The following is a 54873-nucleotide window of genomic DNA, read 5'->3' on the forward strand; positions in this document are numbered from 1 at the left end:
ATGGTACTGCAGGGGGGACCCTGTGGGAGAGTAGGACGCCGCCGAACAATTTTTGGAAAAGGCCCTGTTGGGAGCTTCAAGCTCCCAACAGGGCCTTTTTGCTGTTCTCCCTCAGCCTCAGAATCAGCTCAGCGCTGTGTCTGGTGTCTCTCCGGGGATGTCCTACGTGGCGCCTTACCCGACCAGCGTGCGGTGCGGCCACCGGGCTCGTGCCTGCTCCTGCGAGCGCATCAGCGCCAGCGTGGGCAGTCCCTGTGCGGCGCCCTGGGTCAGCAGGTCCGGCAGCGCCGGGAGCGGCGCCACGGCGGCCACGTCGTCCAGCACCAGGGTGAGTGGTGGGTCGAGCCGACCGGAGGATGACCGTTCGGCCATGCGCCGGCCGTGCTCGACCACGTGTGAGGCGAGTGCGGTCAACAAGGGCATCGCACCCGGATGGGACCGGGGATCCTCGATGGATTCCCCCATCAGATAAAGGGTTCCCCCTTCACCGATGAATGACTCCAGGGCGAGCGCATCCGCCCGCGCCGGATTGCACGCGTCCCGAATGTGGATCGAGGAGAGTGCGCCCAGCGCACGCGCCGTCAGTTCCTGGGCCATATCGCGACGTTCGGGGTGCGCGGTGAGGGTGGCTTCCAGCTCGCCCGCCGCGCCGCCAGCCGCCTTGGGGTGCGTACGGAGGATCCGTACGGGCTCATGCGCCGAACTGCCCTGTGCCCAGCGGTGTACGTGGCGGAAGGGGCGGCCGTCCACCGCGGCGGCATGGAGCCAGCAGCGCAGCATCGTCTCCGCGGCCTCCGCCAGGGGCTGGTCCATCGCGTGCGCGGGGCGTACGGGGGCCAGCAGGGCGGCGGCGCGGGCGGCCGCGACCTCGCGGGCACCGCACCCGTCCGCCGGGTTCCAGCGCAGTCGGGCGGGGGTGTCGAGGAGGTGGGACGGGTCGAAGACATGGGTCGGCCCGAACTTGGCGCGGGCGTCCTTGGTCGCGGCCCACAGATCGGGATCGCTGGTGAGGGCGAGGACGGGGCCGACCGCCTCCAGGATGGCCTGGGCGGCGGCGTCGCCGCGCTCGGCGCCGAAGAGGACGCGGGACCGGGCCGGTTCGCCGCCGGGCCGGAACAGCCCGGCGGCGCCGGGGGCGCCGGGGGTGGGCAGCGGCTGTGGCGCCGCTGCGGGGCCTTGGGGGCTGTCCTCCGGGCCGTACGGGGCAGGGGAGGACGCCTCGGTGCGTTCCGCGCGCTCTGTGCGTTCCGTGGCGACGGGGCCGGTTGCCGTCTCGTACGCGGCGACTGGCGGGGTGATGGCCTCGACCGGTTCTGAGGAGGGGTACTTGACCGCGTCGGGGGCGCCGGGCGCGCTGTGTGCGATGGCGCCGTCCGGTGCGGCGGGTTCCGGCCGGGAGGCCGGGTCCGGCGCATCGCCTGGTCTGGTGGGGCCCGTACCCGTCCCGTGGAGGGGTGGGGTGAGGGGGGCTTCCGGGGGTGTGCCGCGCTCGGTGGGCTCAGGGGCGTACGCGGGGCCAGGGGCCCGCTCCGCACCCGTGCCGTCCGCAGCGCGCTCCGCGGCCTCTGCCCGGGCGGCGCGGCGCTTGGCGCGGACCAGGCGGTAGCGGGCCAGCGTGCCGGCCGCGAAGACTGCGAGCACGATCAGCACCATCAGCTCGCTGATGAAGACGCCCCAGAACAGCCCGTACCCGGAGAGCTGGGCCTTCGGCGTGTCGGGCCAGGCCGCCGCCAGGTCGTGCGGCTCCTCCACCAGATGACGTAGCGCCAGGGGCGTGTGGAGGAACGTCAGGCCGTCCGGCCAGGCGCCGTGCGCGAAGAGCGCGGACAGGCCGGTCGCCGACCAGATCAGCCCGATCAGCCCGAGCAGAAAGGCGAAGAGGCCGATCAGCAGCCCGTCCGGGATGCCGCCCTGCGGGGACGGCTGTCTTCCGTGACCGTGCTCCGCGGGTCCGCCGCGGTACTGCCCGGCCGCCATGTCAGGCCACCGTGGAGCCGTAAGACGGACCGCCGTAGGGGTCCGCCTCCGCAGCGGCCTCGACCGCCGCCGCCGCTCGCTCCTCGGCCTCCGCCTCGGCGGCGAGCTGGACGGCGATCGCGTCCTCGGTCATCGCCCGGTCGGTGTAGACGAGGGGGCGCTCGGCCTCGGTGATCAGGTGTTTGACGACCTGGACGTTGCCGTTGACGTCCCAGACCGCGATACCGGGGGAGAGCGTCGGAATGATCTCCACCGCCCAGCGCGGCAGGCCCAGCACCCGCCCGGTGGCCCGGGCCTCGTCCGCTTTCTGGGCGTAGATCGTCCGGGTCGAGGCCATCTTGAGGATCGCCGCGGCCTCGCGCGCCGCCGCGCCGTCGACCACGTCGGACAGATGGTGGACGACGGCGACGAAGGACAGGCCGAGCCGTCGGCCGAACTTCAGCAGGCGCTGGAAGAGCTGGGCGACGAAGGGCGAGTTGATGATGTGCCAGGCCTCTTCGACCAGGAAGATGCGCTTCTTGCGGTCGGGCCGGATCCAGGTGTGCTCGAGCCAGACGCCCACGATGGCCATGAGGATGGGCATCGCGATCGAGTTGCGGTCGATATGGGACAGGTCGAAGACGATGAGCGGCGCGTCGAGATCGATTCCGGCCGTGGTCGGACCGTCGAACATGCCGCGCAGGTCACCGTCGACCAGCCGGTCCAGCACCAGGGCGACGTCCAGGCCCCAGGCCCGTACGTCGTCCAGGTCGACGTTCATCGCCTCCGCCGACTCCGGCTCGGGGTGGCGCAGCTGCTCGACGATGTCGGTCAGCACCGGCTGACGGTCGGTGATGGTCTCGTTGACGTAGGCGTGCGCGACCTTGAGGGCGAATCCGGAGCGCTCGTCGAGCCCGTGCCCCATCGCGACCTCGATGATCGTGCGGAGCAGGGCCAGCTGACCGGTCGTCGTGATCGACGGGTCCAGGGGATTGAGCCGGATACCGCCGTCGAGGGCCGCCATCGGGTCGAGCCGGATGGGTGTTATCCCCAGCTCCTGGGCGATCAGGTTCCACTCGCCGACCCCGTCCTCGCCCTGCGCGTCCAGCACCACCACCTGGCGGTCGCGGAACCGGAGCTGACGCAGTACGTACGTCTTCTCCAGGGCCGACTTGCCGTTGCCGGACTCCCCGAGCACCAGCCAGTGCGGGGCGGGCAGCTGCTGACCGTACAGCTGGAACGGGTCGTAGATGTAGCCCTTCCCGGAGTACACCTCGCGCCCGATGATGACGCCCGAGTCGCCGAGGCCCGGTGCCGCCGTCGGGAGGTAGACGGCCTGCGCCTGCCCCGTGGACGTACGGACCGGCAGCCGAGTCGTCTCCACCTTCCCGAACAGAAAGCTGGTGAACGCGTCGGTGACGGCGGTCATCGGATCGGCCACGGCGGAGCCCCTATCGTCCCAGTCCCAGTCGTCTTCTCACGGCTATCGATCAGATGCGGTCGCCTAACGGCGGATACCGGTCGCGAACGGCAGCGTGTTCACAAACGCCCGGTGGTGCTCACGGTCGCACCACTCCAGCTTGAGATAGCTCTTCCCCGCCGAGGCCCGGATGGTCCGCTTGTCGCGGGCCAGCCCCTCCGGCGAGCGGGAGGAGACGGTGATGTAGCCGACGAGGTTGACGCCCGCGGCACCGCTGGCCAGGTCCTCGCCCCGCTGGTCGAGTCGGCCGTGGGCGGCGATGTCGCGCGGGTCCACCGTACGGTTCATCTTCGCGGCGCGGCTGGCCTCGGCCTCGTCGTTGACCTTTTCGGTCAGCATTCGCTCGATCGCGATCTCCGTGGGCTCCAGATCCATGCAGACGGCGACCGTACGGATGACATCGGGGGTGTGGACGAGCAGCGGGGCGAGGAAGTTCACCCCGACCGGCGTCATGGGNCACTCCTTCACCCATGCGGTGGCGTGGCACCACGGCTCGCGGGTGCTGGACTCGCGGGTCTTCGCCTGGAGGTAGGTGGGCTCCATCGCGTCCAGCTCGGCGGGCCAGGCGTTGCGCTTGGTCATCGCCTGGATGTGGTCGATGGGGTGGTCCGGGTCGTACATGGAGTGGATGAGCGAGGCCAGTCGGCCCTGCCCGAGGGGCTGGCGCACCCGGATGTCGGCCTCGGCGAGGCGCGCGCAGATGTCGGTCAGCTCGCGCGCCATGATCACGGCGAGACCCGCGTCCTTGTCGATCCTGCCGCCACCGCCGCTGCGGCGGGTGGCGCGCGCGATGGCCTGCGCCTCGGCGGCCAGGTCGCGGGTGTAGTGCATGCAGGCGACGAGGTACGCGCGGTGCTGCTCGGAGGAGGTGGATACCATCGACTGAAGCTGGTCGTACGAGTCCTTGAGCCACACCGGGGCGCCGTTGTCGCCGCGCCGCTCGACGTCCTTGGCGTGCGCGTCCGGGTCGGCGGGGAGGGTGCGGGCCAGCATCTGGAGGCGCGTCACGAAGCCGTCGCCGTTGGCCACGTGCTTGAGCAGCGTGCCGAACCGGTCGACCAGCGCCTCCTGGTCCTCGCTGTCCCGCAGGCCCACGCCCGGGCCCTCGATCTCGATCGCGGCGGTGACGGTGCGGCGGTCGGCGTGCAGCAGGACGGCGATCTCGTCCGGGCCGAACGGCGCGGCCAGCCAGTTGATCCGGCCGATGCCGGGGGGCGGGCCGACCTCCACCTCGCGGCCGTCGAGCCGGGTACCGGCTTCGGCGGCGCCGGAGCGATAGCCGGTGGTGCCCTTGCGGACGCTGCGCCGGTACGAGCGGTTGATCTCGAACCAGCGGTAGAACGTCCGCCCGTTGTACGGTACGTACACGGCGGCCAGCGCGATGGTCGGGAAGCCGACCAGGGCGACGATGCGCAGCGTCAGCATCGGCACCAGCAGCCCGCACATCATCCCGATGAACGCGCCCGCGATGATCAGCGCGATCTCACCGGTCTCGCGGTTCTTGCCGACGATCGCGTTGGGGCGGGCACGCCCGATCAGATACGTGCGGCGCGGTGCGATGGCGTGGGACTGGGCATCGACCGTCACCGCCGGTCACCTCCCGGGTTGTTGCCTGAGCTGTTGTTCTGCGAGCGGGGGGCGGGGGCGGACCCGCCGCCCCCGGAGTTGCCGGTGCGGCTGGTGCCGGAGGCGCCCCCGCTGGTGCGGGAGCTGTGCGCGGCGACGCCCCCGGACACGGGGTTGGCGGGCTTGGCCTGGGCCGGGCGGCCACTGCCGCCTCCGCCGCCGTCGCCCCCGCCGCGGGCGCTGTGGGTGTTGATGCCCTGCTTCACCAGGGCCGCGGGCGAGCTGATGACCGCGGCGGCCTGGCGGGACGCGGGGTCGGCGCTGGCGCTGCGGGCCTTGACGATCTCGTCGCCGAAGCCGGGCACGAAGCGGTAGATCATCGCGCTGGCGAAGATGGCCAGGATGATGATGGAGAGGCCGGAGACGACGGCCGAGAAGGCGTCGGGCTCGTTACCGGAGGTGGAGAGCGCGCCGGCCAGGGCGAGGACGATCACGATGACCGGCTTGACGAGAATCACCGCGATCATGATCCCGGCCCAGCGGCGGACGTGCCCCCACATGTTCTTGTCGACGAGACCCGCATAGACGGCCGTGCCGAGCAGGGCGCCGACGTAGAGCAGGGCCGCGCGGATGACCAGCTCCAGGCAGAGCACACCGGCCGCGAGGATCGTCACGAGCGACACGACGATGAGCATGATGGGGCCGCCGCCGATGTCCTCGTCCCGCTTGAGGGCCTGGGCGAAGGAGCCGAAGAAGGCGTCGTTGTCGGCGCCGGTGCCGGAGGCGATGGCGTCCGTGACGGCGTCGGTGGCGGTGACGACCGTATAGAGGATGAGCGGGGTGAAGGCGGAGGCCAGGACCGTCAGCCACAGGAAGCCTATGGCCTCGGAGAGCGCCTCGCCGAGCGGGACGCCGCGGATGGCGCGCTTGGCGACGGCGAGGAGCCAGAGGATGAGGGTGAGGACGGTCGAGGCGGCGAAGACGACGGCGTACTGGCGGAGGAAGGCCTCGTTCGTGAAGTCGACGTTGGCCGTCTCCTTGACGAGCTTCGAGAGCTTGCCGACGAGCCAGGCGGCGGCGTCGGCGCAGCCGCGGGCCAGGGAGGCGGCGGGGTCGAGGGGGTTTGAGGGGTCGGCGGGGGCACCTGAGCCGCCCCCGCCGCCGCCCTTTTCGCAGTTTTCCCGGACCTGTCCGAGGAGCTCGCTGCAATCGTCCTTGCCACTGCCGGATGGGCTCGGCGTGGGTGAAGGGGCAGCAGCAGCACGGGTCGCCAGGAGGACAGCGGCTGACTGAACGGCCGCCAGGACGCCCGTGAGCGTGAGAGCGCGGCGGCTCTGGCTAGCGGGCATAGGTGAACCCTCCGTACTGCTCGACTGCCTTGGCGATCTCATCGGCCGTGGAGGCGGTGTTGTCGCTGTTGACGGGGGCGGGGCCGCTCTTCTGCGAGAAGCTCGCGGCCTTCCAGTCGTTGTCCACCCACCGCAGTTTGAGGGTCATGGTGAACCAGTCGTTGGTGACCGGATTCTTGGAACCCTCGCCAGCCGTTCCGAACACTCCCGTGCACCAGACCTCGACCGTCGCGGCGGTGCTCGCATACTTCGAGATCTTGGTGCCCAGGGGGGCGGTGCGCGAGATGTAGGTCATGCCCTCGGGGGCTTTGCCGTTCGCGTCCAGCCCGATCTTTTCCAGAGCATTGGCGGAATAGGCCTTGTCGAGCCTGGTCTGGAGCGGGGCGGCGGCCGTGGCGGTGAAGATCCGCGGAACCATCTCATGACGCTGCTCACGGTTGAGCATGTCGGCAGACCCCAGCGCCACCGCGTAGTTCGCCGCCGCGCTCTGCGCCCCCTGCTGGGACTTCGGGAAGCCCGACGCGATGCCCGTCGTGCCGTTCTTGCCGGTGACCGGGCGGGTGCCGGTGGGGGCGGTGGGCTGGGCGTCGGCGCTGGTACCGCCGGAGTCGGCGTCGGACGAGCCGCCGTCGCTCTGGCCGCCGCGGTTGACGAAGGCGATGGCGGCGAGGAGCAGGACGACGACCCCGATGACCGTGATCAGGTTGCGGCTCGGCTTGACGGCCCGGCCGGGGCCGCGGCGGGGCGGGCCGTAGGGGTCCTCGTCGCCTTCGGGTAGGCGGGTGCGCGTCAGGTGGCCGCCGGAGGCCGTGCCGCGGGTGCGGCCGTCGTCGTGGCCGTCGTAGTCGTAGTCACCGCCGTAGCCGCCGTCGCCGCCGAGACTCATCGCGTGTCCGCCCCTTCAACCGTGCCAACCCTGCCGCCGTCCGTGGTCGGTGTTCCGCCACGCTGGTACGACGGTAGCGGCGTGGACCGACGTGTGGGCGTGGTGGTGTGAGTGGACATCAGACTGACACGACCTCGGCGACGGGGGCGGCGGGTGCGGGCATCAGGAAGCAGCCTCGGGTACGGAGGGTGGGGCCGGTAGGGGGGATCGGGGGCGGAGGCTCGGGGGCGGGGGCGTGCGCCGCGCGCGGGGGTCGGCTCCGGTGCGCGGGAGCGCAGGCCGGGGCGGGGCCGGGGGCGTGACTAGATGGCCATGCCGTACACGATCGTGAAGAGCGTGCCCAGCGAGCCGATGATGAACACACCGGTCAGCCCCGCGACGATCAGTCCCTTGCCCTGCTCCGCGCTGAAGGTGTCGCGCAGCGCGGTCGCGCCGATGCGCTGCTTGGCCGCGCCCCAGATCGCGATGCCGAAGCACAGCAGCAGTGCGACGGCCATGACGACCTCGATCATCACGCGGGCCTCGCTGCCCAGGCTTCCGAAGGGGCCCCAGTCTGGGGCGATTCCGCCGATGATGGTGTTGATGTCGCCCTTTTCGGCCGCTAGGAACATAGTGAACTCACCGCCCCTTATGGGTTGTTGTGTGCCCCGGCCGAGCCGGCGTGGGGTCTGTCTCTATCTTCGCTGACGATTCCGCTTCCGCATGTCGACTGGGCGGCATTTCTTGGCGGATCTCGTACGTGTTGTGGACCACGGTGACCTGGCAGGAGGACGAGCCATGTCCATCACGGTCCATCAGGCGCCTTATGGTCACTCTGTGTATCACGCGGGTGGGCGCCGGGCAACGATCGGTAGCGGAGGCCCTTATTCGTCCGTGACGCCCTCCGCGACGCCTTCCGCGACGCCTTCCGCGACCTCCTCAGCGAAGTCGTCGAACTCCCCTGCCTTGACCCCCTTGAGGAACGCGTCCCACTTGGCCTGGGTGGTGACGACCACGGTCTCCGGGTCGTTGCTCTCGCGCATGTAGATCCGGCCGTCGGGGCCCGCGGCCACCTCCAGGTAGGCGCCCGCTCCCTCGTCCTCGTCGGTCGAGGCCCGCTGCCAGTCCAGCTGCGTCATCCGTGTTCCTTGGGGTTCATGGGGTGTGAGGTGCTCGAACGGGCCGGACTTTACGCGTTCCACGGGGTGCGCGGAGGGGGTGCAGGGGGCGCACGGCGCCGGTCGCCCGTAGGGTTTCGGCTGGCGAGCGGCTGATTTTCGCCGTGCGTACGGAAACGCGTTCGTACCGCGGGCTGATGGGGGAGGATGGCCGGGTGCGTAAGGTCTGGCTGGGTGTCAGTGTCGGTATCGGAGTCTCTCTTTCCTTCGTCGTCCTGCTCGTTCTCGGCACCTACATGGTCGCCGCGAACCTCGCGGGCGGTGGCGGAGGCACCAGTGTCGGACTGGCGAAGGGCTCGGTCCCGGCCACGTACGCGCCGCTGATCCAGCGGTACGGGAACTCGTGCCCCGCGCTCAATCCGGCCCTGCTCGCCGCGCAGCTCTACCAGGAGAGCGGGTGGAACGCGAAGGCGCAGAGCCCGGCCAACGCCAAGGGGCTGGCGCAGTTCATTCCCGCCACCTGGGCGTCCCACGGGGTGGACGGCGACAAGGACGGCAAGCGGGACATCTGGAATCCGAACGACGCGATTCCGTCCGCGGCCGCCTACGACTGCTCGCTCGCCAAGTATGTGAAGGACGTGCCGGGCAATCTGACGCACAACATGCTGGCGTCCTACAACGCGGGCGCGTACGCCGTGATCAAGTACAACGGGGTGCCGCCGTACCGCGAGACCCAGAACTACGTGAAGACCATCACCAACCTGGCCAAGAGCTTCGAGGCGCCCACGCAGACCGTGCAGCCGTCGCGGCAGTCGGCCGCGGCGATCTACTTCGCGCAGAAGCAGCTCGGCAAGCCGTATCTGTGGGGCGGCAACGGCACCCCGGAGCAGGGCGGGCGGTTCGACTGCTCGGGGCTGACGAAGGCGGCGTACAAGACGGTGGGGATCGAGCTGCCGCGCGTCGCCAACGACCAGTGGAACGCGGGGCCGCATCCCAAGCGCAATGAGCTGCTCCCGGGCGATCTGGTCTTCTTCGCCTACGACCTCGACGACCCGAGATCCATTCACCACGTGGGCATCTACGTGGGCGGCGGGAAGATGATCAACGCGCCCTACACTGGTGCGGTGATCCGCTTCGATCCCATCGACTCCCCGGACTACATCGGGGCGACGCGGGTGACGAAGGATGGCGCAAAAGCGCTGCCCCAGCCCAGCGCCGCGTGAGGATTCCCTCTGAGCTGCGACGATGGGTCACTCTTCGGTAACGTCCCGGTGATCGTTGGGTAGCGATCGGAACGCCTGGCGCAATGAGGGCGTTTCCTGGAAGTGGATCGGCGGCACACCCTTCGGCATCGCTCGCCGGGGTCGTCGGTCGCGGGGAATCACGGGGGTCGGCAACGGGGGTCGGCAGCTGTACGTAGCGACAGGTGAGAGATAAGGGGCCGCGGCACATGGCTGGACTCGCACTGGACGGGTCGAACCCCGATGTCAGCCTTCTCTACGACATCAACGGGCTCGCCAAGGACGCCCCGCACTGGTTCGACCGCGTGATGGAGTTCGTCGGCGAGTACGGGATCGTCATCGGTCTCGCCCTGGTGGGCCTCGGCGCCTGGTGGAGCGTGCGCAAGCGGGGGCAGGACGCGCCGTCCGCCGTCGCCGGGCTGATGTGGGCACCGCTGGCCGCCGGGATCGCGCTGATCGCCAACATCCCGATCCGCGGTTTCGTCCAGCGCCCGCGGCCGTTCCGGGACCATCAGCTCGAGGTCCTGGTGGCGGGCAAGAACGACTTCTCCTTCGTCAGCGACCACGCGACGCTGACCATGGGGCTCGCCGTCGGGGTCTTCATGGCCCACCGGCGGTACGGGCTGGTGGCGATCGGGCTCGCGCTGCTCGAGGGCTTCTGCCGCGTCTACATGGGCGTGCACTACCCGACGGACGTGATCGGCGGGTTCGCGCTGGGGACCGCGGTCGCGCTGCTGCTGGCGCCGCTGGCGATGATGCTGCTGACGCCGCTCACCACCACGATCGCGGGGTCGCGGGCCGGCTGGCTGATACGGGCCGCGCGCCCCGGCCCGGCCGCCGCGGCGGGCGAGGGGGTCCCGGAGTTCCCCGAGACCCGGTCGCCGGGCACGGAGCGCGGCAGCAAGGACCTCGCGGCCTGACACGGACGGACGACCGACGGGCGGCCCGGCACCACGCCGGGCCGCCCGTCGTATGTGCCGCCCGTCGCACGTATAGGGCGGTCAGGCCCGCGGGCTCACAGCGCCTGCGGGAAGTCGAAGAGCCGCTTCGGGTCGTAACGCTTCTTCAGCCGCGCCAGCCGGTCCGCGCCGGTTCCGTAGTACGCCGAGCGCCAGTTCGTGAGCGTGGCGTCGGTGTAGTTCTGGTACGCCGCCCCGGAGGCGTAGCGCCGCATCGCCGAGTGCGCTGCGTCCAGCCAGGCGTTCTGCGGGGCGCCCGCGCCGCCCGCCGCCCAGGACGCGGTGTACTGCGCGAGGAACCGCGAGCGGCGGTGGACGAAGGCGGTGGCCTGCGGGTCGACGCGGTTCACGGCGCCGCCGAGCGCGGTGAGCGCGATGCTGACCGCGCCGCCGCCGCTGGTGCGCCGCCCGAAGCGCTCGACCTGGTCGAGCATCGCGCGTATCCCCGCCTGGCTCAGCGAGCGGTTGAAGAAGTCGGACCGCGCCGCGTACGTCTCCCGCTTCAGCACCCCGTCGGTGCTGCGGCCGGGCTGGTCGCCGGGCAGATGGCAGCGGCTGGTCGAGGTGTCGCCGCATCCCGCGTACATGCGCATCGCGTCGACGTACCCCCTGCGGCGCAGGGTCACCCGGGAGGCGGGGCCGGGGCCGCCGGGGCCGTCGGCGAGCCGGTCCACCGCGTTCTGGAGGTCGCCGTAGGTGCCGAGGGAGAAGCAGCTGATGGAGACGGTCGGGGTGTGGCCGGGGGCGGCCGACAGGTGCAGCGCCGACCAGATCTCGTCGGGCTGGTCGGGGCCCCACTTCTGCCAGGCGCCGATCACCTTGGCCGCCTTCGACCAGGGCCAGGACATATAGGCGGTGACGCCGTCGCCGGGCTTGCGGGTGCGGAAGCGCAGCTCGGTGACGACGCCGAAGTTGCCGCCGCCCGCGCCGCGCAGCGCCCAGAAGAGGTCGGGTTCGCGGTCCTTGGAGACCTGGAGGGTCTTGCCCGCGGCGGTGACGAGGGTCGCGCCGGTGAGGTGGTCGGAGGTGAGCCCGTACGCCCGGGAGACCACGCCGTGCCCGCCGCCGAGGGTGAGCCCGGAGATGCCGACGCTCGGGCAGGAGCCGCCGGGGACGGTGACGCCGTGGGCGCCGAGCCGGGTGTAGACGTCGATGAGCTTGGCGCCGCCGCCGATGCGGGCCTCGCCCGTGGTGCTGCGGATGGAGTCGAGCGCGGAGACGTCGATGACCAGGCGGCCGTCGCCGCTGGAATAACCCGCGTAGCTGTGGCCGCCGTTGCGGATGGCGACGGGGGTGCCGTGGCGCCGGGCGAAGTCCAGACATGCGGCGATGTCGGCCGTATTGCCTATATAGGCGACACCGGCGGGCCGCAGATGGTCGAAGCGGGTGTTGTACAGGCGCCTGGCGGCGGTGTAGTCGGCGTCGCCGGGGCGCACCAGGTCGCCGTGCAGCGCCTTGCCGAGCGCGGTCCAGTCCGCGGCCTTCGCCTTGCCGTCGCTCGCCGCGAGCCGGGTGTTCGAGGCGGCGCCGAGGGACGTCGCGCGGCCGGCGGCGTGTCCCGTGGTGCTGCTGCTGCACGCCGCGGCCCAGGTGGCCGTGGATGCCAGTCCCGCGCTCGCTGCCAGCAGTGTCCGCCGGTTCATGGCGGTGTCCCCTCCCTGTCGACCTTTCCCACTGGTCGACCGGGCCACCGCCGTTACTGCGTAGGCCGCCCGGTCGCCTGGTCAGAGGAAATGCCGGGCGGCGGGGTTCCGTTTGTGGCGGAAGAATGACGGTCCGTCGTGTGGACGCTCGCGTCGTCGCGGGCCAGGGAACGGGCTCGGCGGGCCGGACCGATCCAGCCGCAGGTGCATCTGGCGAGGCAGAAGGCTCCCTTCTCCACGGTGGAGGTGCGGGGTTGGTCGGGGCCCTTGTCACCTGAGTCGAGCACATGACCACGCTACCGGGCCGTGACGGGTGGCCGGAACGGGTCGTTAAACGAACAAGTATCAAGGCGTGGACGAGCGTGGCCAGGGGGTCGACGGTCGATGGTGGTTCAGCGGCGCGGTGGAAGGAGACGGGCGAAGGCGGTCGCCGGATGCGTGGCGGGTGGTCTGCTGGCCGGGCTGCTGGCGACCGTCAGCGGCTGCTCGTCCCAGACGGTGGCGGACGAGCGCCCGGGCGGTGCCCCCGGGGCGGCGGCCGCCGTCGCCGTGCTTCAGCAGGCCGCGGACGTGCTGGTGAGTTCCGGGAGTTCACGGGTGCGGACGAGCCTGGAGACGGCGACCGGCGGCACCCGGGTGTCGATCGAGGGCAGCGGGGCGTACGACTTCGAGCAGCGGCGGGGGCGGCTGCGGCTGGTGCTGCCGAGGGACGCGACGGGCGCGGCCGAGCACGGGCCGATCACCGAACTGCTGGCGCCCGGTGCGCTCTTCATGCGCAACCGCGGCGCGGGCATCCCCAGCGACAAATGGGTACGGGTGGACACGGCAGGCATTCCGGACGGCAATCTGGTCACCGGCGGGGCGACCGATCCGCTGACCGCCGCCGAACTGCTGCGCGGGGTGCGGCGGGCGAACCTGGTCGGGGAGGAGGGGCTGGACGGCGCCCTGGTGCGGCACTACCGCGGCACCACGGACATCGGCCGGGCGGCGAAGGTGGCCTCGCACGGCGTACGGGGGCCGCTCCGCGCCGCGGCGAAGGGGTTCACCGACCCGCTGGTGCCCTTCGACGCGTATCTTGACGGACTGGGACGGTTGCGTGAGGTGCGCCACCGCTTCACCGTGACCAGCCGCGCGAGCGGTACGCGGCCCGCCGAGAGCGCGGACGGGCGGCGCGCGGTGGGGGTGGCCTCGACGACGGAGCTGTACGACTTCGGGGTGGAGACCGCCGTCGAGCTCCCCAAGTCCGCGGATATCTACACAGGAAAGGTCGGATCGCCTCAGAAGTAGTCGGAGGGGCCCGGTCTGTCCTTCGAAATGGCCCATCCGTGCCATGCGCGGAGTGTGTACCGATCCCTACGCTGGGAAGCCCGCTGCTCGAAAGTGCTCGAAGGTGCTCGCAGGAGGAGGTGAAACACGTGGTTGCGCGTCGCGGCTCACCGGGCCCGGACCCCGTGGCCCTCGTCGAGATCGATCTCTACGGCGAATTGATGATCGCTGCTGCGAGCGCGGACGAGGACAGGCTCAGTCCGGACCGCATCGACGAGGTGCTCCGGGTGGAGGCCGACCGCTCAGCAGACCGCTCAGCAGACCGTTCGGCCGGCCGCTCGGCAGACCGCACAGCCGAGCGATCGGATTCGGCCAACCGCTCGACGGGGCGAACGACCGAAAATGCGGAGCGGCCGGAAACCGACGGCCGGGACGTCGGGTAGCCGGGCGGGCGGGCAGGCCCTTCCCGGGTCCGCGGATTCCCTCCGGCCCCTCGGCCCCTCAGGTCCGCAGCAGCCGGGCGATGGCCGCCGTCGCCTCGGCGACCTTGGTGTCCACCTCGTCCTCTCCCTCGTCGCCCTCCTTGGCGGCGCTCTCCACGGCCGCGCTGGCGACGCAGTGCCGCAGGTGCTCTTCGAGCAGCTGGAGGGCGAAGGACTGGAGGGCCTTGGTGCCGGCGGAGACCTGGGTGAGTATGTCGATGCAGTAGACATCCTCTTCGACCATCCGCTGAAGGCCCCTGACCTGGCCCTCGATCCGGCGCAGTCGCTTCAGGTGCTGGTCCTTCTGGTGGGCGTACCCGTGGCCGCCGTGGGTAGGGGAAGCCTGGCCGGACGCCTGGCTCCGCTCGTCGCCGCCGGTGGGCGCGGTGGTGCCGGCTGCCGTGGTGGTCATGGCGTCCTCCCGTTGTTCACTATCGGTGCGCATATACCCCCTGTGGGTATATGGTAGCGGCTTTTTCGGCCGAACCGGGCCCCTGTGAAGAGCACACCGCCCGATGGGCGACACTGGGGACGCCGGTTACCGTGGCCGGAAGATGCGCCTAGCATCGTCGAGTCCCCATCCGCCGCATCCCGAGGATCCCCAGTGCGCTTTCGTCTGACCCCCAGGGAGACGAGCTTCTACGACATGTTCGCCGCCTCCGCGGACAACATCGTGACCGGCTCCAAGCTCCTCATGGAACTGCTCGGGGCGGACTCCGCCGCTCGTGCCGAGATCTCCGAGCGGATGAGGGCCGCGGAGCACGCTGGAGACGACGCCACGCACGCGATCTTCCATCAGCTGAACTCCTCGTTCATCACGCCGTTCGACCGCGAGGACATCTACTCCCTCGCCTCGTCCCTCGACGACATCATGGACTTCATGGAGGAGGCCGTCGACCTGGTCGTCCTCTACCAGGTCGAGGAGCTGCCCAAGGGCGTCGAGCAGCAGATCGAGGTGCTGGCGCGGGCGGCCGAGCTGACCGCCGAGGCCATGCCGAACCTGCGCACCATGACGAACCTCACGGAGTACTGGATCGAGGTCAACCGGCTGGAGAACCAGGCGGACCAGATCCACCGCAAGCTGCTGGCCCACCTCTTCAACGGCAAGTACGACGCGATAGAGGTGCTCAAGCTCAAGCAGATCGTGGATGTGCTGGAAGAGGCGGCCGACGCCTTCGAGCACGTGGCCAACACGGTCGAGACGATCGCCGTCAAGGAGTCCTGAGCCCCGGCATGGACACCTTCGCGCTCGTCGTGACCATCGCGGTCGCGCTCTTCTTCACCTACACCAACGGCTTCCACGACTCGGCGAACGCCATCGCCACCTCGGTCTCCACCCGGGCCCTGACCCCGCGGGCCGCGCTCGCGATGGCCGCGGTGATGAACCTCGCCGGTGCCTTCCTGGGCAGCGGGGTCGCCAAGACCGTCAGCGAGGGGCTGATCGCCACCCCGACGGGCAAACAGGGCATGATCATCCTGTTTTCCGCGCTGATCGGGGCGATCGCCTGGAACATGATCACCTGGTATTACGGACTGCCGTCCTCGTCCTCGCACGCCCTCTTCGGCGGCCTGGTGGGTGCGGCGCTCGCCGGTGCCAGCACCGTTCACTGGAGCGGTGTGGTGGAGAAGATCGTCCTCCCGATGGTCCTCTCGCCCCTGATCGGCCTGGTGCTGGGCTACTTCGTCATGGTCGGCATCCTCTGGATGTTCCGGAAGTCCAACCCGCACAAGGCGAAGCGCGGCTTCCGGATAGCCCAGACCGTGTCGGCCGCCGCCATGGCGCTCGGCCACGGTCTCCAGGACGCCCAGAAGACCATGGGTGTGGTGGTGATGGCCCTGGTCATCGGCGGTGTCGAGGAACAGGGAGACGCGATACCGGTGTGGGTGAAGATCGCCTGCGCCGCGATGCTCTCGCTCGGCACGTACGCGGGTGGCTGGCGCATCATGCGCACCCTGGGCCGCCGGATCATCGAGCTGGACCCGCCGCAGGGCTTCGCCGCCGAGACGACGGCGGCCTCGGTCATGTACACCGCGTCGTTCATGTTCCAGGCGCCGATCTCGACGACGCACGTCATCACCTCGGCGATCATGGGTGTGGGGGCGACCAAGCGCGTCAACGCGGTGCGCTGGGGGGTCGCGAAGAACATCATCCTCGGCTGGTTCATCACCATGCCCGCGGCGGCCGGAGTCGCCGCCCTCAGCTACTGGATCGTGAACCTGGCCTTCGGCTGACCCACCCCGGTGACGCAGTGGGCCCGCCCCCGGGAGCCGGGGGCGGGCCCTTTTTCGTCGTGCGGTGGCACCGCCATGCAGCACCGCAGGACGCCGTTCCTCGCCCGGGGGCGAGGGGCCTGATCAGCCGAAGCGGCCGGAGATGTAGTCCTCGGTCGCCTGGACGGACGGGTTGGAGAAGATCCGCTCGGTCTCGTCGATCTCGATGAGCTTGCCGGGCTGGCCGACGCCGGCCAGGTTGAAGAAGGCCGTGCGGTCCGAGACGCGCGCCGCCTGCTGCATGTTGTGCGTCACGATGACGATCGTGAAACGCTCCTTCAGCTCACCGATCAGGTCCTCGATGGCGAGGGTCGAGATCGGGTCCAGCGCCGAGCAGGGCTCGTCCATCAGCAGCACGTCGGGCGCGACCGCGATGGCGCGGGCGATGCACAGCCGCTGCTGCTGACCGCCGGAGAGCCCGGCACCCGGCTTGTTCAGCCGGTCCTTGACCTCGTTCCACAGGTTGGCGCCCTTGAGGGACTTCTCGACGATGTCCGACAGCTCGCTCTTCTTGTACGAGCCGTTCAGCTTCAGCCCGGCCGCCACGTTCTCGAAGATCGACATCGTGGGGAACGGGTTGGGGCGCTGGAAGACCATGCCGACCGTGCGCCGCACGGAGACGGGGTCGACGCCGGAGGCGTACAGGTTCTCGTCGTCGAGCATCACCTTGCCCTCGACCCGGCCGCCGGGGGTGACCTCGTGCATCCGGTTGAGGGTGCGCAGGAAGGTCGACTTGCCGCAGCCGGACGGGCCGATGAAGGCGGTCACCGAGCGGGGCTCGACGGTCATCGAGATGTCCTCGATGGCCTTGTGGCTGCCGTAGTAGGCCGTCAGCCCGCTGACGTCGATGCGCTTGGCCATGTGAATCACTTCTCTTCTTCTCGGCCTCAGCGGCCGGTCTTCGGGGCCTTCCAGCGGGCGATGCCGCGGGCCACCAGGTTCAGGATCATGACGAAGGCGATGAGCGCGAGCGCCGCGGCCCAGGCGCGGTCGAACGAGGCCTCGTTACCGAGCTGCCACTGCTCGTAGATGTAGTACGGCAGCGACGACTGGGCGCCTTCGAAGGGGTTCGGGTTGATCGCCTGGGAGCCGAAGACCAGCAGCACGATGGGGGCGGACTCACCGGCGATACGGGCGACCGCGAGCATCACACCCGTGGTGATCCCGCCGATCGAGGTGGGCAGCACGACCTTGAGGATGGTGCGCCACTTCGGCACACCCAGCGCGAGCGAGGCCTCGCGCAGCTCGTCCGGGACGAGCTTGAGCATCTCCTCGGTGGAGCGGACCACGATCGGCATCATCAGGATGGCCAGCGCCATGGCGCCGGCGAAGCCGGAGTAGCCGAAGCCCAGGATGATGATCCAGAAGCTGAGGATGAACAGACCGGCCACGATCGAGGGGATGCCGGTCATGACGTCGACGAAGAAGGTCACGGCCTTCGCGAGCCGCCCGCGCCCGTACTCCACCAGGTAGATGGCGGTCAGCAGGCCGATGGGGGCCGCGATGAGGGTGGCGATGCCGACCTGCTCCAGGGTGCCGAGGATCGCGTGGTACGCGCCGCCGCCGGGCAGGATCGTCTGGACGCCGTCCATGGAGTGGCTGAGGAAGTAGCCGTCGAGCACGGTCTTGCCGCGGTTGATCGTCTCCCAGATCAGCGAGAGCAGCGGGACGACCGCGATCAGGAAGCAGAGCCACACCAGGCTGGTGGCCAGCTGGTTCTTGGCCTGCCGACCGCCCTCGACCGCGGCCGTGACGCCGTAGGAGAGGACGACGAAGAGCAGCGCGGCGATGAGGCCCATCTGGAAGGGGTTGCCCATGCCGGCGGCCGTGCCGAGGCCGACGCCCGCGGCGATCGAGGCCGCGGCCAGCCCCAGCGGGGCCCAGCGGGGCAGCCGCGCCGCCTGGAGGGTGGACGCGCGCGTGGTGGTGTCGATGGTCGTGTCGCTCATGCTGCGGTCCCCGAGTACTCCTTGCGGCGGGCGATGATCATTCGCGCGGCGCCGTTCACCAGCAGGGTGATGACGAACAGGACCAGACCGGAGGCGATGAGCGCGTCGCGCCCGTTGTCGTTGGCCTCCTTGAAGTGGCTGGCGATGTTCTGCGCGAAGGTGCCGCCGCCCGGGTCCAGCAGGCTGGTGTTGATCAGGTAGCTGGGGGAGAGCACGGTGGCGACCGCCATGGTCTCGCCGAGCGCGCGGCCCAGGCCCAGCATCGAGGCGCTGATGATGCCGGAGCGGCCGAAGGGGAGGACCGACATGCGGACGACTTCCCAGCGGGTCGCGCCGAGTGCCAGCGCGGCCTCCTCGTGCATCTTCGGGACCTGCCGGAACACCTCGCGGCTCACGCTGGTGACGATCGGCAGGATCATGATCGCCAGCAGGATGCCGACGGTGAACAGCGACCGCGCGGCGCCGCCCTGGTAGGTGAAGATCCCGGTCCAGCCCAGGTACGTGTCCATCCAGGTGTACAGCGGCGTCAGGTGCGGCACCAGGAAGAGCGCGCCCCACAGGCCGTAGACGATGCTGGGGACCGCGGCGAGCAGGTCGATCACGTACGCGACCGGCATCGCCAGCCGCCTCGGGGCGTAGTGCGAGATGAAGAGCGCGATGCCGACGGCGATCGGGACCGCGATGACCATCGCGATGATCGAGCTGACGACCGTGCCGTACGCCAGGACCGCGATGCCGAACCGCATCGGCGTGGAGCCGGTGCTCCACTCGAAGGCGGTGAGGAAGTTGGCCTCGTCCTTGGAGATCGCGATGGCGGCGCGGTACGCGAGGAAGCCCGCGATGGCCGCCATGATCACCAGGAGGGCGATCCCGGAGCCCCGGGAGAGGCCGAGGAAGATCTTGTCACCGGCGCGGCCGGTGGAGCGGGTCGAGACCTGGGGCGGTGACCCGGCGGATGTGGAGGTGGGTTCTATGTCCGTTTTCATGGGTTCTCCGGTCTGCGGAGCCGGATGGGGGTGAGGCTCCTGGTGCGGCGGTGCACCGGACGGTGCGGCCTGCTCTGCTCCGGCGGTGGCCGGAGCGGAACAGGCCGCACACTTCAGGTCAGGAGAGGCTGGAAATGCTTTCCCGGACCTTGGAGGCGATCGCGTCGGGCAGCGGGGCGTAGCCCAGCTCCTTCAGCGCGGACTGACCGTCCTTGCTCGCGGCGTAGTTGAGGAAGGACTTGGCGGCCTTGAGGGTGCCGGGCTTGTTGCCCTTGTCGCAGGCGATCTCGTAGGTGACCAGCGTGATCGGGTAGGCGCCGGCTGCCTTGGTGTCGTACGCCAGCTCGAGGGCCTGGTCCTTGCCGGTGCCCACGTGCTTGGCCTCGGCGATGGCCTTGGAGGCGTTCTCGACGTTGGCCTTGACGGGCTGCGAGGCGCCGGTGTCCAGGTCGACGGTCTTGATGCTGTTGGCGGTCGCGTACGACAGCTCGAAGTACGAGATCGAACCGGAGACCTGCTTGACCTGGGAGGAGACACCGGAGGAACCGTCGGCCGACTGGCCGCCCTTGCCCTCCCACGCCTTACCCGGCTCGTGCGGCCACGCCTTGGGGGCGGCGGCCTTGAGGTACTTGGTGAAGTTGTCGGTGGTGCCCGACTCGTCCGAGCGGTGGAACGCCTGGATCTTGAGCTTCGGGAGCTTCGCGCTCGGGTTGAGCTTCTTGATCGCGGGGTCGTCCCACGACTTGATGTCCGAGTTGAAGATCTTGCCGAGGGTCTCGGCGTCGAGCGTCAGCTTGTCCACGCCGGGGATGTTGAAGCCGATCGCGATCGGGCCGCCGACCATCGGCAGGTTGATGCCCTGGCCGCCCTTGCACATCTTCTTCGAGGACGCGACCTCTTCGGGCTTGAGCGCCGAGTCGGAGCCCGCGAAGGCGGTCTTGCCCTGGAGCCACTCCTGGATGCCCGCACCGGAGCCGGTGGCCTTGTAGTTGAGCTTGACGTCCTTGCACTTGGCGCCGTAGTTCTTCGTCCACAGGTCCATGGCGTTCTTCTGCGCGGACGAGCCGGAGGCCAGCAGCTGCCCCTTGCCATCGCACTTGATGTTTCCGGTGGACGCGGCGCCACCACCGCCGGTGTTGTTGTCCGAACCGCAGGCAGTGAGGACGAAGGCGCCGGACAGGGCGAGGGCACCGGCAGCGATGGCGCGAAGCCGGTTGTTGCGCTGAAGCTTCACTTTCGGGGATTCCTTCCAGAAGCCGCCGGTGGGGACGGCGCGCGACGTTGTGGTGCGCAGGGACAGATGTGCGCTGGACGCGAGTCCGGGCACGGGGCCCGGGTCTGCACCTCAGTAGGGCTGAAATTAGGCAGATCAGGTGAAGCGGCCGAAGGGGAAGAGTTAACGAGCGGTGAACCTCGGCCGTCAGTGTGGTGGCCGGGTAACGGCGAGGTCACGGCCCGGCCTCCCGTCCGCATCCCTCCGCGTCCGTCTCCTTCCGTCCACTTCGGTCCTCTGGTGACCCCGGATCGCGTCGAGTGCGCGACCGACCGGCGCGTGGCTCTGTCGGATTGCGGTACGGCATGTCACCATCCGTCCCTACTCGGATGAGAGGAGGCCGGCGGGTGGGACGGGACGGGAGAGGGAGGGGTGCGGGCGCCGCCACGGCGGCCGCGCTCGTTTGTGCGCTGGGAACTTCGGTCTTACCCGCCGGTCCGGCGTACGCGGCGCCCGGCGAACCGGAACCGGCGTCGGGCCGCGCCGGTGGTGCCGGGTCCGGCGGCGGACGGCTGGAGAAGGTCCGCTCGGACGTGGACCGCTTCTACCGGCAAGCGGAATCAGCCACCGACGCGTACAACCTCGCGCGGGAGAAACAAACGCGCCAGGAGAAGGCGATCCTGAAGATCGCGCGGGCCGTGGTGAAGGCGCAGAAGGAGATGAGCGGGCTGCGGGAGCGCGCCGGGGCGCTGGCCCGGGCCCAGTACCGCGGCGGCGGGATGCCGCCCGAGGCGCGGCTGCTGCTGGGCGACGACCCCGGCGGCTTCCTCGACGGCTTCACCCTCGCCCGCAAGGGCGAGAAGGCGGCCCACGGGCTGATGAACCGGCTGGAGCACACCAAGGCGGCGCTCGACCGTTACGCGGAGTCCGCCTCCCGGGAGTGGGAGCGGCTCGACCGGAGCCGGGCGAAGAAGGCGGCGGCAAGGGCGGAGATTACCGAAAAGCTCGCCCGGGCCCGGCGGCTGGAGTCGAGGCTGGAGGCCAAGGAGCGGGACCGGCTGCGGCAGCTCCAGGAGCAGCAGGACCGGGCATCTCAGGCGAAATGGCTCAAGACTGGCATACTGCGGGAGGTTGGCGGGCAGTCGAGCGGCCTGGGGCGGCGCGCGATCGACTTTGCGACGGCCCAGATCGGCAAGTCCTACGTGTGGGGCGCCGTGGGCCCGGACGGCTACGACTGCTCGGGGCTGACCCAGCGGGCCTGGGCCTCGGCCGGCCGGAGCATCCCGCGGACCTCGCAGGAGCAGTGGCGGCTGCTGCCGAAGGTGGGCACCGCGCGCATGCGGCCCGGTGACCTGGTCATCTACTTCAAGGACGCCAGTCATGTGGGGATGTACGTGGGCGACGGCGCGATCGTCCACGCCCCGCGGCCGGGCCGCCGGATCACCCTCGCGGGGGCGGGCTCGATGCCGATCCTGGGCGTGGTGCGCCCGGACGCCTCCTGATGCGGGCTGATGTCGCGCCGCGGGCGTAATTCCGCTGGTATGTCTGTCTCGCCCCGGTGTGGTTGGGGTGCGAACGGCGCCATCCGTGTTCGGTTCCACAAAATGGCGACGAGTTGGCGTGACCTTCGTCATTCCGATCCCTGCACGGATTCCCCCAAGTCGCCCGGTGAGCGGGGCATATGACAAAAGTGGCGTCCGGGAGGTCATTCCAAGGGGCCCGGACCGGGCGCTAAAGTCGCCTGGCAGTATTCGGCTTGCATGCCCTGAAACCGACCAGTCGGTGTGCGAGCCGGTCGTGCGGTCCGCCGGTCGGCGGCGGGCGCCGCGCCCTCGGGGGGAGGGAAGGAATCGAGCGATGTCCGTACCCGTGCCGAGGCAGCGGGAGGCCCTGGCCGCCGAGGCCCGGCCGGCCGCGCTGCCCGACAGCGGGCTCACCCTGCTGGTGATCGAGGACGATCCGGCCGGCGCCTTCAACGTCCCCGAGATGCTGGACACCGAAGGCAACCGGGTCCGTATCCGTACGGCCCGTAACCTCACCGAGGCCTCCCGGCTGCTCACCGACGGTGTGCAGTGCATCCTGCTCGACCTGGCCCTGCCCGGCCCCGAGCACGAGGCGGAGGACGCGCTCGACACGCTGCGCTCCGTACTGAAGCTCGCCCCCACGCAGGCCGTCCTGGTCCTCACCGCCGAGGACGACGCCGAGCGCGCCGCCGAGGCGGTCCGGGTCGGGGCGCAGGACTTCCTCTTCCGCGACGAGCTGGACGGCCGCATCCTCAGCCGCGCGATCCGGTACGCGGTGGAGCGAAAACGCTCCGACCTCGCCCAGCGCCAGCTCACCGAGTCCCGGCTGCGTGCCCAGGAGAACGCCCGGCTGGAGCGCGGACTGCTGCCCACCCCGCTGCTCCAGGGCTCCGGGCTGCACTTCGCCGCCCGCTACCGGCCCGGCCGCAGCCGGGCCCTGCTCGGCGGCGACTTCTACGACACCGTCCGCACCCCGGACGGCACGGTGCACGCCATGATCGGCGACGTCTGCGGCCACGGCCCCGACGAGGCCGCCCTCGGCGTGGAGCTGCGGATCGCCTGGCGCGCCCTGACCTTCGCCGGGCTCTGCGGCGACCAGCTGCTCGGCACCCTCCAGCAGGTGCTGGAGAACGAGCGCCCGGACGACGAGATCTTCGCGACCCTGTGCACCGTCGACATCGCCCCGGACGGCCGACGGGCCGGGGTCTGCCTCGCCGGACACCCCTCACCGCTGGCCGTACGGCCCGGAATGGCGCCCCGGCTGCTGCCCACGGACGAGAACGGCCCCGCGCTCGGCCTGCTGCCGAACGCCCGCTGGCCGCGCCGGCAGGTCGAGCTGGGTGGCGCCTGGAGCCTGATGATGTACACCGACGGGCTGATAGAGGGCCGCGTCGGGGCCGGGGTGCAGCGGCTCGGCCAGGAGGGGATGGTCGAGATCGTCGCCCGCCAGATGGCGACCGGGCTGCGCGGCGAGGAGCTGCTGGACGCCACGGTCACCGAGGTGCGGGCGCTGAACGGCGGTGAGCTGACCGACGACCTGGCGGTGCTCCTGCTGGACCGCGGCTGAGCCGCCGCCCCGCCCTGACCGCGGCTGAGCTGCCGCGTCGTGCCTGCTGAGCGGGCTACCGGCCGCCGTTGAAGGGCCCGTACGGACCGTCGGAGCTGGAGCCGCGCCCCCGCGGCCAGCCGCGGCCGCCGCCGGAGATCTGCCGCAGCGCCGGGCGCACGTCGACGATGTACACGATCGTCGCGATCAGCCCGATGATCGGCAGGAAGCTCATGATGCCCATGAAGAAGTTCACCGCGGCCGCGAGCCCCAGGATGATCATCCAGAAGGGCTTGGTCTGCTTGTTCGCGGCCCGGTAGGCGTCCTCGCGGCGGATGACCGAATCGACGAAGGCGAACAGGCTGAAGAGGAGAAGGCCCCAGGAGACCCAGTACAGCAACTCGCCGAAACCTTGCACCAGCACGCTGTCCACCGCCCAGAAGAGACGCTCAGAGGAAAAGAGGGATGAGCATTACGGGCCACCGTACCCGCTGACGGGGCCGGGCACGCCAGCTGCGTACCCGGCCCTGTTGTGCGCACCCGACAAAGGCCCTTGTCGGAGAGGCGTCAGGGAGAGGCGTCAGTGGGACGGCTTGGAGTCCGGCTTCTTGGCCGTGGCGGGCTTGCGGGCCGGGGCCTTCTTGGCCGGGGTGGCAGGCTTCGCCGAGGTCTTCGGGGCCTCCTTGGCGGCGGCGGGCTTGGCGGAGTCGGACTTGGTGGAGTCCACCGCGACCGGCTGCGACGGCGCCTTGGGCGCGCTCTTCTCCTCGTGGGGCTCGATCGCGGAGGCGATGTCGACGACCTCGTCGGCCGCCTCGCCGCGCCAGGTCTTCACGACCTCCTGGCCGTGCTCGGCGACCTCGTCGTACCGCTCCCGCGCCTTGACGGCCAGCTCGGCGGCGCGGCCGACGCCCTGGAGGGCGAGGTCCTGCGCCGAGTCACGGAGCCGCTTGAGGTCGGTGTCCAGGGAGCCCAGCACCTCGTTGAGCTTGCCCTGGGCGTCCTTCGCCTGCTGGGTGACCCGGTCCTGCACGGCCTTCGGGTCGGTGTTGCGCACCTGGTTGAAGCGCTCCGGGGCCTCCGCGACGATCTTCTCGACCAGCGTCGGCACCTCCTTGAGCTTCTGGGCGGCGAGGTCGGCCGTGCCCGCCACGAAGTAGAGCGGGGTCGGGTCGGTGAGGGTCTTGCGTACGTCGTCGGTGATGGCCATGGTTCCTGGTCCTCCCGGATCAGTTCGAGGGTGTGGCGACGTCGGCGTCGGCGGGGGTGTCGTCCGAGGCGGTCCCGTGTCCGTTCTCCTTGCGGAAGGACTCGTAGATCTGGAGCAGCACCTGCTTCTGCCGCTCGTTGATCGTGGGATCGGCGAGTATCACGCTGCGCACCTCGGTTTCCTCCCGATCGCGCTCATCGAGGATCCCTGCCTGTACGTACAGGGTCTCGGCGGATATCCGCAGCGCCTTCGCGAGCTGCTGGAGGATCTCCGCGCTCGGCTTGCGCAGTCCGCGCTCGATCTGGCTGAGGTATGGGTTGGACACCCCGGCGGCGTCGGCCAGCTGCCGCAGCGAGAGCTGGGCACTGCGCCGCTGCTCCCGCAGGAAGTCGCCGAGGTTGCCGACGTTCAGTGATGCCATGCCTTCGATGCTGCACCAGGAGTGCTAACTATTGCAAGCAAGCTGCTTGCAATAGTGGCGCGTGCCACGGCGTGCCGGGCCGTCGCGCGGCACCCGCCGGGGTCAGCTCCGGGTGCTCCGGGCCAGGTCGGACAGGTTCAGGGTCTCGCTCGCGGGCGGGGCCTGCACGGTGATCGGCTTGTTGATGTCCAGGAAGGTCATCGTCACATCGAGCCGGCCCTTGTCGGCGTCGCCGCGCATGCGGAACCGCTTCGTGTGGCTGTCCGGGTCGATCCACATGTCCATGCTCAGGCGGTCGATGCCCGCCTCCTCGTACGCCGTGAGGGTCTTGTCGCGGCGCTCGCGGGTCGTGGACTTCTCGTCCTCGAGGCTCGCACGCATCTGGTCGAGGGTGACCGTGCCGCGGTAGTGGGTGGTCCGGACGCCGTCGATGGTCTCGGCGCCGACCCGCCGCAGATCGTCGGCGTCGGAGAGGAAGGCGGACTCGTCGGCCGGATTGGTCTTCGCCCGGCCCGTGAGCGAGCCCGCACCCTGGGAACCGGACCCGCGCTTCTCCATCTCCGAGGCGTCCAGTGCGAGCCAGCGCTTGCCGTCGAGTTCGGGGAGGTCGCTGTCGCCGCCGCCGATCCCGGCGGCCACCGCGCCGCCGCCGAGGTACATCACGCCGCCGGTGATCCGGTACTCCACCGTCCCCGTCTCGTCCTCGCCGCGCGTGCGCATCTTCATCCGGGCCACGGGCGGGTCGAAGGCCATCGCACCCTCGCCCTCGACCCGCCCCTCGTCGAGGGTCTGGCCGGTCATCCGGTAGCGGAGCGAGGTCAGCTTCTCCGTCTTCTTCGCCGCCGCCCGCACGGCCGCCGCCGGTGCCATGCGCGGCTCCTTCGCCGCCCGGTGCGCGCGCTTGCCGCCGCCCGCCCCCGTCGAGCCGCACCCCGCCACCCCGGCGCACAGCAGCACCGCGGCGAGCACCGCCGCCGCCGCTCTGCCGCGCCCGTTGTCCGGCCCGGTGCATAAGACGATGCCCATATACCCAACCCCTTATGGAACTTGTGTTCGTTCCTTGTCGATGTCGGGACATTAGCGCACGCGCGCGGAACCGGTCCCGGCATGTGCCGCCGCCCCGTGGTCACCGGGCCGGGTGGGCGGCTGGAGTTGCGTAGTGCACCGCAAGGCCGGAGTGCCCCGGCATGACCTCGGGCCGCAGCACCAGGTTCTCGTCGTAGTCCCCGCCGTTCTGGCGGCGGAAGGGGATCGGGTCGGCGGTCGGCAGCGTGGCGAGCCGCTCCCGCAGCGCGTCGGTGTAGCCCTCGTACTGCTCGGCGGAGAGCCGGTCCGCGCCGTAGACGACGTGCGGCGGCAGGACGGACATGCCGCTGTACCAGAGCGTCCCGTGCTGGAGCGGGAACAGCAGATGCTCGATGTCGCCGTTGACGCCGCGCGGACCGGCCGCGGCCCGCGGGGTGCCGGCGGTGAGCAGGACCATGGCGCGCTTTCCGGCCAGCTTGCCGTCCCCGTAGCGCAGGGTGCGGCCGTCGGGACCGGTGACGCCGAAGGCGAAGCCCTTGACGAAGACGCGGTCGAACCAGCCCTTGAGGATGGCGGGCATCCCGTACCACCACAGCGGGAACTGCACGATCAGCGCGTCGGCCCAGACGATCTTCTCCTGCTCGGCGCGGATGTCCTCGCTCAGCGTCCCGGCGTCGTAGGCGTCGTGCGAGGAGGCGCCGACGATCAGGCGCTCCTCGGCGTCGTGCCGGAAGTCGGCACCGTCCACGACCGGATTCCAGCGCATGGCGTAGAGGTCGGACACCCGGCACTCATGGCCCAGCTCCCGCAGGGCGCGCAGGCCCTCGTCGCGCAGGGAGCCGCTCAGTGAGCGCGGTTCGGGGTGGGCGAATATCCACAGCACGTTCATACCGGCCAGCGTCGCAACGCGGCGGGCGGGCGACGAGTGGCCGGATGGCCAGGATGTGTGAGGATCTGGCCAGCGCCGACGATACGCGTCGGGCGCGGACCAGGGCCTCGATGCCGTCGGTGCCGATCGGCACCATGCCGGGCTGGCTGCACGGCTTCGCCGTCCACCAGCCCGTCACGCCGGTGATCGAGGCGCTGCGGGCGTTGCTGCTGGACCGGCCGGTGGGGGACAGCGCCTGGCAGGCGCTGTCCTGGTGCGGCGGGATCCTGGCCCTCGCGGTCGCCGTGTCCGGGGTGCTCTTCCGCCGCCGTACGGCGTGAGGGCTCGGGGGCTCAGGTTCCGTACGGGTGGGCCGCGCGTGCCGTGCGGAGGGCGTCGGCCCACCAGACGAGCTGGTCGAGCATGGCCGTGGCGGCGGTGTCCGGGCCCTGGGGGTCGGTCAGTTGGCCGTCCGGGCCGAAGGCCTCCCAGGCGCCGTGGAAGCTGACCGTGTCGCGCACGGTGACCGCGTGCACCTCGGCGAAGACGGGCCGCAGATGCTCGACCGCGCGCAGGCCGCCCGAGATGCCGCCGTAGCTGACGAAGCCGACCGGCTTGGCCTGCCACTGGCTGTAGTGCCAGTCGATCGCGTTCTTCAGCGGGGCGGGATAGCTGTGGTTGTACTCGGGGGTGACGACGGCGAACGCGTCCGCCGCGTCCAGGCGCGGGGTCACGGCCTCCAGTGCCTTGGTGTCCTCGGGGCCGGGCTGGTGGGTGAGGGACGGCGGGAGCGGGGTGTCGGCCAGGTCGACGACGTCCACGCTCAGGTCGTCGCGCAGCGCGGCGCGGCCGGTGAACCAGTCGGCGACCTTGGGCCCGAAGCGGCCCTCGCGGGTGCTGCCGACGATGACGGCGAGTCGGATCGGGCGGACGGGGGTGCGGGTGGGAACTGCGGTTGCGGTAGCCATGAGAAGAGGCTCGGACTTAAACAAAGGTTGAAGTCAAGCTACCCTCGGCGGCATGACGCACCTCACCTGGAAGACCCACGAGCTGACGGTCGGCGAGCTGTCCCAGCGCAGCGGGGTCCCCGCCTCCGCGCTGCGGTTCTACGAGCGCGAGGGCCTCATCCACAGCCGCCGCACCTCCGGCAACCAGCGCCGCTACACCCGCGACACCCTCCGCCGGGTGGCCTTCGTGCGCTCCTCGCAGCGGGTCGGCATCCCGCTGTCGCGGATCCGGGAGGTGCTGTCGCTCTTCCCCGAGGACCACGTCCTGACCAAGGAGGACTGGGCCCGGATCTCGGAGTGCTGGCGCTCGGACCTCACCGACCGCATCGAGCAGCTGGAGAACCTCCGCGACCACCTGACCGACTGCATCGGCTGCGGCTGTCTGTCGATCGACAAGTGCGCGCTGGCCAACCCGTACGACAAGCTGGGCGAGCAGGGCGCGGGCGCGCGCCGACTGCTCAAGTCCTGCTGCTGAGCGCGGCCAGCAGCTCTTTCGTACGACTCTGCTCCTCGGGGGTGCCGACCGGCGAGGCGATCAGCTCCGTGGCCCCGGCCTCGGCCAGCGCCCGCAGCGCGCGTTCCACGGTCGTCTCGTCGCCGAGCACGGCGGTGTCCGCCGGGCCCGCCGCGCCCTCGCGGTCGAGCACCGCCCGGTAACTGGGAATCTCCTGGACCCGGGTGAACCGCCGGCGCAGCTCCGTCCGCCGGGCCTCGGGCTCCGCGGTCACCCCGACGAGCAGGAAGGCGACGACGCGCGGCGCGGGCCGTCCGGCGCCCTCGGCGGCCCGGGTGAGGGTGGGCACGATGTGGCGGGCGAGTGCGGTCGGGCCCGCCCAGACCGAGATGGTGCCGTCGGCCAGTTCGCCCGCGACCCGCAGCATCGACGGTCCCAGCGCGCCGACCAGCACCGACGGCGGTTCGGCTCCCGGGGCCGTCACCGAGCCGACCGCCCTCAGGGCCTCGCCTTCGTGACGGACGCTCTCGCCGTGCAGGAGCGGCACGAGAGCGGACAGGTAGGAGCGCAGATGACGGGCGGGCCGGTCGAAGGAGTAGCCGAACTGGTCCTCGACGACGTGGCGGTGGCTCACTCCGACCCCCAGCGTCAGCCGGTTGCCGGTCGCTGCCTGGACGGTCAGCGCCTGCGCGGCCAGGGTCAGCGGGTGGCGGGGGTACGTGGGGACCACGGAGGTGCCCCAGGCCAGGCCGGGCACCCGCGGGCCGAGGGTCGCGGCCGTGGTCAGCGCGTCCCAGCCGCCCTGTTCGGCCAGCCAGCCGGTGGTCAGGCCCGTGCGTACGGCCTCGCGGGCCTCGTCCACGACCGCGTCCAGGTGGGTGCCGAAGTCGTTGAGCAGCAGCCCGATCCGCATGCTCCTCACCGGCCTTCCGGGGTGATGTCGAGGACGGCCTTGCCCGGGATCCGGCGGCCGAGCAGGGCGTCCACGGCCTCCTCCACCCGTTCCCAGGACCCGCGCCAGGCGACCTCGGCCGACAGCTCGCCGCGGGCGGCGAGGGAGACGAGGACCGCCAGGTCCGGGCCGGGGCGCGACATGTCCGAGAAGGAGTGCAGCGACTTCGCGGGGCCCGGCGAGAAGATGCTGTTGGGCGGGAAGACGGCGGGCTGGTCATGGGCTGCCCAGCCGATCTGCTGGATCGTGCCGCCGGGGGCGAGGAGGTTCCAGGAGGCCACGAGGTGCGGCCCGCCCACGTTCTCCAGGACGACGTCCACGGGCCGGTCGACCGTGTCCAGGCCGACCACCACCTCGTCCGCGCCCAGCTCCCTCAGCCCCTCGCCGCGGGCGGCCCCGCCCACCGAGGCGATGACGTACGCACCGCCGCGCCGCGCCAGTTGGACCGCCGCCCGGCCCACCCCGCCGGACGCGCCCGTGATCAGTACCCGCTTCCCCAGCACGCTGCCCGCCGCGCGCAGCGTCCGCAGGGCGGTGAGGCCGACCACCGGGAGTGCGGCGGCGTCGGCCAGTGGCAGGGCGTCGGGCACCTCCGCGAGGGCGTCGGTGGCGACGGCGACGCGTTCGGCCCAGGTGCCGTTGGAGAAGGCGACGACGCGCGCTCCGGGGGCGGGGCCGGAGCCGTCGGCCGCCGCGCGCAGTACGACTCCCGCCACGTCGTAGCCGAGCACGGCGCCGATCGGCCGGTGCAGGGCCCAGCGCAGCTCTCCGTAGTTCATCGAGGCGTGGTGCACCTCGACCAGGGCCTCGCCGGGGCCGGGCTCGGGTTCGGGGATCTCCCCGAACCGCAGTGACCTGGGTGCTTCCGGATCGACGAGCAGCGCGCGTACGGCACTCATGACTGGCTCCCCAAAGGCAGACAAGCGGACTGACGGTCCGCTTCTGCTTGCGGATACTATGAGGACTCCTGGTCCGCTTACAACCCCGCAGGGAGGTGCCGTGACGGAGGTCAGAGCAGAGCGTGCCGACGCCGCGCGCAACCGGCGGGCGATCCTGCGCGCCACCGAGGAGCTGCTGACGAACTGCGGCGCCGAACACGTCTCACTGGACCGGGTCGCGACCGCCGCCGGGGTCGGCAAGGGGACCGTCTTCCGCCGCTTCGGCAGCCGTACGGGGCTGTTCCAGGCGCTGCTGGCCGAGCGCGCGGCCCAGCTGCTGCACGAGATCGACCGGCCCGGACCTCCGCTGGGCACCGGCCTGCCGCCGTACGAACGGCTGATGGCCTTCCTCGACGCCCTCGCCGACCTCTCCCACCGTCATCTGTCCCTGATCGCCGCACATGAACGCGCCTGCGGCGAGGACAAGTTCGGCGACCCCACCTACCAGGGGTGGCACGCCCATGTGCGTGATCTGATGCGGCAGATCCGGCCCGGCCTGGACGCCGACTTCCTGGCCCACATGCTGTTGGCCGCCTTCTACGGAGAGCTGGTGCGGCAGCTGACGGCGGACGGGGACTGGCCGCGCTACCGGCGGTCGGTGCGGGACCTGGCGGACTTGATGCTGGGCCGGGGAGACCCGTGACGCCTCAGAACATGTCCGGGCACCACGGCCGCCGCGGGGTGCGCAGCAGCGTGTCGGCCAGGGCAGCGGCGCCGGGGCGCTCCTCCTCGGCCCGGCCCAGGGCGGTGAGGCGGACCGGCGACTCGTCGCCCAGCCACACGGTGCCCAACTCGCCGATGTCCATGGTCAGGTCGGCCGCGCGCGTGGTGGGGGCGCAGGTGGCGCCGTCCGGGGTGGCGTCCAGCAGGTAGCGGCCGCCCGCCAGTCCGGCCCGGTCGCGCAGGTCGAGGACGAGTGAGCCGGACACCGGGTACGTACGGGCCTCCAGCAGCGCGGGGACGTCCAGCGGGCGCAGCCACAGGTAGTCGGCGTACGTGGTGGGCCGGGCCGCCCGCGGGTCGCCGAGGAACAGCGGGAGCAGATCGTCCGGGGCGCGGCTGCCGGTGACGACGTGCTGGACCCAGTCGATGGAGCACAGGAAGTGCCACAGCGCGCGCTCGGCCGCCGGGGTGACGCCGATCAGGCTGCGGACCGTGGCGGTGTCCTGGGGCCGCTTGTTGCCCTCCCAGCGGTCGTCGGTGGTGAAGGTGAGCAGGCCGTCGACCGTGCCGTCGGGGGAGCGGTAGAGGACGTGGAACGGCTCGTTGGTCCAGCCGTCGCCCGGGAACCGGAGCTGACCGGTGTTGAGCTTCCACCAGCGCTCGGTGCGGTCGATGACGCCGTGTTGCCGGGCGCGCAGCCGCTCGTGCAGGGCGGGGCCCAGCTCCCGTACCTCGTCGGCGTCGGCGTAGTCGACCCGGCCGCCGCAGCCGGGCCCGGCGTAGCGCGGGTCGAGACCGGCGCGGGCGACGTCCACCGACCACTCGGTGACCCAGGTGGCCGGGCCGAAGCCGTACCGCCCGTAGATCGGGTACTCGGCGGCGAGCAGCGAGGCCACCGCGTCACCGCGCTCCTTGGCGGCCCGCAGGTCGTGGTCCATCATCCGGCTGAGCAGGCCCCGGCGGCGGTGGGTGGGCGACACGGTGACGTTGGTGATCGCGTCGGCCGGTACGTCGGCCCCGCCGACCGCCGTCAGCCGCTGGTCGTGGCTGCGGAAGGTGGCGACACAGCGGTCCCCCTCGAACGCCCCCTGGGTGCGGTCCAGGTCGATGCCCGCGCTCCGCACCTCCAGCTCCTCCTTGGAGACGTCCGGCGACCTCAGGAAGCCGATGTGCATCGCGCGGAGCCAGTTGGGGAGGTCGGACGCGTCGAGGGAGGTGCGGATGTGGGCGGCCATGCGGCCACGCTAGGCGGCCGCCGCCACCGGCCGCACGCGATTTTTCATCCCCAGCCTGTGGATGCCCGGCGCGGTCCCGGCGCGGACCCGGCGGGCCACCTACGAGAGCAGGTCGTCGACCTGGGCCTCGCCCTCGCGGTACCGGCGCGCGATCTCCGCACTGCACTGGTCGGCGGTGCGCTGGAGCCCCTGACGCCGCCGGGACACCTGCTGCTCGTACCCCTCCAGGCGGCCCATCGCGCCGTGCAGCTCCTCGTCCGTGCGCGCCGGGAGGTCCGACAGGCCGATCTCGGCCAGCATCTCTTCGGCCAGCCGCTCGTACTCCGCGCTGTGCGGGGTGCCGAGCGTCACATGGCGGGCGGAGGTGCGGTGCCGGGACGGGACGTCCGCCAGGATCTCGGGCAGCAGCTCGACCAGCTCCGCGGGCTCCGCCGACGGCCCGTCCGCCGCCACCGGCGCCCCCGGCCGGCGGCGGCGGGTCAGCTCGGCGCGGAGGATGTCGATCCGGCCGTGCAGCAGTCTGCGCACATAGCTCAGGTCCGCCTCCTCGCGCTGCGCGGAGCGGCGCAGCGCGCGCAGCTCCGCCAGTCGCAGCCCGCCCAGGGTCCCTGTCCCCGCCGCCCCCGCCGATGCCGCCGACGGCACGGCCGCCGACGGCACGGCCGCCGACGGCACGGCCGCCGACGGCACGGCCTCCGCGTCGGCCAGCCGACCGCCGCGCTGGCTCGGCGGCCGCGCCGGCAGCGGGCTCTCGGTGGCCATGGGCCGCTCGGTGCCCGGTGTGATCATCCTTGTCCGTCCCCTCCAGCGATGCGCCATTCCCGCAGTTCCTGCCCACCTGCACCGCCTGCACGCATCGTGCCACTCCGAATGGCCCCTGTGCAGCGGCCGTCCACCCGATCGGCCCCGATGGGCGCAGGGCATGATGGTCCGTATGCGTGCTGTGGTACAGAGAGTGGACGGGGCGAGCGTCGTCGTGGACGGCGAGACGACCGGGGAGATCATCGGGCACGGGCTGTGCGTCCTGGTCGGGGTGACGCACGACGACACCCCGGAGAAGGCGGCGCAGCTGGCCCGCAAGCTGTGGTCGGTGCGCATCCTGCCGGGCGAGAAGTCCTGCTCGGACCTGGACGCTCCGCTGCTGGTCATCAGCCAGTTCACGCTGTACGGGGACGCCCGCAAGGGCCGTCGGCCCACCTGGAACGCGGCGGCGCCCGGCGATGTCGCCGAACCGCTGGTGGACGAGGTGGTGGCGCGGCTGCGGGAGCTGGGCGCAAAGGTGGAGACGGGCCGGTTCGGAGCGGCCATGAAGGTCTCGCTCACGAACGACGGCCCGTTCACGGTGATCGTCGAGGTCTGATCGTGGAGGTCTGATCGTGGAGGTCTGAAAGCTACGGCTCGACGACCGTCTCCTGCGAGGCCGCCGTGGAGTCCGCGATCAGCGCCGCGTCCACCGGGACGTTCCGCTTCACCAGCGCGAGCGCGATCGGCCCCAGCTCGTGGTGGCGGGCCGAGGAGGTCACGAAGCCCAGCTGACGGCCCTCCTCGCCGTCCGCCGCGAGCCGTATGGGCGCGCCGTGGCCCGGCAGCTTCACCTCGCTGCCGTCGAGGTGCAGAAAGACCAGGCGGCGCGGCGGCTTGCCCAGGTTGTGCACCCGGGCGACGGTCTCCTGACCGCGGTAGCAGCCCTTCTGGAGATGGACGGCGGTGCCGATCCAGCCCAGCTCGTGCGGGATGGTCCGGTGGTCGGTCTCCAGGCCGATCCGCGGCCGGTGCGCCTCGACGCGCAGCGCCTCGTACGCCAGGACGCCGATCGGCGGGCCGTTCTTCGCCGCGAAGGACTCCAGGTCGGCGCGCGGCAGGAACAGGTCGCGGCCGTGCGCGGTCTCGCGGGCGACGGTGCCTTCGGGGGTCTCGGCGATGCTGCCCGCCGGGAGGTGGACGACCGCGTACTCCTCGGTGCGGTCCGCGATCTCGACCCGGTAGAAGAACTTCATGCTCTCCAGGTACGCGATCAGCTCGTCCTGGCTGCCGGGCTCCACATGGGCCCAGGTGGTCTCGCCGTCGTCGACGAGGTAGAGCGCGTGCTCGATGTGGCCGTGCGCGGAGAGGATCAGCGCCTCGGTGGCCTCACCGGCGGGAAGCTCGCTGACGTGCTGGGTGAGCAGCAGATGCAGCCAGCTCAGCCGGTCGGCACCGCTGACCGTGACGACTCCGCGGTGCGAGAGGTCCACGAAGCCGGTGCCGTCGGCGAGCGCGCGCTGCTCGCGGAACAGGTCGCCGTAGTGGGCGGCGACGCCTTCGTCGGGGCCCTCGCCGGGGACGGCGCCGGGCAGCGACAGCAAAGGGCTCTTCATGCGGTTCACCCTACGACGTGGACGTGCGGCTCTTGCCCGGGTCCTGCGCGCGGTGCGCTGCGGAACACGAGGCGCAGCGGCCGAAGATGGCGAAATGCTTCATGTCGGTGTCGAAGCCGAAGGACGCCCGCAGCTGCCGGGTGAAGGACTCCGCGACCGAGACGTCGGCCTCGATGACCTCCGTGCAGTCCCGGCACACCAGGTGGATGTGGTGGTGCCGGTCGGCCAGGTGGTACGTGGGGGCGCCGTGCCCGAGATGGGCATGGCTGACGAGGCCCAGCTCCTCCAGCAGCTCCAGCGTGCGGTAGACGGTGGAGATGTTCACACCGCTCGCGGTACGGCGCACCTCGGTGAGGATGGCGTCCGGAGTGGCGTGCTCCAGGGTGTCGACGGCTTCGAGCACGAGCTGGCGTTGCGGGGTGAGTCGGTAGCCGCGCTCCCGCAGATCGGTCTTCCAGTCGGTGGTCGCCACGGTGCCAGTGTAGGCGGCACGGCACCGGGGCGCGGTCGCGCTCGGCTGGAACGGCTCAGGGCTCCGCTCAGCGGAAGAAGGCGATCCCGTCGTCCGGCAGGTCCTTGAGGTCCTTGGCCCACTCGCGGGGGTCGACGACCTTCTTCAGGTGCGCGGACATGTACGGGCGCAGCTCGACCTCGGGGGTGGCCTTCTCGCCGACCCACATCAGGTCGCTGTTGACGTAGCCGTACAGCCGCTTGCCGCCCGAGTACGGGCCGGAGGCGGAGGTGCGCGCCACGGCGTCGGTCGCCAGGTCGATCTGCGGCTTGCCGTCCGCCAGCTCGCCGTACCAGACCTCGACGACGCCCTGGTCGCGGATCATCACGACCTCGACCTTGCGGTCCTTGTCGATCCGCCAGTATCCGGACTCGCTTTCCAGCGGGCGGACCTTCTTGCCCTCGGAGTCCAGCACCCAGGTGTGCGAGATGTACTCGATGAAGTCGCGGCCGTCGTGGGTGAAGGTCGCTTCCTGCCCGAAGTTGCACTTCTCGGCGCCGGGGAAGTCCGAAACGCCGGCGCCTTCCCAGTTGCCGAGCAGGAAGGCCAGCGGCACCAGGTCCGGGTGGAGGTCGGAGGGAATCTCGATCATGGGTTCAGACGATCCGTCGCTAGGCGGGCGGGGGCGTTAAGGGGGCGGAGCGCTCAGCGCTGGCCCTGGTAGAGCTTCTTCCAGGTCAGCCCGACGAAACCGAGGCTGGCCACGATGACCAGGATCAACAGGGTGGTGAAGACTGCCTCAAGCACGAGCTGCTCCTCGTAACGGATGACGGACCGGGACCGAGTCTAGTCGCCGGACCGGCGAGCCTAGGCTTGGGGCATGGCGAACAAGCTCGTGATCAAGGTGACGGCGGGTGCGGACGCGCCCGAGCGGTGCTCGCAGGCGTTCACGGTGGCGGCGGTGGCCGTGGCGAGCGGGGTCGAGGTCTCGCTGTGGCTGACCGGCGAGTCGACGTGGTTCGCGCTGCCGGGCCGGGCGGCGGACTTCTCGCTGCCGCATGCGGCCCCGCTGCCGGAGCTGATCAGCGGCATTCTGGCGGGCGGGACGATCACGGTGTGCAGCCAGTGCGCGGCGCGGCGGGAGATCGACGAGGCGGATCTGATCGAGGGCGCGCGGATCGCGGGCGCGCAGGTCTTCGTGAGCGAGATCATGCCGGACGGCGTGCAGGCGCTGGTCTACTGACCCCGGGGCCCGGCACCCGCGTCTCAGTGCCGGTGGTAGTGGTCGTCCAGCTCCCGCCACCACCGGTCGGACTCCTCGTCCCCCGACTCGTCCCACCAGCGGTCCTGCGGACCCCGGCGGTTGGCGACGATGGCCGCCACCGGCGGGATGACCATCGCGACGATGCACATCACGACGGCGGCGGGGACGGACCACAGACGCACGAAGGCCCAGGCCGAGATGAAGAGCGTCAGACACGCGCCCATCAGGAAGAAGTATGCGTGGCGGCGTCGCGCGTACATATGGCCAGGATACGTCCGGGGCCATCGCGCCGACAGACGAAACGGCCGTGGACCATGCGGAAGGGCCGCATCCCGCCGAGGCGTCCAACCCCGGGATGCGGCCCTCCTGCGTACGACGCGTGGTGTGGCGTCAGACGGCGATGGCGACCTCCGCCAGCCCGCCCTTCTGTGCGACGACCGTGCGGTCGGCGGTGCCGCCCGGGACCAGGGCGCGCAGCGTCCAGGTGCCCTCGGCGGCGTAGAAGCGGAACTGTCCGGTCGCGGAGGTGGGAACCTCGGCGGTGAACTCGCCCGTGCTGTCCAGGAGGCGCACGTAGCCGGTGACGGGCTCGCCGTCGCGGGTCACCTGGCCCTGGATCGTGGTCTCACCGGGCTTGATGGTCGAGGCGTCGGGGCCGCCTGTCTGCGCTCCACACATGTGTCTGTCCTTAACTTTCGGGGAGGAGAGGGGGTCAGCTGCCGGAGCCGAGCTCGATCGGCACGCCCACCAGCGAGCCGTACTCGGTCCAGGAACCGTCGTAGTTCTTGACGTTGGTCTGGCCGAGCAGCTCGTGCAGCACGAACCAGGTGTGCGCCGAGCGCTCACCGATGCGGCAGTAGGCGATGGTGTCCTTCGACAGGTCGACGCCCTCGCCCTCGTACAGCTCCTTGAGCTGCTCGTCGGACTTGAAGGTGCCGTCGTCGTTGGCCGACTTCGACCAGGGGATGTTGCGGGCGCTCGGCACGTGGCCCGCACGCTGCGACTGCTCCTGCGGGAGGTGCGCCGGGGCGAGCAGCTTGCCGGAGAACTCGTCGGGCGAGCGGACGTCGACCAGGTTCAGGCTGCCGATGGCCGCCACGACGTCGTCGCGGAAGGCGCGGATCGAGCTGTCCTGCGGCTTGGCCTTGTAGTCGGTCTTCTCGCGGGACGGGACCTCGGAGACCAGCTCGCGGGAGTCCAGCTCCCACTTCTTGCGGCCGCCGTCGAGCAGCTTCACGTCCTGGTGGCCGTAGAGCTTGAAGTACCAGTAGGCGTACGCGGCGAACCAGTTGTTGTTGCCGCCGTAGAGGACGACGGTGTCGTCGTTGGCGATGCCCTTCTCGGACAGCAGCTTCTCGAAGCCCGCCTGGTCCACGAAGTCGCGGCGCACCGGGTCCTGGAGGTCCTGCTTCCAGTCGATGCGGACGGCGTTCTTGATGTGGTTCGTGTCGTAGGCGGACGTGTCCTCGTCGACCTCGACGATGACCGTCTTGGGGTCATCGATGCGGGCCTGTACCCAGTCGGCGTCCACCAGGACGTCACTGCGGCTCATGTGTCTCTCCTCCGGGGCAGTTGCGGCGGTACGGGCGCTCGACGCGCGGTGCTGACGCGGCGGAGCCTGGTCGCGAGCGTACGAGCGGAGTGCGGGAAGGCCCGGCAGACGGGCCGGAGGGGGCGGGGCCGAAGCTGCGGCGGCCGCGCGCGTCCCTCGGTTTCAGACGGCGCGACAGAGCATGGCGGCGACGCGGCACAGGTCGACTGCCCGCCGCTTCGTGAGATCCGCCTGTCGCTTCATGGGTCCGATCGTAAGGACGGACGGGCGGGCATGTCACCGGTGTGTCGCATGGTGAGACGCTTATGTCCGCGATGTGAACGGGCAGGGGTGCGGACGACCACGGACGACGGCCGCCGGGGTGCCCGGCGGCCGTCGGTGTCTGCCATCGCGGACATGATCGTCTCGTTACGTGGACACCATGCGGTCCCGAGACGGTCCTGAGGCGGTCCGTGCCGGACGGGTCAGCCCGTCAACGCGACGTTATTACCCGCGACCGAGACGTCTATGCCGTCCTTGTCGGTCTTCACCGTCTCCAGCCGCATGCCCCGCGGCATGCCGTCGATCTTCCGCTCCATGTCGGTGCGCTCGCGCACCTTGTCCTCCCACTGCGGGATGGATCCGCCGGGGATGCGCTCGGCGTGCAGCTTGATCGTGTCCCCGTTCACGATGGTCACGCTGGAGCGGGCGCTGAGGCTGAAGCCCAGCAGGTTCCCGGTGATCTTGACCTGGTTGGTCCCCGTCGGGTCGTAGCCCACCGTGACTCCCGGGCCCGCGGCCCGCGAGAGGTCCGCGTACGAGATGTGGGCCGAGCCGCTGGCCCGGTCCGCGGTGGCCGACGAGAAGTTCCCCCCGATGCGGACGTCGTGCAGCTGGGCGTTCAGCTCGGAGACGCGGACGGTGGTGCCGCCGCCCGCGTCCGTCGTCAGCCCGTCCACGCCGACGTCGACCTCGTCCAGCTCCTTGCCCGCGACCTGGGTCAGGAACGGGAAGCCCTTGATGGAGACGCTGGGGGTGGTCGTCAGCCCCTGCGAACTCTTGATCTTGTCGGCGGCCTTGGACTCCGCCATGGACACCGCCACCCGGTCGGCGCCGACGAAGAGGCCGCCGAGTATCACGGCGATGATCAGAGTGATGCGTAGTGCGCGCATGTACGTAGATCCCCCAGGCTCTCGCTCAGGCCCTTGCCTGACGCAGCGAGCCTAACCGGAGTAAGCACCCGGGGGCCTGGCACCGCAGATACCTGGCGTATCGGACCCCCGGCGGATCACACCAGCGCGCGGCCCAGGACGTAGACGGCGGGGGCCGCGGCCGCCAGGGGCAGGGCCACTCCGGCCGTCATGTGGACGAAGCGGGACGGGTAGTCGTACGCCGCGACCCGCAGCCCCACCAGCGCACACGCCCCGGCCGCGAGCCCCAGCACGGCGGCCGTGCCGGTCCCGGTACCGGTGAGGTGCCCGGCCCCCACGCCCGCCCCGGCCGCCGCGAGCAGCCCGAGGACGACGGCGGCGGGCGTCGGCAGCGGCAGCGCGCGGGCCAGCGTGCCCACGGCGACCGCGGCCGCGCCCACCACCACGGCGTCCGGGGACTCGGCGATCGCGGCCAGGTAACCGGCCGCGATCACGGTGATGGCGGTCGAGGCGACCGCGGCGGTCAGCCCGTACATCCGCTCGTCCGCCGAGGCGTGGCTGCGCAGCTGGAGGACGATCACCAGCAGCAGCCAGACGCCGAGCGTGCCGATGATCACCGTCGGTGCGTAGACGCGGCCGGTGGCGAGCAGCCCGGCGTCGGCCGCCAGACCGCCCAGGAAGGCCAGCGCGATGCCCTGCCGGGCGGGCCACATGCCGTTCAGCCGGAACCACCCGGCCGCCGTGACCGCCTGGAGCAGCGCCACGACCACGGCCACCGCGGGCTCGCCGAGCGGCGCGGTGGCCGCGAGCAGCGCGGCCAGCGCGGCCGTGAGGGCGGCGGGCTGGAGCCCGGGGTCGACGATCTGGGGGCGGCCCTCGGCGCGGGCCTTCTCGGCGGCGGTCATCGGCCGGGCGGGCTCGGGCTGCGCGGCCTGCGGCTGCGCGGGCCCCGGCTGCGCAGGCTGCGGCGCGGCGGGCCGCCCCGTCTGCGGCCCGGGATGCGCCTGCTGCGCCTGCTGCGCCTGCTGCGCCTGCATGGCCTGCTGTGCGTGCTGCGCCTGCGCGGCCTGCTGCGCCTGCATGGCCTGCTGGTACTGGTGCTGTTGTTGCTGCTGCGCGTAGTGCTGCTGCTGGTCCCAGCCCGCCGCGTACTGTTGCTGGTGCGCGGCGGCGTAGGGATCACCCTGCGGCTGCTGGTACGGCTGCTGGTAGGGCTGGTGCTGTTGTTGCTGCTGCGCGTACGCCTGCTGCTGCGGATAGCCGTACCCGGACGACTGCCCCTGGGCGTACGCGCCGTAGGGATCGGCGGGCGGCTGTTGCTGCTGCTGTCCCTCGTACGGCGGTGGGTACGACCCGTACGGCCCAGGCGGCTCGTACGGCGCGTGCGGATCGTGTGGCTGATGCGGCTGGTTGCTCATGACGTCGTACGTCACCCTCCTGCGAACGGCGGAAGCACCTCGACCGTGCCGCCCTCGGCCAGTTGGACCGTCTTGTGATCACGGGTGCCGACGGGCGCGCCGTCGACCAGGAACGAACAGCGCAGCAGGACCCGGGCGAACTCCGGTCGCAGGGCGTGCCGCTCGCGGGCCGCGTCGAGCGCGTCGGCCAGCGTCACCGCCGCGTACGGCTCCTCGGAGGTGCCGGCCGCTGCCCGGGCCGCGGCCCAGTACCGGATGGTTCCGGCGGGGGTGTTCTTCAGCGCCATCGCGTGTCCCTCTCCCGTCTTCTGCCGTCCTCCATGATGACGGGTGCGGAAGGGACCCGGGGACGCAGCACGCCCCCGGGAAAATCGGGGCCGTTTCACGGCCTGCTCGCTTAGGGTTTCTCTGTGCTGGTCCGACTCATACGGGCGTATCTGCGGCCCTACACCCGAACGATCAACGTGATCGTGCTATTGCAGCTCGTACAGACACTCGCCACCCTCTATCTGCCCACCCTCAACGCCGACATCATCGACGACGGGGTCGTCAAGGGCGACACCGGCTACATCCTCGTCGTCGGCGGCCAGATGATCGCCGTCACCCTGGTGCAGATCGTGTGCGCCGTCGGCGCCGTCTACTTCGGCGCCCGCACCGCCATGGCGCTCGGCCGGGACATCCGCGCCGACGTCTTCGACCGGGTGCAGTCCTTCTCCGCCCGTGAGATGGGCCGGTTCGGGGCGCCTTCGCTGATCACCCGCACCACCAACGACGTGCAGCAGGTGCAGATGCTGTGCCTGATGTCCTTCACGCTGATGGTGTCGGCGCCCATCATGTGCGTCGGCGGGATCGCCATGGCGCTCAATCAGGACGTGCCGCTGTCCGGGCTGCTGCTGCTGATCGTGCCGGTGCTGGGCATCACCGTCACCCTCATCGTCCGCGGGATGCGCCCGCTGTTCCGGGACGTCCAGGAGCGCATCGACACCGTCAACCGGGTGCTGCGCGAGCAGATCACCGGCATCCGGGTGATCCGGGCCTTCGTCCGCGACGGCCATGAGCGGAACCGGTTCACCGGCGCGAACACCGCGCTGATGGATGTGTCGCTGCGGGCCGGGCGGCTGATGTCGCTGATGTTCCCCACCGTGATGCTGGTGGTGAACCTGTCCAGCGTCGCCGTGGTCTGGGCGGGCGGGCACCGCATCGACAGCGGCGGGATGCAGATCGGCGCGCTGACCGCCTTCATCAGCTATCTCATGCAGATCCTGACGTCGGTGATGATGGCCACCTTCATGTTCATGATGGTGCCGCGCGCCGAGGTGTGCGCCGAGCGCGTCCAGGAGGTGCTGGACACCGGGACCAGCGTCGTCCCGCCGCTGGTGCCGGTCGCGCCCGCCGCGTCCGCCGACGGCGGCCGCGGGCTGCTGGAGCTGCGGGGCGTGGAGTTCCGGTACCCGGGCGCCGAGGAGCCCGTGCTGCGCGACGTCTCGCTGACCGCCCACCCCGGCCGGACCACCGCCGTCATCGGCTCCACCGGCAGCGGCAAGTCCACCCTCCTCGGGCTGGTGCCCCGGCTGTTCGACGCGACCGACGGCAGCGTCCGCCTCGACGGCGTGGACGTGCGCGACCTCGACCCCGCGGTGATGTCCCGGTCCATCGGCCTCGTACCGCAGAAGCCGTACCTCTTCTCCGGCACCGTCGCCTCCAACCTGCGGTACGGAAAACCGGACGCGAGCGACGAGGAGCTGTGGCAGGCCCTGGAGACCGCGCAGGCGCGGGACTTCGTCGAGGCCATGGAGGGTGGCCTGGAGGCGCCCATCGCCCAGGGCGGCTCCAATGTCTCCGGCGGACAGCGGCAGCGGCTGGCGATCGCCCGCGCCCTGGTCCTCAAGCCGTCCGTCTACCTCTTCGACGACTCCTTCTCGGCGCTCGACTACGCCACCGACGCCCGGCTGCGGGCGGCGCTGGCGGACGAGACGGGGAACGCGACCGTCGTCATCGTCGCCCAGCGGGTGTCCACCATCCGCGGCGCCGACCGGATCGTGGTCCTCGACGAGGGGCGCGTCGTCGGCAGCGGCACCCACGGCGAGCTGATGGCCGGCAACCAGACGTACCGGGAGATCGTGCTCTCCCAGCTCACCGAGCAGGAAGCCGCATGAGCCAGTCATCCACGAGTTCTCCGGCACCCCGCAGGGGTCCCGCGCCCGCCACCGGACCCGCCCGTTTCATGGGCGGCCAGCCCGTCGAGCGGTCCATGGACTTCCGCGGCTCGGGCCGCCGTCTGCTGGGCGCCCTGCGCCCCGAGCGCGGCATCGCCTTCGCCGTGCTCGCCCTGTGCACGGTCAGCATCGCGCTGACGGTGCTGGGCCCCAAGGTGCTCGGCCACGCCACCGACCTGATCTTCGCGGGCATCGTCGGCCGGCAGCTCCCGGAGGGCGCCACCAAGGCCGAGGCCGTCCAGCACCTGCGCGACAGCGGCCAGGGCACCGTGGCCGACATGGTCGCCTCGATGAACGTGACGCCCGGCCAGGGCATCGACTTCGGGGCCGTCGGCACCGTCCTGCTGTGGGCGCTGGGCCTGTACGTCGTGGCCTCGCTCCTCAACCTGATCCAGGCGCGGGTGGCCACGAACGTCGTCCAGCGCGCGGTCTTCCGGCTGCGCGAGGACGTCGAACAGAAGCTGGCGCGGCTGCCGCTGTCGTACTTCGACAAGCAGTCGCGCGGCGAGGTGCTGTCGCGGACCACCAACGACATCGACAACATCCAGCAGACGCTCCAGCAGACGCTCAGCCAGATCATGGCGTCGCTGCTGACCCTCGTCGGCGTGCTGGCCATGATGTTCTGGATCTCGCCGCTGCTGGCGCTGGTGGCGCTGGTCACCGTCCCGGTGTCGGTGCTGGTCGCGACGCGCGTCGGCAAGCGGGCCCAGCCCCAGTTCGTCCAGCAGTGGAAGACCACGGGGCGGCTCAACGCCCACATCGAGGAGATGTACACCGGCCACGCCCTGGTGAAGGTCTTCGGGCGGGAGCGGGAGTCCGCCGAGGTCTTCCGCGCGCAGAACGAGAAGCTGTACGAGGCGGGCTTCCGCGCCCAGTTCATCTCCGGGCTCATCCAGCCCGCGATGACGTTCATCGGCAACCTCAACTACGTCCTGGTCGCCGTGGTCGGCGGGCTGCGGGTGGCGAGCGGGGCGCTGTCGATCGGCGACGTGCAGGCGTTCGTCCAGTACTCCCGGCAGTTCAGCCAGCCGCTCACCCAGGTGGCGTCCATGGCCAACATGGTCCAGTCGGGCGTCGCCTCCGCCGAGCGGGTCTTCGAGCTGCTGGACGCGGAGGAGCAGACCCCGGACCCGGCGGGCCCGGTGGGGCCGCGGACGGTGCTCGGCCAGGTGGAGTTCGAGGACGTCTCCTTCCGCTACCAGCCCGACACGCCCCTCATCGAGGGGCTCTCGCTGTCGGTGAGCCCCGGCCAGACCGTGGCCATCGTCGGCCCGACCGGCGCGGGGAAGACCACCCTGGTCAATCTGCTGATGCGGTTCTACGAGGTCAGCGGGGGCCGCATCACGCTCGACGGCGTCGACGCGGCCACCATGCCGCGCGAGGAGCTGCGCTCCCACATCGGCATGGTGCTCCAGGACACCTGGCTGTTCGGCGGCACGATCGCGGAGAACATCGCGTACGGCTCGGAGGGCGCCTCCCACGAGGCGATCGTGGAGGCCGCGAAGGCCACCCATGTGGACCGCTTCGTGCGCACCCTGCCGGACGGCTACGACACGGTGATCGACGAGGAGGGCACAGGCGTCTCCGTCGGCGAGAAGCAGCTGATCACCATCGCCCGCGCGTTCCTCTCCGGGCCGTCGATCCTGGTGCTGGACGAGGCGACCAGCTCCGTCGACACCCGCACCGAGGTCCTCATCCAGCACGCGATGGCCTCGCTGCGCACCGGGCGCACCAGCTTCGTGATCGCGCACCGGCTCTCCACGATCCGCGACGCGGACGTGATCCTGGTGATGGAGTCGGGCCGCATCGTGGAGCAGGGCAGCCACGACGCGCTGGTGGCGGCCGGGGGTGCGTACGCCCGGCTGTACGCGGCCCAGTTCGCGGAGCCGGTGGCCGAGCCGGACTAGGCCCTAGCGCCCCCGGACCGGGTCAGGGGGTGCGGGCCAGGGCCCAGCCCGCGATCCGGTGCAGCAGCTCCGCCGGGGCCGCGGTCTCCGCGTGGCCGAAGCCGGGCTCGATCCACAGCTCCGTGGACGCCCGGTCCGCCGCCGCCATCAGCATCCGCGGATGGTCCAGCGGGAAGTACGGGTCCCGGTCGCCGTGCACGATCAGCAGCGGCGTCGGCGCGATCAGGGGGACCGCGGCCACCGGCGGCAGCGGTTCCGGGTTCCAGCCGCGGGCGTCGATGCGGGTCCGCAGCCCGTAGCGGGAGACCAGCCGACCGGTCGGCCGGGTGATCGCCCAGTGGACGCGGCGCATCGGGGCCGTCCCCCGGTAGTACCAGCGGGCGGGGGCGCTCACCGCGACGACGGCGTCCGCTCCCGTGGTGTGCGCCCCCGTGCGCCCCTCGCGCTCCTCATCAGGCTCTGGCTTGTTCCGTGCGGACAGCGCCGCATGGCGGAGCACCACCGAGCCGCCCATCGAGAAGCCGACGGTGATCACCCGCCGGTGGCCCAGGGTGCGGGCCCAGTGCACCGCGGCCGCCAGGTCGAGGACCTCCCGGTCCCCGACGGTGGATCGCCCGCCGGACCGCCCGTGACCCCGGAACGAGAACGTGATCACGGCCGTACGCTGCGTGAAGGCCGATGCCACCCGGCGCAGCGCGGGCCGCTCCAGGGCGCCGGTGAAACCGTGCGCGACGACGATCACAGGGGTGTCCGCGGATAGTCCGCCGCCCGCCCGGGAAGGCTCGTAACGGGTCTCGATGGGGACCCCGTCCTCGGTGAGCAGCGTGGCTCTCCGGGCGCCCGCGGTATCCGGGGTCAGGGAACGTCGAGCAGATTCGGCCTCTCCACCGGGTGTCATGTGGGTTATTCTGCTGTGAAGGATCCGGGCAATGTCGCCCCCGGGTCCTTTTGTGCTTTCAGGGGCACCGTGCGCGTTTGAGCGCTGACACGCGCGTATGCCCCGGGGGTGCGAGCAGGACCGTACGAAGTAGTAGCCGCAGACTCCCCCGGGCGGAGCCCGGGAGGTGCCCCCTCTCGCAAGGGACCGAGGAGGAAACCGAGGCAATGGGCGAGCGAAGCGTGCACAACATCACGATCACGGCCGGGGCGGGTGGTGGACGATGAGTTCCCTCCTGCTGCTGACCAACGCACTCCAGCCCTCGACGGAGGTGCTTCCCGCCCTCGGCCTGCTGCTGCACAGCGTGCGGGTCGCCCCCGCGGAGGGCCCGGCTCTGGTGGATACCCCCGGTGCCGACGTCATCCTGATCGACGGCCGCCGCGATCTGCCGCAGGTGCGCAGCCTGTGCCAGCTGCTGCGGTCGACCGGCCCCGGCTGTCCGCTGGTGCTGGTGGTGACCGAGGGCGGGCTCGCCGCCGTCACCGCCGACTGGGGCATCGACGACGTCCTGCTGGACACCGCTGGCCCGGCCGAGGTCGAGGCCCGGCTGCGGCTGGCCATGGGCCGCCAGCAGATCACCACCGACGACAGCCCGATGGAGATCCGCAACGGCGATCTGTCGGTGGACGAGGCCACGTACAGCGCCAAGCTCAAGGGGCGGGTGCTCGACCTCACCTTCAAGGAGTTCGAGCTGCTGAAGTACCTCGCCCAGCACCCGGGGCGGGTCTTCACCCGGGCGCAGCTGCTCCAGGAGGTCTGGGGCTACGACTACTTCGGCGGCACCCGCACCGTCGACGTCCACGTACGGCGGCTGCGGGCCAAGCTGGGCCCGGAGCACGAGTCGCTGATCGGGACCGTCCGCAACGTGGGCTACCGCTTCGTCACCCCGGAGAAGGTCGAGCGGGCCGAGCGGGCCGCCGAGGAGGCCCGCGCCAGGAACACGTCGCGGGACACCGGCTCCGGCCCGGCGGGCTCCGGTCCGTCCGGCGGCGGGGCGCGCTCCGCGCCGGAAGCGGCACCTGCACGACCGGTCAAGACGTAGCTGGACCCGCGTAGACTTCGCGCGTGGCCAAGGTGACGCGTGATGATGTGGCAAGGCTGGCGGGAACCTCGACCGCGGTCGTCAGTTACGTCATCAATAACGGACCCCGGCCGGTCGCCCCGGCCACGCGCGAGAGGGTTCTCGCCGCGATCAAGGAGCTGGGCTACCGGCCCGACCGGGTCGCCCAGGCGATGGCGAGCCGGCGCACCGACCTCATAGGGCTGATCGTGCCGGACGCCCGCCAGCCGTTCTTCGCCGAGATGGCGCACGCGGTCGAACAGGCCGCCGCCGAGCGCGGCAAGATGGTGCTGGTCGGCAACTCCGACTACCTGGACGAGCGCGAGGTGCACTATCTGCGCGCCTTCCTGGGCATGCGGGTGTCCGGGCTGATCCTCATCAGCCAGGGCCCCAGCGAGAACGCGGCCGCCGAGATCGAGGCCTGGGACGCCCGGGTGGTGCTGCTGCACGAGCGGCCCGAGGCGATCGACGACGTGGCCGTGGTGCTGGACGACATCGGCGGCGCCCAGCTCGCGGTGCGCCATCTGCTGGAGCACGGCCACTCCTATGTGGCCTGCCTCGGCGGCACCGAGATAACCCCGACCGTCGGCGACCCGGTGACCGACCACGTCGAGGGGTGGCGCCGGGCGATGCAGGAGGCCGGGCGGTCCACGGAGGGGCGGCTGTTCCAGGCCCCGTACAACCGGTACGACGCCTACCAGGTCGCCCTCGGGTTGCTGGCAGGACCTGACCGGCCCCCGGCCATCTTCTGCGCCACCGACGACCAGGCCTTCGGGGTGCTGCGGGCGGCGCGCGAGCTGCGCATCGATGTGCCGGGCGAGCTGGCGGTCGCGGGCTTCGACGACGTGAAGGAGGCGGGTCTGACCGATCCGCCGCTGACCACGGTCGGCTCCGACCGGCCCGCGATGGCGCGCGCCGCGGTCGACCTGGTGCTGGACGACACCCCGCGGCTCGCGGTCTCGCGCCGGGAGCGGGTGCGGCAGTTCCCGTCCGCGCTGGTGGTACGGCGCTCCTGCGGCTGCTCGTAGCGTCTGGCCCTTATGTCGGGCATACCGACTTCTGCCCTGGTTCTCAGCGGATCCTCAGGTGGCTCTCATCCTTGCGCCGCAGAGTCTTGGACATGACGACGAGCCAGCGCCGTAGCGGCGACGAAGAGCCCTATCCCTACGCGTACGGCGGCGCGGCGGCCTATCCGCCGCCGCCCACCCATGAGCCGCGGACGCCGGTGACCACCCCCTCCGGGGTCACCGTGTGGCCGGGCGGTGGTGCAGATGGCACCGGCGGCGCGGGCGGCGGTGCGGACACCACGGCGATACCGCACCCCGGCGGTGGCCGCCGCAAGCGGCGGCTCTCCCGGTCGGCCGGGCTGATCGCCGCCGTGGCGGTGGTCTCGGCGCTGGTGGGCGGCGGTACGGCGACCTTCGTCAGCCAGGCCGCCGACAAGGGGGACACGGCCGTGTCGACCCCGGTCGTGGGCGTCAACTCCAGCAGCGGCAGCGGCGTGTCCGCCGTGGCGGCGGCCGTGAGCCCCAGCATCGTGGAGATCAGCGCGACGTCCGCCGCGGGCGACTCCACCGGCTCCGGCGTGATCGTCACCAGCGGCGGCGAGATCATCACCAACAACCACGTCATCTCCGACGCCGATTCGATCAAGGTGACGTTCAGCGACGGCAGCACGAAGAGCGCCTCGGTCGTCGGCACCGACAGCGGCAAGGACCTGGCCCTGATCAAGGTGAGCGGCGCGAGCGGCCTCAAGGCCGCGTCCCTGGGCGACTCCAGCCAGGTCAAGGTCGGCGACCAGGTCGTGGCCATCGGCTCGCCCGAGGGGCTGACCGGCACCGTGACCAGCGGCATCGTCTCCGCGCTGAACCGCGACGTCACCGTCTCCACGGACGAGGGCCAGGGCCGGCAGGGCGGCGGCCAGTGGCCGTTCGAGTTCGGCGGCGGCAGCTACAACGGCGACGTCGGCCAGTCGACCACCACGTACAAGGCCATCCAGACCGACGCCTCGCTCAACCCCGGCAACTCCGGCGGCGCGCTGATCAACATGCGGGGCCAGGTCATCGGGATCAACTCCGCGATGTACGCCCCGGCCTCCGGCCAACAGAGCAGCAGCGCGGGCAGCGTCGGCCTGGGCTTCTCGATCCCGGTCGACACCGTCAAGTCCGACCTCTCCGCCCTGCGCGACGGCGGCAGCGGCGGCAACGGCAACAGCTGAGCCGCCACGAGGCCACCCCGGCGCAGGTCGACGTGCGAGGCTGACAGCACAGCGCCCGTCCCGCCCACCGTTAAGGAAACCGATCCATGAGCCCCGTCGACCACGGCGATCAGCCCGCCCGCATCCTGATCGTCGACGACGAGCCGGCCGTCCTCGAGGCGCTCCAGCGCAGCCTCGCCTTCGAGGGCTACGCGACCGAGACCGCCGTCGACGGACTGGACGCCCTGGAGAAGGTCGGTACCTACGACCCGGAGCTGATCGTGCTCGACGTGCTGATGCCCCGCATGGACGGGCTCACCGCCGCCCGGCGGCTGCGCGCCACCGGGGTGACCGTGCCCGTCCTGATGCTCACCGCGCGCGACACGGTCGGCGACCGGGTCACCGGCCTCGACGCGGGCGCGGACGACTACCTCGTCAAGCCCTTCGAGCTGGACGAGCTGCTGGCCCGCATCCGCGCCCTGCTGCGCCGCAGCTCGTACGCGGCCGCGGCGGGCGCGCCGGTCGCCGACGACGACACGATGTCCTTCGGCGACCTGCGGATGGACCTGACGACCCGCGAGGTCACCCGGGGCGGGCGGCGCGTCGAGCTGACCCGCACCGAGTTCACCCTGCTGGAGATGTTCCTCGCGCATCCGCGCCAGGTCCTCACCCGCGAGCAGATCCTGAAGGCCGTGTGGGGCTTCGACTTCGAGCCGTCGTCCAACTCGCTGGACGTGTACGTGATGTATCTGCGCCGCAAGACCGAGGCGGCCGGTGAGCCGCGGCTCGTCCACACGGTGCGCGGCGTGGGGTACGTCCTGCGGCCGGCGGAGGGCGAGCCGTCGTGAGGCTCCGCGGACTCCCGCTGCGCTCGCGGCTGGCCCTGCTGACCGCGGTGGCGGTGGCGGTCGCGGTCGCGGTGTCGGCGTTCGCGTGCTGGCTGATCGTGCGCGAACAGCTCAGCGCACAGCTCGACTCGTCGCTGCGCACCGTCAAGGTCGACGAGCGCAATGTGGTGAGCATCCTGGACGCGTGCCAGAACCCCGACGGCGACGACGGCCACACCCCGCGCGCCCTCGGCTCGTACTCCGTGCAGATCGTGCTGCCCGACGGCAACCGCTGCCCCCAGCCCGGGGCGACGGAGCTGCCGGTGAGCGCCGACGACGTGGCGGTCGCCACCGGGCAGCGGCCGACCGCGCTGCACGACGCGACCGCCGAGGACGGCCGCGACATGCGCGTCTTCACCTACCGGCCGTCCGGCGGCCCCGACAGCCCGCTGCCGCGCGGTATCGCCGTCTCCATGGCGCGCCCGCTCAGCGAGGTGCAGGACCCGCTGAACACGCTCGCGCTCGTCCTCGCCCTCGTCGCCGGGATCGGCGTCGTCGGCGCCGGGGCGGCCGGGCTGTGGATCGCCCGGACCGGGCTCAAGCCGGTGGACCGGCTGACCCACGCCGTCGAGCACGTGGCCCGCACCGAGGACCTGGCCGTCCGCATCCCCGCCGAGGGCGACGACGAGATCGCCCGGCTGTCCCGGTCGTTCAACGCCATGACCGCCGCCCTCGCCTCCTCCCGCGACCGCCAGCAGCAGCTGATCGCCGACGCGGGGCACGAGCTGCGCACCCCGCTCACCTCGCTCCGCACCAACGTCGAACTGCTCGCCCGCAGCGACGAGACCGGCCGCGCCCTGCCTCCGGAAGACCGCAAGGCGCTCATGAGCAGCGTCAAGGCGCAGATGACCGAACTCGCGGCGCTCATCGGCGACCTCCAGGAGCTGTCCCGGCCCGACGCGCTGCCCGGCAGCGGGCCGCTCCAGGTGGTCGCGCTGCACGAGATCGCGGGCGCCGCCCTGGAGCGGGCCCGGCTGCGGGGCACCGGGCTCACCCTCGACGCCGCGATCGAGCCCTGGTACGTACGCGGCGAGTCCGCCGCCCTGGAACGGGCGCTGGTCAACCTGCTCGACAACGCCGTGAAGTTCAGCCCTTCGGGTGGTGTCGTCGATGTCGCCCTCAGAAGGGGTGAGTTGACGGTGCGGGACCGCGGTCCCGGCATTCCCGACGATGAACTCCCGCACGTCTTCGAGCGGTTCTGGCGTTCGCCGTCCGCCCGCAGCATGCCCGGCTCCGGGCTCGGGCTGTCCATCGTGGCCCGTACCGTCCAGAGTTGCGGCGGCCAGGTGGGGCTGCGGCCCGCACCGGGCGGCGGCACCGTCGCCTGGATCCGTCTCCCCGGCGCCCCCTCCGCCCCGCCCGAACCCGGCCCCTGACCTTCTCAGCCTCCGTACACGCCGGACTCAGCGGACGCACAGCCTCGGGCACCAGGTTGGGGCCCATGCACGAGACTTCCCGGATCCTGGTCGTGGACGACGAGCCTTCGGTGCGCGAAGCCCTCGGCAGAGCCCTGCGGCGCGAGGGCTACGAGGTCGACACGGCCGGGGACGGCGTGGCGGCGCTGCGCCGCATCGAGGAGGAGCGGCCCGACCTGGTGCTGGACGTGTACGTGATGTACCTGCGCCGCAAGACGGAGGCCGGGGGCGAGCCGCGCGTGGTGCACACGGTGCGGGGCGTCGGCTATGTGCTGCGGACGCATTAGGGTCGGCCGTCCGCGGGTACGGATGTGACGTCTACGGAAGGCGCTTCGGCTGTGGAAACGGGGGCCGGTGAGCGGGAGGTGAACCTCGCCGCCGAGCGGTACGGCGTCGAGGTCCGGGCCACGGTGATCTCCCTGTGCGGGGTGTTCGGGATCTTCACGGTCCCGCCCGGGCGGGTACCGGTGACGGTGCTGCTGGTGGTCGTCACCGTCGCCGCCTGCGCCGTGCGGTGGCGGGGCCTGCGGCGGCTCCCGGCCGGGGTACGGATGGGGCTCGACGCGACGGCGGTGGCGGTACCGGGGCTCGGACAGCCCCTCATGGGGCCGCAGGGCGTGAACATCTGGGTGATGGTCATCCTGGGGATCGCCGTCATCACCTTCCAGTACGAGTGGGCGACCCGGCCCGCCATCGGCCTCGGCCTGGCCGCGCTGACCCTCGCCACGTACGGCGTGGGATACGGCCTGGCCGCGCCCGCCCCGGGGCCGTCGCCCTTCTGGGTGGCGGCCCGGCAGACGGCCGAGTACGCGCTCGCCCGCGTCTCGTATCTGATCGTCCGGGCCAAGGCCAGGGCCGCCGACCGGGCGACCGAGCGCGAGGCGGCGGGACGCCGGGAGGCGTCGGTCGCCGCCGCCCGCCGCGCCGCCGGGCGCGCCTACCTCGCCACGCTGCACGACACGGCGAGCGCCACGCTGCTGATGGTGTCCCTCGGGGACTCCCGCGACTGGTCCTGGCTCCCGCGCCGGGCCCACCGCGACCTGGAGGCGCTGTCCGCCGTGCCCGGCCACGAGGCGGGCCGCGTCGACCTCGCGGAACTGCTGGGCGAGGTGGCCAAGGGCGCCGCGGAACCGGACGCGGCGCGGGCGGTCCGGGTGTCGGCCCGCGTCGACGGCCCGCTCATGATGCCCGCGGGCGCGGCGCTGGCCATCCTGCACGGCGTCGGCGCGGCCCTGGACAACGTGGCGCGCCACGCGGAGGTGGACGAGGCCGAACTGCGCGCGGGTCGCGACGCCGCGGGCACGGTCACCGTCGAACTCGCCGACCGGGGCCGCGGTTTCATCCCCGCGGCCGTCTCGGTGCAGCGGCGGGGGATATCCGGCTCGGTGGTGGGCCGGATGGAGGCGATCGGCGGCCGCGGCGAGGTCGACTCCCGCCCGGGCGAGGGCACCCGCGTCCGCTGGGAATGGCCCACCGTCCCGACGGCGACGGACCCTGCCGAGCCCGGCCCGCCGCGGGCGGATCCGGCGGCGGACGCCCCGCCCGAGCCCGGCCCGGAGGGGCGTACCACGTTCCGGGAGATCCACGGGCGGCTGGTGCGGGGGGTGCGGTGGGCGCTGCTGCTCGTCGCGTCGACCGTGCAGATCGGGCTGTGCCTGCCGCAGCTCCTCGCCCATCTGGGCAGCTACCACCCGCCCTCGGCGCCGGTCGTCGCGTACGCGGTGCTGGGCGCGGTCTCGGTGGTCACCGCCGGGCTGCTGGCCTCGGGGCGGGACGTCTCGGGGTGGCCGCGGTGGTGCGGGGTCGGGCTGGTGCTGGGGGCTTCGGCGCTGTGTGCCGCCACGGTCGGGGCCGACCAGCGGTTGCGCGAGGGGGACTGGGCGTTCGGGCTGGTCGGCTGGCACGGGCTGTATCTGCTGTTCGGGCTGTCGGTGAACGCGATCGGGGTGTTCCTGGGGGCGCAGGTCGTGCTGACCGCGATCCCGGTGGCCCTCACCGGCATGCCGGACGTGGCCCGGCTGGCGACGATGGGGATGTTCGCGGTGTCGATCTGCGGCTTCCAGTTCACGGTGGGGGTGCTGGCCCGGCTGTTGCGCCGGTCGGCGGAGACGGCGGGTTCTGCGGCGGCCCGGGAGGAGGAGCTGCGGACGCGCGAGGCGATCGCCGAGCAGATGCACCTCGACCACGAGAAGCGCTACGCGACGCTGCTGCGCACCACCGTGCCGCTGCTGGCGGGGCTGGCGCACGGTTCGCTGGATCCGCGGGACGGGCAGGTCAGACACCGGTGCGCGCTGGAGGCGGCCCGGATGCGGCGGCTGTTCGCGGAGGCGGACGAGGTGCCGGACCGGCTGGTGCACGAGCTGCGCGCCTGCATCGACGTGGCGGAGCGGGCGGGCGTGACGGTGGGTCTGGCGGTGCGCGGCGCGCGCCGGGACGTGCCGCAGGACATCCGCCGGAAGCTGGCGGATCCGGTGGCGGCGGTGCTGGCGGCCGGTCCGGCCGAGGCGCGGGTGACGGTGGTGCGCACCGGATCGCGGGTACGGGTCAGCGTCGTGGGCGACAGGACGGCGGAGCCGGACGGCGTGGCCGTGAAGGAGGCGGCGCCGGTGGCGGTGTCGCGTACCGCGGAGGGAGAGAAGGTGTGGGTGGAGGCGGTGTGGGAACCGGCCCCGGCCGCCGGGTAGTGCAGTCTCCTGGGGACAGGGGGAGCCGAGCGAACATGGGGTGACGATGCCGACCGAGACCGTCAGCGTGGCGCTGATAGACGATCATCCGGCGATCCTCGCGGGCGTCGAGGCGTGGTACGCGTCCTCGGACCAGCCGATCAAGGTGATCGCGGCGGGGGAGACCGCCGCCACCGCGTGGACACCGCCGGGCGACGGCGCCGACGTCGTGGTGTTCGACCTTCAGCTGAGCGACGCCGGGCCCGCCTTCGGGGAGTTGCGGCGGCTCGTGGACGCCGGGCGCCAGGTGGTCGTGTACACGATGCGCGACGAGGAGCAGACGGCGCTGACCTGCCTGGACCTGGGCGCAGCGACCTATCTGACGAAGACCGAGGGCAGCCGCCACCTGGTGGCCGCAACCCTCGCCGCCGCCCGGCAGCATCCGTACACCCCGCCCGCGCTTGCGGGCGCGCTGGGGACGAACGCGCGCAGCGACAGACCCAGACTGTCCCAGCGCGAGGAGGACGTGCTGATCGAGTGGTTCCAGTCGGAGTCCAAGGAACTGGTGGCGCAGCGGCTGAACATCAAGGTGCGCACGGTCAACACCTATCTGGACCGGGTGCGGATCAAGTACGCGAACGCGGGGCGCCCGGCGCGGACGAAAGCAGGTCTGGTGGCGCGGGCCATCCAGGACGGGCTGGTGGCCGTCGAGGATCTGTGAGGCCCGGGTCCGTGAGGCCCGGGTCCGTGAGCCCCGGTGACCCGCGGTCGTCGCCGCGCCAGTGGCCCACCAGGTTCGCGTACGTCGCGCAGTCCCGCACCAGCGACGCATGGGTGCCGCCGTGCAGGCCCGCAGTGTCGAGGACGAGGACGCGGTCGGCCCGCAGCGCCGAGCTGATGCGGTGGGCGATCACGATGAGGGTGCCCTCCCGGCCGCGGAAGGCGCGTTCGACCCGCTCCTCCGCGACCGGGTCGAGATGGCAGGTGGCCTCGTCGAGGATGACGACGCGCGCGGGGGAGAGGTATACCCGGGCCAGCGTGATGAGCTGCCGCTGCCCTGCGGAGAGGGCGGTCGGGCGCAGGGGTGTGCCGTCGTAGCCCCCGTGCTCGCGCACCAGAGCGGTGAGGCCGAGCACGCTCACCGCGTGGTCCAGCCTGCGCTGTTCGACGCCGGGGTGGAGGTAGGTCAGGTTCTCCCGGAGCGTTCCCGCGAAGACGTACGCCTCCTGGGG

At 71.5% G+C, this 54873-nt stretch carries 57 protein-coding genes and 1 pseudogene (1 of these 58 only partly in view); 23 read left to right on the top strand and 35 right to left on the bottom strand.

What is annotated here, in order from left to right; all coding sequences use genetic code 11:
- Nucleotides 1–174: 174 nt before the first annotated feature.
- The 7 genes from LCH29_RS20680 to LCH29_RS20710 all read right to left on the bottom strand — a co-directional run bounded on the left by LCH29_RS20680 (nt 175) and on the right by LCH29_RS20710 (nt 8355).
- Nucleotides 175–1977: a hypothetical protein gene (locus tag LCH29_RS20680; protein ID WP_446463234.1), complete on the bottom strand. Its 1803-nt coding sequence runs from the start codon at nt 1975–1977 to the stop codon at nt 175–177.
- Between the two features lies 1 nt (nt 1978).
- Nucleotides 1979–3397 (bottom strand): ATP-binding protein, encoded by a 1419-nt coding sequence (locus tag LCH29_RS20685; protein WP_123100477.1) that lies wholly within the window; start codon nt 3395–3397, stop codon nt 1979–1981.
- A 63-nt stretch (nt 3398–3460) separates the two neighbouring features.
- Nucleotides 3461–5023, bottom strand: coding sequence for an SCO6880 family protein (locus tag LCH29_RS20690; protein WP_446463235.1), 1563 nt, complete (start codon nt 5021–5023; stop codon nt 3461–3463).
- The gene (locus tag LCH29_RS20695; RefSeq protein ID WP_446463236.1) at nt 5020–6351 is read right to left on the bottom strand and encodes a hypothetical protein; all 1332 of its coding nucleotides are present in this window, start codon (nt 6349–6351) and stop codon (nt 5020–5022) included. The genes LCH29_RS20690 and LCH29_RS20695 overlap by 4 nt, the downstream gene beginning before the upstream one ends.
- The gene (locus LCH29_RS20700; RefSeq protein ID WP_446463237.1) at nt 6341–7237 is read right to left on the bottom strand and encodes a hypothetical protein; all 897 of its coding nucleotides are present in this window, start codon (nt 7235–7237) and stop codon (nt 6341–6343) included. The genes LCH29_RS20695 and LCH29_RS20700 overlap by 11 nt, the downstream gene beginning before the upstream one ends.
- Nucleotides 7238–7539: 302 nt before the next feature.
- Nucleotides 7540–7848, bottom strand: coding sequence for a hypothetical protein (locus LCH29_RS20705; RefSeq protein WP_009716148.1), 309 nt, complete (start codon nt 7846–7848; stop codon nt 7540–7542).
- A 252-nt stretch (nt 7849–8100) separates the two neighbouring features.
- Nucleotides 8101–8355, bottom strand: coding sequence for a DUF397 domain-containing protein (locus tag LCH29_RS20710; protein ID WP_446463238.1), 255 nt, complete (start codon nt 8353–8355; stop codon nt 8101–8103).
- 176 nt (nt 8356–8531) lie between these two features.
- On the opposite strand from LCH29_RS20710, the gene LCH29_RS20715 reads away from it, so the two are divergent.
- Complete coding sequence (locus LCH29_RS20715; RefSeq protein WP_446463321.1) at nt 8532–9557, top strand: C40 family peptidase; 1026 nt, start codon at nt 8532–8534, stop codon at nt 9555–9557.
- 227 nt (nt 9558–9784) lie between these two features.
- Nucleotides 9785–10495 (top strand): phosphatase PAP2 family protein, encoded by a 711-nt coding sequence (locus LCH29_RS20720; RefSeq protein ID WP_446463239.1) that lies wholly within the window; start codon nt 9785–9787, stop codon nt 10493–10495.
- A gap of 95 nt (nt 10496–10590) precedes the next feature.
- Here the strand turns inward: LCH29_RS20720 and LCH29_RS20725 are convergent, their stop codons facing one another.
- Nucleotides 10591–12177 (bottom strand): FAD-binding oxidoreductase, encoded by a 1587-nt coding sequence (locus LCH29_RS20725; RefSeq protein ID WP_446463240.1) that lies wholly within the window; start codon nt 12175–12177, stop codon nt 10591–10593.
- Nucleotides 12178–12561: 384 nt separating this feature from the next.
- On the opposite strand from LCH29_RS20725, the gene LCH29_RS20730 reads away from it, so the two are divergent.
- Together LCH29_RS20730 and LCH29_RS20735 are read left to right on the top strand one after the other, a co-directional pair.
- Entirely contained in the window at nt 12562–13464 is a 903-nt protein-coding gene (locus tag LCH29_RS20730) for a hypothetical protein (RefSeq protein WP_446463241.1), read from the top strand.
- 164 nt (nt 13465–13628) lie between these two features.
- Nucleotides 13629–13886 (top strand): hypothetical protein, encoded by a 258-nt coding sequence (locus tag LCH29_RS20735; protein WP_446463326.1) that lies wholly within the window; start codon nt 13629–13631, stop codon nt 13884–13886.
- 58 nt (nt 13887–13944) lie between these two features.
- Here LCH29_RS20735 and LCH29_RS20740 read toward each other — a convergent pair whose 3' ends face one another.
- On the bottom strand, nt 13945–14337 hold the full coding sequence (locus LCH29_RS20740) for a metal-sensitive transcriptional regulator (protein WP_446463242.1): 393 nt from the start codon (nt 14335–14337) through the stop codon (nt 13945–13947).
- Between the two features lie 192 nt (nt 14338–14529).
- Between LCH29_RS20740 and LCH29_RS20745 the strand changes: the two genes are divergently transcribed.
- The gene (locus LCH29_RS20745) at nt 14530–15150 is read left to right on the top strand and encodes a DUF47 domain-containing protein (protein ID WP_123107688.1); all 621 of its coding nucleotides are present in this window, start codon (nt 14530–14532) and stop codon (nt 15148–15150) included.
- Between the two features lie 8 nt (nt 15151–15158).
- Entirely contained in the window at nt 15159–16157 is a 999-nt protein-coding gene (locus LCH29_RS20750; protein ID WP_123107687.1) for an inorganic phosphate transporter, read from the top strand.
- A 123-nt stretch (nt 16158–16280) separates the two neighbouring features.
- Here LCH29_RS20750 and pstB read toward each other — a convergent pair whose 3' ends face one another.
- From pstB to pstS, 4 genes are all read right to left on the bottom strand, one after another.
- Complete coding sequence (gene pstB / locus LCH29_RS20755; protein ID WP_446463243.1) at nt 16281–17057, bottom strand: phosphate ABC transporter ATP-binding protein PstB; 777 nt, start codon at nt 17055–17057, stop codon at nt 16281–16283.
- Nucleotides 17058–17083: 26 nt separating this feature from the next.
- The gene (gene pstA, locus LCH29_RS20760; protein ID WP_446463244.1) at nt 17084–18145 is read right to left on the bottom strand and encodes a phosphate ABC transporter permease PstA; all 1062 of its coding nucleotides are present in this window, start codon (nt 18143–18145) and stop codon (nt 17084–17086) included.
- Nucleotides 18142–19131: a phosphate ABC transporter permease subunit PstC gene (pstC, locus tag LCH29_RS20765; RefSeq protein WP_446463245.1), complete on the bottom strand. Its 990-nt coding sequence runs from the start codon at nt 19129–19131 to the stop codon at nt 18142–18144. The genes pstA and pstC overlap by 4 nt, the downstream gene beginning before the upstream one ends.
- Before the next feature lie 118 nt (nt 19132–19249).
- Nucleotides 19250–20365, bottom strand: coding sequence for a phosphate ABC transporter substrate-binding protein PstS (gene pstS, locus LCH29_RS20770; protein WP_446463322.1), 1116 nt, complete (start codon nt 20363–20365; stop codon nt 19250–19252).
- Nucleotides 20366–20751: 386 nt separating this feature from the next.
- On the opposite strand from pstS, the gene LCH29_RS20775 reads away from it, so the two are divergent.
- The gene (locus LCH29_RS20775) at nt 20752–21846 is read left to right on the top strand and encodes an NlpC/P60 family protein (protein WP_446463246.1); all 1095 of its coding nucleotides are present in this window, start codon (nt 20752–20754) and stop codon (nt 21844–21846) included.
- Nucleotides 21847–22201: 355 nt separating this feature from the next.
- Complete coding sequence (locus LCH29_RS20780) at nt 22202–23434, top strand: PP2C family protein-serine/threonine phosphatase (protein WP_446463247.1); 1233 nt, start codon at nt 22202–22204, stop codon at nt 23432–23434.
- Between the two features lie 55 nt (nt 23435–23489).
- On the opposite strand, the gene LCH29_RS20785 is transcribed toward LCH29_RS20780, so the two are convergent.
- The 5 genes from LCH29_RS20785 to LCH29_RS20805 form a co-directional block, all read right to left on the bottom strand.
- Nucleotides 23490–23837, bottom strand: a complete 348-nt coding sequence (locus LCH29_RS20785) for a DUF2516 family protein (RefSeq protein ID WP_123107694.1) — start codon at nt 23835–23837, stop codon at nt 23490–23492.
- A 156-nt stretch (nt 23838–23993) separates the two neighbouring features.
- Nucleotides 23994–24623, bottom strand: a complete 630-nt coding sequence (locus tag LCH29_RS20790) for a hypothetical protein (protein WP_446463248.1) — start codon at nt 24621–24623, stop codon at nt 23994–23996.
- Between the two features lie 19 nt (nt 24624–24642).
- Nucleotides 24643–25044 (bottom strand): helix-turn-helix domain-containing protein, encoded by a 402-nt coding sequence (locus tag LCH29_RS20795; protein ID WP_123107679.1) that lies wholly within the window; start codon nt 25042–25044, stop codon nt 24643–24645.
- Nucleotides 25045–25146: 102 nt separating this feature from the next.
- On the bottom strand, nt 25147–26070 hold the full coding sequence (locus tag LCH29_RS20800) for an LppX_LprAFG lipoprotein (RefSeq protein ID WP_446463249.1): 924 nt from the start codon (nt 26068–26070) through the stop codon (nt 25147–25149).
- Between the two features lie 100 nt (nt 26071–26170).
- On the bottom strand, nt 26171–26959 hold the full coding sequence (locus LCH29_RS20805) for an NAD(P)H-dependent oxidoreductase (protein ID WP_446463250.1): 789 nt from the start codon (nt 26957–26959) through the stop codon (nt 26171–26173).
- 119 nt (nt 26960–27078) lie between these two features.
- Between LCH29_RS20805 and LCH29_RS20810 the strand changes: the two are divergent.
- A pseudogene (locus LCH29_RS20810) lies at nt 27079–27279 on the top strand (ABC transporter permease); the annotation flags it as partial.
- Nucleotides 27280–27291: 12 nt separating this feature from the next.
- Here the strand turns inward: LCH29_RS20810 and LCH29_RS20815 are convergent.
- Nucleotides 27292–27906, bottom strand: a complete 615-nt coding sequence (locus LCH29_RS20815; protein WP_446463251.1) for an NADPH-dependent FMN reductase — start codon at nt 27904–27906, stop codon at nt 27292–27294.
- A 52-nt stretch (nt 27907–27958) separates the two neighbouring features.
- On the opposite strand from LCH29_RS20815, the gene soxR reads away from it, so the two are divergent.
- Nucleotides 27959–28420 carry a redox-sensitive transcriptional activator SoxR gene (gene soxR / locus LCH29_RS20820; RefSeq protein ID WP_123107675.1) on the top strand — a complete coding sequence of 154 codons (462 nt, stop codon included), beginning with the start codon at nt 27959–27961 and terminating at the stop codon, nt 28418–28420.
- Here the strand turns inward: soxR and LCH29_RS20825 are convergent.
- Both LCH29_RS20825 and LCH29_RS20830 read right to left on the bottom strand, forming a co-directional pair.
- Nucleotides 28404–29312: a TIGR03564 family F420-dependent LLM class oxidoreductase gene (locus LCH29_RS20825; protein ID WP_446463252.1), complete on the bottom strand. Its 909-nt coding sequence runs from the start codon at nt 29310–29312 to the stop codon at nt 28404–28406. The genes soxR and LCH29_RS20825 overlap by 17 nt on opposite strands.
- A gap of 5 nt (nt 29313–29317) precedes the next feature.
- A complete protein-coding gene (locus LCH29_RS20830) occupies nt 29318–30250 on the bottom strand; it encodes a zinc-binding dehydrogenase (RefSeq protein ID WP_446463253.1) in 933 nt (310 codons plus the stop codon).
- A 100-nt stretch (nt 30251–30350) separates the two neighbouring features.
- Between LCH29_RS20830 and LCH29_RS20835 the strand changes: the two genes are divergently transcribed.
- The gene (locus tag LCH29_RS20835; protein WP_446463254.1) at nt 30351–30932 is read left to right on the top strand and encodes a TetR/AcrR family transcriptional regulator; all 582 of its coding nucleotides are present in this window, start codon (nt 30351–30353) and stop codon (nt 30930–30932) included.
- A 4-nt stretch (nt 30933–30936) separates the two neighbouring features.
- Here LCH29_RS20835 and LCH29_RS20840 read toward each other — a convergent pair whose 3' ends face one another.
- Together LCH29_RS20840 and LCH29_RS20845 are read right to left on the bottom strand one after the other, a co-directional pair.
- Nucleotides 30937–32187 carry a GNAT family N-acetyltransferase gene (locus tag LCH29_RS20840; protein ID WP_446463255.1) on the bottom strand — a complete coding sequence of 417 codons (1251 nt, stop codon included), beginning with the start codon at nt 32185–32187 and terminating at the stop codon, nt 30937–30939.
- Between the two features lie 99 nt (nt 32188–32286).
- The gene (locus LCH29_RS20845; RefSeq protein WP_446463256.1) at nt 32287–32976 is read right to left on the bottom strand and encodes an RsiG family protein; all 690 of its coding nucleotides are present in this window, start codon (nt 32974–32976) and stop codon (nt 32287–32289) included.
- A 145-nt stretch (nt 32977–33121) separates the two neighbouring features.
- On the opposite strand from LCH29_RS20845, the gene dtd reads away from it, so the two are divergent.
- Nucleotides 33122–33547 (top strand): D-aminoacyl-tRNA deacylase, encoded by a 426-nt coding sequence (dtd, locus tag LCH29_RS20850; protein WP_446463257.1) that lies wholly within the window; start codon nt 33122–33124, stop codon nt 33545–33547.
- A 31-nt stretch (nt 33548–33578) separates the two neighbouring features.
- On the opposite strand, the gene ygfZ is transcribed toward dtd, so the two are convergent.
- The 3 genes from ygfZ to LCH29_RS20865 all read right to left on the bottom strand — a co-directional run bounded on the left by ygfZ (nt 33579) and on the right by LCH29_RS20865 (nt 35647).
- Nucleotides 33579–34544 carry a CAF17-like 4Fe-4S cluster assembly/insertion protein YgfZ gene (gene ygfZ / locus LCH29_RS20855; protein WP_446463258.1) on the bottom strand — a complete coding sequence of 322 codons (966 nt, stop codon included), beginning with the start codon at nt 34542–34544 and terminating at the stop codon, nt 33579–33581.
- A gap of 10 nt (nt 34545–34554) precedes the next feature.
- On the bottom strand, nt 34555–35016 hold the full coding sequence (locus LCH29_RS20860; RefSeq protein ID WP_446463259.1) for a Fur family transcriptional regulator: 462 nt from the start codon (nt 35014–35016) through the stop codon (nt 34555–34557).
- A gap of 67 nt (nt 35017–35083) precedes the next feature.
- Nucleotides 35084–35647 carry an FABP family protein gene (locus tag LCH29_RS20865; RefSeq protein ID WP_055557284.1) on the bottom strand — a complete coding sequence of 188 codons (564 nt, stop codon included), beginning with the start codon at nt 35645–35647 and terminating at the stop codon, nt 35084–35086.
- A gap of 228 nt (nt 35648–35875) precedes the next feature.
- On the opposite strand from LCH29_RS20865, the gene LCH29_RS20870 reads away from it, so the two are divergent.
- Nucleotides 35876–36238: a DsrE family protein gene (locus LCH29_RS20870; RefSeq protein ID WP_009716112.1), complete on the top strand. Its 363-nt coding sequence runs from the start codon at nt 35876–35878 to the stop codon at nt 36236–36238.
- A 23-nt stretch (nt 36239–36261) separates the two neighbouring features.
- On the opposite strand, the gene LCH29_RS20875 is transcribed toward LCH29_RS20870, so the two are convergent.
- The 7 genes from LCH29_RS20875 to LCH29_RS20905 form a co-directional block, all read right to left on the bottom strand.
- Nucleotides 36262–36519 carry a DUF3099 domain-containing protein gene (locus tag LCH29_RS20875; protein ID WP_446463260.1) on the bottom strand — a complete coding sequence of 86 codons (258 nt, stop codon included), beginning with the start codon at nt 36517–36519 and terminating at the stop codon, nt 36262–36264.
- Nucleotides 36520–36649: 130 nt separating this feature from the next.
- The gene (locus tag LCH29_RS20880) at nt 36650–36937 is read right to left on the bottom strand and encodes a DUF1416 domain-containing protein (protein WP_009716110.1); all 288 of its coding nucleotides are present in this window, start codon (nt 36935–36937) and stop codon (nt 36650–36652) included.
- Between the two features lie 34 nt (nt 36938–36971).
- The gene (locus LCH29_RS20885; protein ID WP_446463261.1) at nt 36972–37811 is read right to left on the bottom strand and encodes a sulfurtransferase; all 840 of its coding nucleotides are present in this window, start codon (nt 37809–37811) and stop codon (nt 36972–36974) included.
- 162 nt (nt 37812–37973) lie between these two features.
- The gene (locus LCH29_RS20890) at nt 37974–38054 is read right to left on the bottom strand and encodes a putative leader peptide (RefSeq protein WP_350962106.1); all 81 of its coding nucleotides are present in this window, start codon (nt 38052–38054) and stop codon (nt 37974–37976) included.
- Nucleotides 38055–38275: 221 nt separating this feature from the next.
- Nucleotides 38276–38962 carry an LmeA family phospholipid-binding protein gene (locus LCH29_RS20895; protein WP_446463262.1) on the bottom strand — a complete coding sequence of 229 codons (687 nt, stop codon included), beginning with the start codon at nt 38960–38962 and terminating at the stop codon, nt 38276–38278.
- 116 nt (nt 38963–39078) lie between these two features.
- On the bottom strand, nt 39079–40359 hold the full coding sequence (locus tag LCH29_RS20900) for a hypothetical protein (RefSeq protein ID WP_446463323.1): 1281 nt from the start codon (nt 40357–40359) through the stop codon (nt 39079–39081).
- A gap of 11 nt (nt 40360–40370) precedes the next feature.
- Nucleotides 40371–40646 carry a MoaD/ThiS family protein gene (locus LCH29_RS20905; protein ID WP_179935767.1) on the bottom strand — a complete coding sequence of 92 codons (276 nt, stop codon included), beginning with the start codon at nt 40644–40646 and terminating at the stop codon, nt 40371–40373.
- 123 nt (nt 40647–40769) lie between these two features.
- Between LCH29_RS20905 and LCH29_RS20910 the strand changes: the two genes are divergently transcribed.
- On the top strand, nt 40770–42515 hold the full coding sequence (locus LCH29_RS20910) for an ABC transporter ATP-binding protein (protein ID WP_446463263.1): 1746 nt from the start codon (nt 40770–40772) through the stop codon (nt 42513–42515).
- Nucleotides 42516–42583: 68 nt separating this feature from the next.
- Nucleotides 42584–44482, top strand: a complete 1899-nt coding sequence (locus LCH29_RS20915) for an ABC transporter ATP-binding protein (RefSeq protein ID WP_446463324.1) — start codon at nt 42584–42586, stop codon at nt 44480–44482.
- 22 nt (nt 44483–44504) lie between these two features.
- Here the strand turns inward: LCH29_RS20915 and LCH29_RS20920 are convergent, their stop codons facing one another.
- Nucleotides 44505–45380: an alpha/beta hydrolase gene (locus tag LCH29_RS20920; RefSeq protein ID WP_446463264.1), complete on the bottom strand. Its 876-nt coding sequence runs from the start codon at nt 45378–45380 to the stop codon at nt 44505–44507.
- A gap of 262 nt (nt 45381–45642) precedes the next feature.
- Here LCH29_RS20920 and LCH29_RS20925 point away from each other — a divergent pair, with 262 nt between their 5' ends.
- From LCH29_RS20925 to LCH29_RS20960, 8 genes are all read left to right on the top strand, one after another.
- Nucleotides 45643–46461 (top strand): response regulator transcription factor, encoded by an 819-nt coding sequence (locus LCH29_RS20925; RefSeq protein ID WP_446463265.1) that lies wholly within the window; start codon nt 45643–45645, stop codon nt 46459–46461.
- Nucleotides 46462–46484: 23 nt separating this feature from the next.
- The gene (locus tag LCH29_RS20930; RefSeq protein ID WP_446463266.1) at nt 46485–47507 is read left to right on the top strand and encodes a LacI family DNA-binding transcriptional regulator; all 1023 of its coding nucleotides are present in this window, start codon (nt 46485–46487) and stop codon (nt 47505–47507) included.
- 92 nt (nt 47508–47599) lie between these two features.
- On the top strand, nt 47600–48697 hold the full coding sequence (locus LCH29_RS20935) for a S1C family serine protease (protein WP_446463267.1): 1098 nt from the start codon (nt 47600–47602) through the stop codon (nt 48695–48697).
- 86 nt (nt 48698–48783) lie between these two features.
- Nucleotides 48784–49524, top strand: a complete 741-nt coding sequence (locus LCH29_RS20940; protein WP_446463268.1) for a response regulator transcription factor — start codon at nt 48784–48786, stop codon at nt 49522–49524.
- Nucleotides 49521–50939 (top strand): sensor histidine kinase, encoded by a 1419-nt coding sequence (locus LCH29_RS20945; RefSeq protein ID WP_446463269.1) that lies wholly within the window; start codon nt 49521–49523, stop codon nt 50937–50939. The genes LCH29_RS20940 and LCH29_RS20945 overlap by 4 nt, the downstream gene beginning before the upstream one ends.
- A 65-nt stretch (nt 50940–51004) precedes the next feature.
- On the top strand, nt 51005–51265 hold the full coding sequence (locus LCH29_RS20950; protein ID WP_446463270.1) for a response regulator: 261 nt from the start codon (nt 51005–51007) through the stop codon (nt 51263–51265).
- Between the two features lie 51 nt (nt 51266–51316).
- The gene (locus tag LCH29_RS20955; protein ID WP_446463271.1) at nt 51317–53662 is read left to right on the top strand and encodes a sensor histidine kinase; all 2346 of its coding nucleotides are present in this window, start codon (nt 51317–51319) and stop codon (nt 53660–53662) included.
- A 46-nt stretch (nt 53663–53708) separates the two neighbouring features.
- Nucleotides 53709–54362, top strand: a complete 654-nt coding sequence (locus tag LCH29_RS20960) for a DNA-binding response regulator (protein ID WP_446463272.1) — start codon at nt 53709–53711, stop codon at nt 54360–54362.
- On the opposite strand, the gene LCH29_RS20965 is transcribed toward LCH29_RS20960, so the two are convergent.
- A protein-coding gene (locus LCH29_RS20965; protein WP_446463273.1) for an ABC transporter ATP-binding protein crosses the window boundary here: on the bottom strand, nt 54268–54873 show its end. It continues 1269 nt past the right edge of the window; only the last 606 of its 1875 coding nucleotides appear in the window; its start codon lies beyond the right edge, outside the window; it ends in the stop codon at nt 54268–54270. The two genes, LCH29_RS20960 and LCH29_RS20965, sit on opposite strands and share 95 nt — an antisense overlap.

This window comes from Streptomyces sp. BRA346 (genome assembly GCF_052851135.1).

What these genes read in the sequence shown, in the direction of transcription:
- pstA (WP_446463244.1), bottom strand. Translation starts at nt 18,145, where the DNA reads ATGAGCGACACGACCATCGACACCACCACGCGCGCGTCCACCCTCCAG.
- LCH29_RS20940 (WP_446463268.1), top strand. Translation starts at nt 48,784, where the DNA reads ATGAGCCCCGTCGACCACGGCGATCAGCCCGCCCGCATCCTGATCGTC.
- pstB (WP_446463243.1), bottom strand. Translation starts at nt 17,057, where the DNA reads ATGGCCAAGCGCATCGACGTCAGCGGGCTGACGGCCTACTACGGCAGC.
- LCH29_RS20825 (WP_446463252.1), bottom strand. Translation starts at nt 29,312, where the DNA reads ATGCGGATCGGGCTGCTGCTCAACGACTTCGGCACCCACCTGGACGCG.
- LCH29_RS20710 (WP_446463238.1), bottom strand. Translation starts at nt 8,355, where the DNA reads ATGACGCAGCTGGACTGGCAGCGGGCCTCGACCGACGAGGACGAGGGA.
- LCH29_RS20960 (WP_446463272.1), top strand. Translation starts at nt 53,709, where the DNA reads ATGCCGACCGAGACCGTCAGCGTGGCGCTGATAGACGATCATCCGGCG.
- LCH29_RS20695 (WP_446463236.1), bottom strand. Translation starts at nt 6,351, where the DNA reads ATGCCCGCTAGCCAGAGCCGCCGCGCTCTCACGCTCACGGGCGTCCTG.
- LCH29_RS20815 (WP_446463251.1), bottom strand. Translation starts at nt 27,906, where the DNA reads ATGGCTACCGCAACCGCAGTTCCCACCCGCACCCCCGTCCGCCCGATC.
- LCH29_RS20915 (WP_446463324.1), top strand. Translation starts at nt 42,584, where the DNA reads ATGGGCGGCCAGCCCGTCGAGCGGTCCATGGACTTCCGCGGCTCGGGC.
- LCH29_RS20805 (WP_446463250.1), bottom strand. Translation starts at nt 26,959, where the DNA reads ATGAACGTGCTGTGGATATTCGCCCACCCCGAACCGCGCTCACTGAGC.
- pstC (WP_446463245.1), bottom strand. Translation starts at nt 19,131, where the DNA reads ATGAAAACGGACATAGAACCCACCTCCACATCCGCCGGGTCACCGCCC.
- LCH29_RS20790 (WP_446463248.1), bottom strand. Translation starts at nt 24,623, where the DNA reads ATGGCCATCACCGACGACGTACGCAAGACCCTCACCGACCCGACCCCG.
- LCH29_RS20880 (WP_009716110.1), bottom strand. Translation starts at nt 36,937, where the DNA reads ATGTGTGGAGCGCAGACAGGCGGCCCCGACGCCTCGACCATCAAGCCC.
- dtd (WP_446463257.1), top strand. Translation starts at nt 33,122, where the DNA reads ATGCGTGCTGTGGTACAGAGAGTGGACGGGGCGAGCGTCGTCGTGGAC.
- LCH29_RS20750 (WP_123107687.1), top strand. Translation starts at nt 15,159, where the DNA reads ATGGACACCTTCGCGCTCGTCGTGACCATCGCGGTCGCGCTCTTCTTC.
- LCH29_RS20890 (WP_350962106.1), bottom strand. Translation starts at nt 38,054, where the DNA reads ATGAAGCGACAGGCGGATCTCACGAAGCGGCGGGCAGTCGACCTGTGC.
- LCH29_RS20715 (WP_446463321.1), top strand. Translation starts at nt 8,532, where the DNA reads ATGGGGGAGGATGGCCGGGTGCGTAAGGTCTGGCTGGGTGTCAGTGTC.
- LCH29_RS20705 (WP_009716148.1), bottom strand. Translation starts at nt 7,848, where the DNA reads ATGTTCCTAGCGGCCGAAAAGGGCGACATCAACACCATCATCGGCGGA.
- LCH29_RS20700 (WP_446463237.1), bottom strand. Translation starts at nt 7,237, where the DNA reads ATGAGTCTCGGCGGCGACGGCGGCTACGGCGGTGACTACGACTACGAC.
- LCH29_RS20730 (WP_446463241.1), top strand. Translation starts at nt 12,562, where the DNA reads ATGGTGGTTCAGCGGCGCGGTGGAAGGAGACGGGCGAAGGCGGTCGCC.
- LCH29_RS20795 (WP_123107679.1), bottom strand. Translation starts at nt 25,044, where the DNA reads ATGGCATCACTGAACGTCGGCAACCTCGGCGACTTCCTGCGGGAGCAG.
- ygfZ (WP_446463258.1), bottom strand. Translation starts at nt 34,544, where the DNA reads ATGAAGAGCCCTTTGCTGTCGCTGCCCGGCGCCGTCCCCGGCGAGGGC.
- LCH29_RS20925 (WP_446463265.1), top strand. Translation starts at nt 45,643, where the DNA reads ATGAGTTCCCTCCTGCTGCTGACCAACGCACTCCAGCCCTCGACGGAG.
- LCH29_RS20720 (WP_446463239.1), top strand. Translation starts at nt 9,785, where the DNA reads ATGGCTGGACTCGCACTGGACGGGTCGAACCCCGATGTCAGCCTTCTC.
- LCH29_RS20875 (WP_446463260.1), bottom strand. Translation starts at nt 36,519, where the DNA reads ATGTACGCGCGACGCCGCCACGCATACTTCTTCCTGATGGGCGCGTGT.
- LCH29_RS20870 (WP_009716112.1), top strand. Translation starts at nt 35,876, where the DNA reads ATGGCGAACAAGCTCGTGATCAAGGTGACGGCGGGTGCGGACGCGCCC.
- LCH29_RS20740 (WP_446463242.1), bottom strand. Translation starts at nt 14,337, where the DNA reads ATGACCACCACGGCAGCCGGCACCACCGCGCCCACCGGCGGCGACGAG.
- LCH29_RS20865 (WP_055557284.1), bottom strand. Translation starts at nt 35,647, where the DNA reads ATGATCGAGATTCCCTCCGACCTCCACCCGGACCTGGTGCCGCTGGCC.
- LCH29_RS20845 (WP_446463256.1), bottom strand. Translation starts at nt 32,976, where the DNA reads ATGATCACACCGGGCACCGAGCGGCCCATGGCCACCGAGAGCCCGCTG.
- LCH29_RS20950 (WP_446463270.1), top strand. Translation starts at nt 51,005, where the DNA reads ATGCACGAGACTTCCCGGATCCTGGTCGTGGACGACGAGCCTTCGGTG.
- LCH29_RS20885 (WP_446463261.1), bottom strand. Translation starts at nt 37,811, where the DNA reads ATGAGCCGCAGTGACGTCCTGGTGGACGCCGACTGGGTACAGGCCCGC.
- LCH29_RS20800 (WP_446463249.1), bottom strand. Translation starts at nt 26,070, where the DNA reads ATGGGCATCGTCTTATGCACCGGGCCGGACAACGGGCGCGGCAGAGCG.
- LCH29_RS20900 (WP_446463323.1), bottom strand. Translation starts at nt 40,359, where the DNA reads ATGAGCAACCAGCCGCATCAGCCACACGATCCGCACGCGCCGTACGAG.
- LCH29_RS20780 (WP_446463247.1), top strand. Translation starts at nt 22,202, where the DNA reads ATGTCCGTACCCGTGCCGAGGCAGCGGGAGGCCCTGGCCGCCGAGGCC.
- LCH29_RS20920 (WP_446463264.1), bottom strand. Translation starts at nt 45,380, where the DNA reads ATGACACCCGGTGGAGAGGCCGAATCTGCTCGACGTTCCCTGACCCCG.
- LCH29_RS20905 (WP_179935767.1), bottom strand. Translation starts at nt 40,646, where the DNA reads ATGGCGCTGAAGAACACCCCCGCCGGAACCATCCGGTACTGGGCCGCG.
- LCH29_RS20840 (WP_446463255.1), bottom strand. Translation starts at nt 32,187, where the DNA reads ATGGCCGCCCACATCCGCACCTCCCTCGACGCGTCCGACCTCCCCAAC.
- LCH29_RS20680 (WP_446463234.1), bottom strand. Translation starts at nt 1,977, where the DNA reads ATGGCGGCCGGGCAGTACCGCGGCGGACCCGCGGAGCACGGTCACGGA.
- LCH29_RS20830 (WP_446463253.1), bottom strand. Translation starts at nt 30,250, where the DNA reads ATGAGTGCCGTACGCGCGCTGCTCGTCGATCCGGAAGCACCCAGGTCA.
- LCH29_RS20725 (WP_446463240.1), bottom strand. Translation starts at nt 12,177, where the DNA reads ATGAACCGGCGGACACTGCTGGCAGCGAGCGCGGGACTGGCATCCACG.
- soxR (WP_123107675.1), top strand. Translation starts at nt 27,959, where the DNA reads ATGACGCACCTCACCTGGAAGACCCACGAGCTGACGGTCGGCGAGCTG.
- LCH29_RS20935 (WP_446463267.1), top strand. Translation starts at nt 47,600, where the DNA reads ATGACGACGAGCCAGCGCCGTAGCGGCGACGAAGAGCCCTATCCCTAC.
- LCH29_RS20895 (WP_446463262.1), bottom strand. Translation starts at nt 38,962, where the DNA reads ATGCGCGCACTACGCATCACTCTGATCATCGCCGTGATACTCGGCGGC.